This is a genomic window from Microbulbifer mixtoriginis (SeqCode) (genome assembly GCF_052467235.1).
This window is the reverse complement of record NZ_CP174305.1, coordinates 997,515-1,055,185: the sequence shown is the minus strand read 5'-3', so window position 1 is coordinate 1,055,185 and position 57,671 is coordinate 997,515. Positions and strand designations below refer to the sequence as shown.

Sequence of the window (57,671 nt, the reverse complement as noted above, 5' to 3'; positions counted from 1 at the left end):
GTTCGCGAGAATTGGCGGGAAAGGCGGGCCGGAGACTAGCCTGGCCCACGCAATATCCTATTTCTACTGGCTTCCTTCTCTGGGAATTTGGGTTGCCTGCCAGGCGATTACAAACCAGTCTCCCTGGCGTTTCACAAAAGTGCCTGTATTTAAATAATAGTTTTTCTTTCCTTCGATACTATCGTTGGCGACTAATTTGAAAGCTACTACTGCCGTATCTCCGAGTAGGCGAATATCGATATCCTCTGCGGCGTAGTTCACTGTTATTGGCTCATCGCCAGCTGTCTCCATGCCCTGCATGATTTTTGCTTTGCCAAATCGCTTTCCCGCGGAGCTGGTATAGACAAGGTCATCAGCCCAAAAGCGCTGATGGGCCTCGGCACTGCTGGCAGCATTATCGATAAAATAATGTAGTAGTTTTTGGAGTTCCTCTTTGTCATCGGCCCAGCATTGCCCGGCAACAAGAGTCGCGAGGATGGTAAGGATGATTGTGCGCATAGGTTGTCTTCCTTGTTCCCCGGCAGGCTATTCCACAGGGGTTGTTGTGTCAGGCTTGACTGACACGGTAGCTTCAACGGTATGAGACTGCCCCTCTCGAGTGAAGGTAATGGAGATGGTGTCTCCAGGACGCAGGGTTGCCATGGTGGCCTCACCTTGCTTTCCGTCGCCAATGGGGAGTCCATCGATATGGGTGATCACATCTCCAGGTTTGAGTCCGGCGTTATGAGCTGGGCTCTCATTGTAGATGGCAGTAATCATGACGCCACCGGTGGAGAGGAGATTGAATTCCTTAGCCATCTGTGGGCTGATTGCGCTGGCTTCGATGCCTAGCCAGCCGGGTACAACGCGGCCGTAAGCAATAATGTCCTGCATTACTTTAAAAGCGATATTGGCGGGAATGGCGAAGCTGATCCCGCCGGAGTAGCCGGACTGGTTGAGAATAGAAGTGTTAATACCGAGCAGGCGCCCGCGGGAGTCCACCAATGCGCCGCCGGAGTTACCCGGGTTCACGGCAGCGTCAGTTTGCAAGAAATTCTGTAGGTGGCTTCCGGTGCCGGAGTTTTCCAAGTGGCGTCCCTTGGCGCTAATGATGCCTTGGGTGACCGTCTGGCCAACCCCAAAAGGGTTGCCAATAGCCAGAACTACATCGCCTACTTGAGCGGATTCGGGCTCACCAACTGAGATAGAAGTTAGGTTGTCGAGTTCGATTTTCAAAACGGCCAAGTCAAAGTCGGCATCGCTACCGACCATGCGAGCCTGTGCCTCGCGGCCATCGGCGAGGAGAATGACAATAGCGTCTGCCTGGTCGACCACATGGTGGTTGGTGAGAATATAGCCGTTGTCACTGACAATAACCCCAGAACCGAGGTTCGACTGCATGCGTTCCCTCTGTGGGACATTCATATTGTCGAACAAACGGCGAAAAAGGGGGTCATTAAATAATGGGTGTTGCCGCTGTGGTAGTGCCATGCGGGTATAAATGTTAACTACAGCGGGACCGGCCATATTGACTGCTTGGGCATAGGAAACCGGCCCCTGCCAATCCTCCTGGGGAGGTGTGGGGTTTGTGCCGCGTAACTGCGGAAATATGACCAATAGTAGTGCGGCCATAGCCAAACCTATCAGGGCAGGCAGGGCCCAATCCTGTAAAAAGCGATTTTGGGACACTCGAGACTCCTCATTTGCGCTGATTATACACACCTCTCGCTGGGGATTCGCCGAGTACAGCCTTGCTGCTGTTTCAGTGGTTAGTTCAAGGTGAGTTAGGGGTTCTGCGAGGAGTTTTCTATCCCCCTAGTGACTATTGAGGGAGCGTTAGTGGGGTATTCAAAAGATCAGCATCAATGACTTCTGTTTAGAAGCCTTCAAGGCAGTCCATTCATATGCTTGCCAGTGTTTATAGTTACCCTGTGGTCCTCAGAAGGCTTATTGAGCTTGATCGGGGGTGGCAAGCCGACCTTTCTCGCCCCAGTTCTTATATCTATCCCCTAATTATGTTGACAGCCCCAAACGGATATTCGGGGATATTTTCCCTGCGCTTATTTCCTGGCTAGATTACCCGCTGCCTTTACTTCGAATATATGTACGATCTGTAAAAACTGTGTTTCGGTAGAGCATCAATTTCTTAGAGCAGTATTGTTGTTTAGTGGGCTATAGGGGGAGCTATACTCCCCCACTCTGTATAGGTTTGACATTGGTCAGCCTTTATAGATGCGTATAATGGCCAGCCGATAATTGACTAACCGGCAAATTTTGTATTTGGAGACCAAAATGTCCTTAGTTCGTCCCCACGGCAGTGTTGAGCTGCAGCCTCGCTTTGTTTATGACAGCGAGCGGCATCACCAGCTGATGCATGAAGCGGAGTCGTTGCCCTCTATTGTGGTTAGCTCTGCCGCTGCCGCCAACGCAGTCATGCTGGGAGCGGGCTATTTCAACCCCTTACACGGTTATATGAACTTGGCCGATGCGCTGAGTGTTGCTGCCACCTTGCGCACAGTCGACGGCCTCTTTTGGCCTGTGCCGGTGTTGAATGTTGTTGAAGACACCAGTGCTATTGAGGGGGTATCTCGAATCGCCTTGCGGGACCCGAATGTTGAGGGTAGCCCGGTGCTGGCGATCATGGATGTGGAATCGATTGAAACCGTATCCGATGAGCAGATGGATGCGATGGCCGAGCAGGTCTTTGGCACTCTGGATGATAAGCATCCCGGTGTAGCCACCTTTAAATCCGCTGGTCGTCAGTTAATTTCTGGCCCTATCGAAGTACTGAACTTTAGTTATTTTATTAACGACTTTCCGGATACCTTCCGCACAGCGGTAGAAATTCGCAACGAATTTGCCGAGCGTGGTTGGAGTAAAGTGGTGGCCTTCCAAACCCGCAATCCTATGCATCGCGCCCATGAAGAGTTGTGTAAGATGGCTCTTGAAGCGGTAGAAGCAGATGGTGTCCTGATTCATATGTTGCTGGGGCAGTTAAAGCCCGGTGATATCCCTGCGCCGGTCCGCGATGCCTCGATTCGCAAGATGGTCGAGCTCTACTTCCCTGCTAATACCGTAATGGTGACCGGTTACGGTTTTGACATGCTCTATGCTGGTCCTCGCGAAGCTGTGCTGCACGCGTTGTTCCGCCAGAACTGTGGTTGTAGCCACCTGATTGTAGGTCGAGATCACGCTGGTGTTGGAGATTACTACGGTGCCTTCGATGCGCAGACTATTTTCGATGAGGAGGTACCTGAGGGTGCTTTGGAAATCGAAATCTTCCGAGCCGATCACACGGCCTACTCAAAGAAGCTCAATAAAGTTGTGATGATGCGTGATGTACCAGATCACACTAAGGAAGACTTTATTCTGCTGTCTGGAACCAAGGTACGTGAAATGCTGGGGGATGGCATTGCGCCGCCTCCGGAGTTCTCCCGCCCGGAAGTGGCGCAGATCCTGATGGATTATTATCAGAGTCTGTAAGTTTACAATTTAATGAAAAAGGCGGGATATCCCGCCTTTTGTGATTTTATACCGTTGCGAAAAATAGAGCTTATTGGGTTCTTGTTACTTGTTAGCTGCCTGCGTGGGCCTCTTTCTCCAGGCCATAATCTTCATCGAGGGTGCCTTTGGCGCCGGGCTCTTTCGGTGCCCAGTCTTTCGGTGGTTCCATCTCTTGAAGTTGCTTGTCGTCTTCTTTCAGTTTGCCGCTACCGGCTTCAAGCATTTGTCGGCCTATATCCTGGTTGGAGAGGCGTAAAGCGCTATTGGATAGATACTCGTGAACGTCTTTGTAACTCTCGGTCAGGTTGTGAACCAGCTGAGAAGTTTGGTCAAAGTGTTCATTGACCTGTAGCTGGAAATCCTCGAGCTTGCTATTGGCCTCTCGCAGGCGCTGTTCCAGCTCTTGGGTGCGGTCAATACTGGAGCGCCCGCGAATCGCCAGGTAGGCTAAAAAAGCACCCAGCGTCATTCCGAGAATGCCAACTAAAATTAATATCGATGTAGAGTGCACTTCCTACCTCCCGAACTTGCTCTTATATGGCACTGGCGATCCCTGGTGCATGATTATGGATGGCGGTTATTTGGACCGCGATACTGTCTGAGGCCCTGGATGGTCAACGTTAAGTGGCTGTCGCCCAATGTTAGCGGGCCCAGTATACGCGATTATTAATCTGACAATTAAGGTTGTTAGTTATTTGCGACACGCCAATTTACCGCCAGTTCCGAATTGCCGGTATAGGCTGGCGAATCGGACGCGGGTAGGGCTTGGCTGGGTTCGCCGATGTTGTACCTTTGTCGCCTAGGCGGCTTTGTGGTGAATTTGGTAGAGTGCGCGCCTGTGATTTAGCTGTTGAAGAAATTTTCATCTATGTTGCCCGTCAAACCTCTCTTACTTTCCCCTCTTGAGCGCTATGAGAATGACCTACAGCGCCCTGAATTTTTGGAGGACTCGTCCCAGAGGGCAGCGGTTCAGGAGCTGCAAAATCTGCATCTGCGCCTGGTGGCAAGGGCTGAGCGAGGGTTTCTTGCCGGGCTAGTCTCACGTTTGCGCGGCGCCGATGTTGGGCCTGAGCGCGGGCTCTACTTCTGGGGTGGGGTGGGGCGCGGTAAAACCTATCTGATGGATGCCTTTTATGAGTCCCTGCCGTTTGAGCAGAAGCAGCGCACCCATTTCCACAGGTTTATGCGCCAGGTTCATCTGGATCTGAAGGAGTATGCCGGGGAGAAAAACCCGCTGGAAAAGGTAGCCGACAAGATTGCGCGAAGAGCGCGTGTGCTCTGTTTTGATGAGTTCTTTGTCTCCGATATCGCTGACGCTATGATCCTGGCGGGCCTTTTGGATGCCTTGTTCCGCCGTGGGGTGGCTCTAGTGGCCACCTCTAATATCGTGCCGGAAGGGCTCTATAAAGATGGTTTGCAGCGAGCCCGTTTTCTGCCAGCTATAGAACTCCTTCAGCAACACACCAAGGTGGTGAATGTCGATGGTGGCACCGACTACCGGCTGCGCACCCTGGAGTTACTGGAGCTATACCATGCTCCACTCGACAGAGCGGCAGACGAAAACCTGTCCAGCAGTTTCTCCCGTCTGATCGTGGATGGTTGTGAGGTGCGCAGTGATGTCGACTTGCAGGTTGAGGGGCGTCCTATCCGCGCACTGAAGGTGGCAGATGATGTTGCCTGGTTCAATTTTGCAGATCTGTGCGATGGTCCTCGCTCACAAAATGACTATATAGAGTTGGCTCGGGAATTTCATACGGTGCTGTTGGCGGCGGTACCGAAGTTTGATGAGCGCATGGATGCCCAGGCGCGCCGCTTTATCAATTTGGTGGATGAATTCTACGATCGCTGCGTCAAGTTGGTTATCTCTGCAGAGGTACTGGCCGAAGAATTATATGGAGGGCAGCACCTGCGTTTTGAGTTTGAGCGCACGGTCAGCCGGTTATTGGAAATGCAGTCCAGGGAGTACCTGGAGAGGGCGCATCGCCCGGAATAGCCTCGCTTGCCGAGAAGGGTGGGCGCCCCAGAAATCGCTTGAAAAGCGAGCACTCCTTTTGTACTATCCGCGCTCTTTTGTGGGACGGCCCCTAAAACCAGGGGGTCATATTACAGGTGTTTATAACATGAAGACATACAGTGCCAAGCCAGAAGCGGTAAAACGCGACTGGTACATTGTTGACGCTGCGGACAAGACCCTCGGCCGTATTTCTGCCGAGATCGCACACCGCCTGCGTGGCAAGCACAAGCCTGAATACACGCCCCACGTGGACACTGGTGATTACATTATTGTGATCAATGCCGAGAAGGTTCGCGTGACCGGCAATAAGGCCAAAGACAAGATCTACCACAGCCATTCCGGCTACCCCGGTGGTCTCAAGTCCATCAGCTTTGAAAAGCTGATCGAGAAAGCGCCCGAGCGTACCATTCAAAGCGCCGTTAAAGGCATGCTGCCGAAGGGTCCTCTGGGTCGCGCCATGTTCAAGAAGCTGAAAGTATACGGCGGTAGTGAACATCCTCACGCGGCACAACAGCCGATTGAACTGGCGATCTAAACGGGAAGAAATCTGATGGCAACTACTCAATACTACGGTACCGGCCGCCGCAAGACCTCCACCGCTCGTGTATTTATCGTGCCCGGTGAAGGAAAGATCAGCGTAAATGGTCGCGACCTGGACGAATACTTTGGCCGCCAGGTAGCTCGCATGATCGTGCGTCAGCCGCTGGAAAAAGTAGACATGGTCGAGAAATTCGACATCATCGCAACTGTAAAAGGTGGTGGTTCCTTTGGTCAGGCGGGTGCAATCCGTCACGGCCTGACCCGCGCCCTGATGCAGTACGATGAGGAGCTTCGTCAACCGCTGCGCGCCGCTGGTTTTGTTACCCGCGACGCCCGTGAGGTTGAGCGTAAGAAAGTGGGTCTGCGCAAAGCGCGTAAGAAGCCGCAATTCTCCAAGCGTTAAGCTTTCTTTTGGGCCCGGCAATTGCCGGGCTTTTTTCTATCCGGTAGTTGTGACTTTGAATACCCATTTGGGAATTGTTCAATTTCTCGCAATTTCACCGCGCAATTCCAGACGTTCCCCAGGTCTTTGCCTTGTATCAAAATGGCATTTTCTTTAACATTGCGCGGATTTGTATCCGCTTGATTTGTGGGGTTTATTCGCGCGGGCAATCTGCCGGAGCGGGACTTCTTTCAAGACTTTTTGGGTTTGGGCCAGCGCATTTCCGGTCTGTCCGGGATCGCTGTGATGGGAGAACTACGTCATGAGTGATGACGGTGTAAATGTAGGACGGCGCCGTTTTTTAACCGCTGCTACCTCTGTAGTTGGTGGTGCGGGTGCGGTTGGGGTGGCCGTGCCTTTCGTCGCTTCCTGGAAGCCGAGTGCCAAGGCGAAAGCTGCGGGCGCTCCGGTTAAGTACAACATTAGCAAACTTGAGCCGGGTCAGATGGTCACCGTTGAGTGGCGCGGCAAGCCGGTATATGTGGTCCGTCGTACTGACGAGATTTTACAGGACCTGGAAAAGGTGGAGCCGCTATTGCGAGACCCCAATTCCGAAGAGTCTATCCAGCCGGCTTATGTAAACCCGGAAAACCGCTCTATCAAGCCGAAGTTGTTGGTTTTGGTTGGTCTGTGTACTCACCTGGGCTGTGCGCCTATGTACCGTCCCGAAGTCGGTGCCGCCGACCTTGGCGGTGACGAATGGATGGGCGGTTTCTTCTGTCCCTGCCACGGTTCCAAATACGATATGGCTGGCCGTGTATACGCCGGTGTTCCGGCACCTACCAATCTGGAGGTTCCGCCTTATTCCTATGAAAGCGATGCTGTAATCGTGATTGGTGTAGACCAGGAGGGCGCTGCATGAAATGGCTAGCAAATTTCGGTGACTGGGTTGATCAGCGTCTGCCGATCTACCAGGCCTGGGATAAGCATATGGGCAAGTACTATGCGCCCAAAAACTTTAACCTCTGGTACTTCTTCGGCGTATTCTCCCTGCTCGTACTGGTCAACCAGTTGTTGACCGGTATTTGGCTGGTAATGAGTTTTAACCCCTCTGCAGAGGGCGCCTTTGCCTCCGTTGAATACATCATGCGTGATGTGGAGTGGGGCTGGTTGATACGCTATCTCCACTCGACAGGTGCGTCTGCCTTCTTCGTGGTGGTGTATCTGCATATGTTCCGCGGCCTGATGTACGGCTCTTATAAGCCGCCCCGCGAGCTGGTGTGGATCTTCGGTATGTGTATCTATCTGGTGCTAATGGCCGAAGCCTTTATGGGTTACGTACTGCCCTGGGGTCAGATGTCCTACTGGGGTGCCCAGGTGATCGTGTCCCTGTTTGGTGCGATACCCGGCATCGGTGACACCCTGGTGGAGTGGATTCGTGGTGACTACCTGATTTCAGGTATTACTCTGACCCGATTCTTCTCTCTGCACGTCATTGCGTTGCCGTTGGTGCTGGTATTGTTGGTGGTATTGCACATTCTTGCGCTGCACGAAGTGGGCTCTAACAACCCAGACGGTATCGAGATCAAGAAGAACAAAGACGAGAACGGTATTCCCAAAGACGGCGTGCCTTTCCACCCTTACTACTCGGTTCACGACCTGGTGGGTATTGCGGTATTCCTGTTTATCTTCGCAACCGTGGTGTTCTTCTTCCCGGAGATGGGTGGCTTCTTCCTGGAGTACGCTAACTTCGAAGAGGCAAATCCGCTGAAGACACCGCCACATATTGCCCCGGTTTGGTACTTCACACCCTTCTATGCAGTTTTGCGCGCAGTAACTATGGATATTGGCCCTCTACCGGCTAAGTTCCTCGGTACTGTTGCTATGGGTGCTGCTATTGCGGTGCTGTTTGTGCTGCCCTGGCTGGATAAGAGCCCGGTGCGTTCCATCCGCTACAAAGGCTGGTTGCCCAAGGCATTACTGCTGGTGTTCGCTGCGGTATTTATTATCCTCGGTTATCTTGGTGTTAAATCTCCGACCCCTGAACGCAACTTCCTGTCTCAGGTGGCGACTCTGTTCTATTTCGCCTTCTTCCTGACCATGCCGGTCTGGACGAATCCGAAGAGCAAAAAAGGCATTGGTTCCTGGGTTGTAAGTATCGGCTTCGGTGTGCTGTTCTTGTGGATGGCCGTTGCCAATCTCTCTGTGAATACTTTCATGGCTGTGGTAACCCTTCTACTGGCGGGCTTCTTTGCCGCTCTGCCGTGGATTACTAACCGCGATGACGTATATCCGGAACCTGAGCGTGTAACCAGCCCGTCTGGCGCCAAGACTTTCGGTATCCTGTTTATTGGTATCGTGGTTGTCGGACTGCTGACCCTTATCCCGATTAAGGCCGTAGGTGCCGAGTCCAGTGTTGAGCTGGACCACATCAATATCGACCTGCAGGACAAGCCGTCTCTGCAGCGCGGTGCCAAGTACTTCGTCAACTACTGCATGGGTTGTCACAGTGCCAACTACTCCCGCTGGGAGCGCGTTGCCACCGATCTGGATATCCCCAACGAGTTGATGATGCAGAACCTGGTTCTGGGCAACGATAAGATTGGTAATCTGATGGAGATCTCCATGCGTCCGGATGACTCCAAGGTGTGGTTCGGTGCCACACCTCCGGACCTGACGCTGGTGGCCCGCTCCCGCTCCCCAGAATGGCTCTACACTTATCTCCGCAGTTTCTACAAGGATGACAGCCGGGCTACCGGTGTGAACAACCTGGTATTCCCCAGTGTCGCTATGCCCCATGTTTTGATGGAGCTGCAGGGTTTGCCGGAATGTGCCCCGGGTCCTAAGCGCGACCACGGCAAGATTGTGCGCGATGAGTTGGGCAACCCCATTATGGATGCCGATTGTGGCAGCCTGAAAGTCGGTAGTGTGAAGGGCTCCATGAATCCTGAAGAGTTCGACCAGGCTATGTATGACTTGGTTAACTTTATGGAGTACATTGCCGAGCCTATGGCTGAAGATCGCAAGCGCATTGGTTTCTACGTGCTGGCGTTTATTTTTGTATTCTTTATCTTCGCCTGGCTGTTGAACCGCGAGTACTGGAAAGACATACACCACTAAGTTTCGCCGGTTTCTCTTTGATGGGTGGTGGAGTTGCTCCGCCACCCTTTTATATTTTGAAAAGGTTGGCGCTCGCCGACCAACTAGTTTGAGGTAGATTGAACATGGGTGTGCCTACCAACAAGCGCTCCTCGATGACCTTCTTTTCCGATGGTCGCAGTCACTACAGCCACCGCGTGCGCATTGTGCTTGCAGAAAAGGGAGTTTCCGTCGACATCATTGATGTTGATCCCGATGATAAACCAGCCGAGCTCGCTGACCTCAATCCCTATAATTCTTTGCCCACCCTGGTAGATCGCGATTTAGTATTGTTCGAAACCAAGGTGATGATGGAATATCTGGACGAACGTTTCCCGCATCCGCCGTTGCTGCCTGTGTATCCGGTTGCCCGCGCACAGAGCCGCCAGATTATGCACCGCATCGAGCGTGACTGGTGCCCGCTGGTAGATAAAATCTTGGCCGGCGGCAAAGATGTAGCTTCTGCGCGTAAAGAGCTGCGCGATAGCTTCGTTGGTATTGCGCCGATGTTTACCGAGTTGCCCTATTTCTTTAATGAAGAGTTCTCTCTGGTCGATTGCTGCATGGCCCCGCTGTTGTGGCGTCTTGAGCAGTTTGAAGTCAGTTTGCCTAAAACCAAGCAGGTTAAGCCGTTACTGGATTATATGGATCGCCTATTTGCTCGCGAAGCCTTCCAGCAAAGCCTGACTGAGTACGAACGGGAAATGCGTTGAGGACACTTTTGTGAGTAAGCCGGCTATGACATCCAATCGCCCTTACATTTTACGGGCGTTCTATGAGTGGATAACCGATAACCGGTGCACTCCCTATATTCTGGTGGATACCCATTTGTCTGGAGTCTTGGTGCCTCAACAGCATGTTAACGATGACGGCCAGATTGTGCTGAATGTCTCGGAAAGTGCTGTGGTTGGCCTGACCATGGATAACTATGCGATCAGATTTAATGCGCGTTTTGGTGGCGTACCTACCGATATACAAGTCCCGGTAGGGGCGGTTATCGGTATCTATGCCCGTGAAAATGGGCAGGGCATGGTGTTCGAGCCTGAAGAGACCCCGGAACCGCCGGAGCCGACACCGCCTACCAGTTTAGGCAAAAAGTCGGTGAAAAAGCCCTCTTTAAGGGTGGTGAAGTAATCGAATCAGGATTTCGAAGGGGGCGATTTTGCCCCCTTTGTTGTTTTTACTCTAGCTTATTTTCGCTCCTCGCTATTTCTGTGAGTTACTTCTGAGAATACGCGCTTGCTAGTTGCGTAAAATTGCCTGTTATTTTTTAGTTCCTATTCATCACCATGCCGTCGTATTTGCAGTGGCTGCGTTTTAGCTGGATACCTGGGCTACTTCTGGGTTTACCGCTTGTCCAATACTTACCCTGGCTTGATTTGGCCTTTCTGCACAATGCCCAGCTGCCATTTCTCCTGTTGGTAGGGGCGCTTCTACTCAGCTTTTTTTACCACTCCAGCCGGGTTGGTTTGGCTGCATTGCTGCTGATGGCTTTCTATGGGGCGACTCGCCTGGACTGGTTATTGGGGTGGGAGCAGGACCTACCTATTTACCTGGGATTGATAGCTCTCAATCTGATGCTATTTAGTTGTAGCCGCGATCGTAGTATCTGGGGCTATTTGGGGGGTGTCTGGCTATTGGCGCTTCTTGGGCAGGGGATGGGACTCTTTTGGGTGCAGCAGAACTTTGGTCCACTGTTGCAGCAGTTCTCGTTGCCACACTTGCCGGCTTGGTCGTTAGCCTTTGAATCGTTCTCCTCCCCACTACCACTTTTGGCCTGTATGGCGGCTTCAATGGGGGCATTCGCTCTATTGATCCTTTACCCAGGACCAACAGCCATGGGGTTGCTAAGTTGCAACCTGCTAATGTTTTATGGGGTTTGGAGTGGTATGCCCTTGATTCCTCTGATGTCTGTAGCGGGCTTACTTCTTCTAACTTCGTTGCTTGGGAGTAGTTATGAGTTGGCTTTTCGCGATGAACTGACCGGGGTTAAGTCTCGGAGGGCGTTTCGCTATCAAATGCTTACACCGGGGTGGCACTATTGCATTGCGATGATTGATATCGATCATTTTAAAAAGCTGAACGACCGTTTTGGGCATCAGCTTGGAGATCAGGTATTGCGGATGGTGGCTACCCAAATTGCCAGATATGCACCGGGGCAATTATTTCGCTACGGTGGTGAGGAATTTGTGTTGCTGATACCGGGGCGTAACCGGGAAGCGGCAGAGAAACAGCTGGAATTTATGCGGGAGAAAATTGCCTCTTACCCTATGCATCTGCGCTCAGGAAAACGTAGCTCTGGGAATAAATTTTGGCGTTCTGAGAACCGTACGGGCCAGCAAGTCAAGGTAACCGTTAGTATCGGCCTTGCCCAGAAAAGCAGGAGATTGAGAAGGGCTGAGGAGATTCTAAAAGCTGCGGACCAGGCACTTTATAAAGCTAAACGCAGTGGTCGAAATCGCATGAGTATCCACCATTGATATAAATCAACCTGATTTGAAAGTGGCACTTAATTTCTTATTTGCATTGGTTATTTTCGCGCCGACCCCCGATACTGCAAAGCAGGGTATTAAAGGGAGAATAAGCGTGCGGTTACTCAGTCACACTATTGGTATTCTGACCAACCCAGAGAAAGAGTGGAAGGCTATACGGGCGGACAGGCATTCTTTCTTCCAGGTATTTATGACCCATGTGCCATTTCTAGCTTTGATACCTACAGTTGCCGGTTATTTTGGTGTAACTAGGGTAGGGTTTGAGGTAGGCGGGCACTTGGCGAAGCTGACCCCTGAGAGTGCGGCGGTTTTATCAATCGTTACCTATTTTGCTCTTTTGGTTGGTGTTTATTGCCTAGGGGAATTTATCAACTGGATGGCCAGGTCCTATGGGGTCGAGGGGGATGAGCCCACTAGGCACTATGAAGGTACAGCACTCGCCGTTTTTATCACCACACCGATTTTTCTTGCCAGCATTGTCGTGCTTTTCCCACACCCCTGGTTGACTATGGCTGCGGTCGGAATTGCGGGTATGTATTCCATTTATCTGGTGTTTGCAGGCATCCCCATTTTGATGAATATGAATAAAGAGCGGGCCTTCCTTTATGCTTGCGCAGTGTTGACCGTGGCCTTGGTGTTGATGGTCACAGTACTAATAACCTCCGTTATTTTATGGAGTGTGGGCATAGGCCCAATCTATCAGCACCACGCACCTTAAGAGTAAATAATTTGCCAGGCTAGTTTTCTTTTAATACTAGGGGTGGCATAGGGCAATCCAGGCTGTCCGCTACCGCTCTGAGCAACTCAATCTCTTCCGCCTTGATAATGCCATTGTGGTTTAGAGTGTAAACCAACGCTTTTAGCAGTAAGGGCTTCTCTAAAGGCTTCATTTGACGGGCTATAGCGATCGCTTTGTCCAGATGCTGCAGATCGATATCTTTGCGGCTTGGCAGCGGGGTGACCTCTAGCTGTAAAAATTTTAGCCCCTGCTCGTAGGCGCGTTTTGCCGGTAGGTACTCGCTATTACCCGCATGGGCAATGGCTGCGATCAGGAAACGAGAGGCATCGGTACCAGCGCCTTTCTTGTTGGAAAGGCGTTGCCGATCGGGACTCTCTTCCAGGGCGTGCATCAATACTCGATACAGGGCCCACTCCCAGATCTCAATCTTTCCATCGCTGCGCAATAGTTTAATCAGGTTTCTCTTGAATACCTGGTATTGCTGTGGAACCAGTACTTTGAGTGCGGGTACGCAGAGATCTAAAAGCGGCAGGCGCGCATTGTCGGGCAGGGCTTTTAGTTGTGGAGCTAACTTGTGCATTTCTCTTACTACCGCGGGATGGGCGATTTTCTTCAATAGCACCATCTGGGTCTCGCGCTCGCTCTCCCCGCTGTGCAGCAGCAGATGATAAATCAGGGCACGAGCGATGAAGGGGTCGTGAGCAGCCTGCAGGATAGCGGAGGGGATAGATTCCAGTAGCTGACGGCCGTATTGCACTTGTTGTGCACTGGGGCAGGCAATACTGTTGTTCACCGCTTCCAGGGCGACCTGGAAGGGGGCTGAGTCGACGAAACGGATAGTTGACTCGGAATTTGTTTCTTTAGTTTGCGTTTGTGCAGTGGAGCTTCGCTCATTGAGGTAGAGGCCATTCCAGCTAGGTTCTAGCCGCGCTATTCGTTTACTCAGGGGAGGGTGGCTGGCGAACAGGTTGAAAAATGAGCGCTTTAGGCCACTGCTAAAAAACATATGACTGAACTCAGCCGCTCTGCCACTGCTGAGGTTTGAGCCAGTGCTGTAGCCGCCAATTTTCTTGAGGGCGTTGGCAATACCTGCGTTGTTGCGGGTGAACTGGACCGCAGAGGCGTCTGCAAGATATTCCCGTTGCCGACTCACAGCGGATTTGATTAGGTTGCCGAGTAATGTGCCTGCATAGCCCAACACCATCAGGGCTAGGCCCAAAGCAAACAGGGGTATACGGCCGCGGTTATTACTGCTGTTGGGGTAGACGCCGCGCACCAGCCAGTGACCCAGCAGGCCGATAATCAATATGCCGTTCAGTAGGCCGACGATACGGATATTCAGACGTGTGTCGCCATTGAGGATATGGCTGAACTCATGCGCCACCACGCCCTGCAGCTCGCCTCGGTTGAGATTTTCAATGCAGCCGCGTGTAAGACCGATCACCGCATCGCAGGGCTTGTAGCCAGCGGCGAATGCATTGATGGCTTGATCTTCAATCAGGTAAACATCCGGCACCGGGGTGCCGGAGGCGATGGCCATCTCCTCCACCACATTCAGGGCGCGCTGTTCGGCAGGCCCCTGAGGGGCGATATTGAGTTTGCGCCCGCCCAGCGACTCAGCTACCACTTTACCGCCGGCGGCCAGCTGCTGCAGTTTGTACAGGCTGCCCAGAGCCACGATAGCCACAATGGTAAGTGCTATGTAGCCCACTGTCTGCCAGCCGAGCAGCTGCTCGATCGCCAGTGGGGAAAAAGCCTGGCCGCGGGAATACGAAACCGCAGCGGCAGCCACCAAGGTGGTCAATCCAACCAGCAGAATTAACGCCAACGTAAAGAGTCCGACTAACAAGCCGCTGTTGCGCCTGGCCTTATCCTGGTACTCGAAGAAGTTCATCGCTTAAAACTCGATTCGTGGTGCTACCTGGATGGCTTCGCTGTCGGCAAACTCCAGTAAGCGGCCGTCGGCGCGGTGACCAAAGAATCCCGCCAGTAGAACGGGGGGAAAGCTCTGTTTGTAAATGTTGTAATTGGTGACTGCGTCGTTAAAGGCTTGGCGGGCAAAGGCAACCTTATTTTCGGTGCTGCTCAGCTCCTCGTTGAGCTGCATCATATTCTGGTTGGCCTTGAGATCTGGATAGGCCTCCATAACAGCATTGAAGCGGCCCAGAGCGCTGTTTAGGGCACTTTCAGCACGGCCGAGGTTGTCGATCGCGCTGGCGTTGGAAGGGCTGGCTGCCGCGGCCTTCAGGTCGCTAATGGCGGTGTTGCGTGCACTGACCACCGCTTCAAGGGTATCCCTCTCATGCTGTAAGTAGCCCCTGGCGGTTTCCACCAGGTTGGGGATCAGATCGTGGCGGCGCTTAAGCTGCACCTCAATCTGAGCGAAGGCATTCTCGTTGCGATTTTTTAGGGATACCAGCCGGTTGAAGATGCCGATCCCGTAGAACAACAGTGCGGCCAACACAACCAGAACGACGATGCTTGAAATCTCCATAATCCCCTCGCCACTTTTTCTTGTGATTGGCGTCGATAGTAACATGCCCTCGTGGCGATCGAGACGTATTGCCCCGGGGTTCTGGCGGAACGGGGTATGGCTTCGGCTATAATGCCGCGACATTAAAAACAATTGCCGCCACGACAGGGATGGCGGCGCTGAACTGGGAGCAGACAGAATGAGCGATGTAACCTCAGATCCAGTAGTGATCGTTGGAATGGCACGCACCCCAATGGGTGCTATGCAGGGGAGCCTGTCGGCGTTGAGCGCGCCGCAGCTGGGCGCCGCGGCCATTCGCGCGGCGCTGGAAGACGCCGGCGTGTCTCCTGCCGATGTCGATGAAGTACTGATGGGCTGTGTGCTTCCGGCCGGTGTCGGGCAGGCGCCTGCCCGCCAGGCTTCCCTGGCTGCGGGTATTCCCGAAGGCACGCCCACTACCACAGTTAATAAGGTCTGCGGCTCCGGTATGAAGACCGTGATGATGGCCCGCGACGCACTACTCTTGGGTGAAGGCAAAGTCATCGTTGCCGGCGGTATGGAGAGCATGAGTAATGCCCCATACCTGCTGGCCAAAGCTCGCTCCGGCATGCGCTTGGGACACGGCGAGGTCAAGGATTCAATGTTTCTTGACGGCCTGGAAAACGCGGCAGATGGCAAGTTGATGGGCACCTTTGCCGAGAGTACGGCCGAAAAATACGGCTTTACCCGTGAGGAGCAGGATGCTTTCGCACTGGAATCCCTGGCTCGGGCCCAGGCAGCCATCGAGAGTGGCAGTTTCGCTCGTGAGATCGCCCCAGTGACCATCGCTTCTCGTAAGGGTGATGTAAAGGTTGATACGGATGAGGCTCCCGGCAATGCCCGCCCAGATAAGATTCCCCAGCTGAAGCCGGCCTTCCGCAAGGATGGTACTGTCACCGCGGCCAACTCCAGCTCTATTTCTGACGGCGCCGCCGCCCTGGTGCTGATGCGCAAGAGTGAAGCGGAGAAGCGCGGTCTCAAAGTGTTGGCGGTGATCAAGGCACAGGCTCAGTTTGCCCGCGAACCCGAGTGGTTCACCATCGCTCCGGTGGGCGCCATGCACAAGCTGCTGGAAAACTCCGGTTGGTCCGTCAGCGATGTAGACCTGTTTGAAATCAATGAGGCCTTTGCTGTGGTGACCATGTCGGCTATGCGCGAGCTGGATCTGCCCTGGGAGAAGGTCAATGTGAATGGCGGCGCCTGTGCATTGGGACATCCCTTGGGCGCGAGCGGTGCCCGAATCCTGACCACCTTGCTAGCGGCGATGGAAAAGCGCGATGTGAAAAAAGGGGTGGCGAGCCTCTGTATCGGCGGCGGTGAGGCCACAGCGGTGGCGATCGAGCGGGTATAAGTCGCACGCGATGCTTGCCAAATAAAAAACGGAGGCTTTTGCCTCCGTTTTTTGTGCTTATTTTATTGTGGCTAGTATCACCGGGTTTTTATACGGGCCTAGTTATTGTTCCGCGCAGTAAATGATTTGTTAGTTGATATACTCAACTGCTTTCACCACTTTTTGAACTCCGCCAATTGAGCGAGTGAGATCAGCCGCGCGCTCGGCCTCGGCTGGGGTGAGCAGTCCCATCAGGTAAACGACTCCGTTTTCCGTCACGACTTTAATGCGCGCACCATCAATTTCTTTGTGAGCGAGTAAGTTGGTTTTTACTTTGGTGGTCAGCCAGGTATCGCTGGTAGAGGCTAGAAAAGTAACTTTACCGCGAACCTGAGTTTCATTGTAAACCTGGCGAACATTTTGTACTTGGCTGGCAGTGCGCCCGGCGAGTAGGCGCAGTTTCTGATCGGGCACCTGTCCAGTGAGTAGCACGACTCCATTAAAGGAGGTTACATCGATATTTGAGGTCTTCAGATCCGGATGTGCCTTATTGATATTGACCGTCACTATCGTTTCGATTCTCTCGTCATCGATATAGGTGCCCAGTGAGCGTTTGCCGGGATCTTGTTGAATGGGGCCATCGTGGGTGGCCTCCATAACGGTGCTACAGCCACCGAGTAATGCGGTTGCGGCAAGGGCAGAGAGAAGGCGTTTTCCCAAGGAAAGCTGGTTTTTTTTCATGGTTCAGTCCTCGTAGCCACCAAAAAGGCTGCTGTCGATTAGATCACACAGGCAAAAAATAGTCAGAAGGTGCACTTGGTGTACCTCTGCTGCGACATCAGAGGGCACTCGCAGTTCAATATCGTGTGTGTCTAGCAGGGCTGCACAATCGCCACCGTCGCCACCGGTCAGCGCTAGTATGCCCATATCGCGATCTCGTGCAGCGCGCATGGCTTGAACGAGATTTGAGTCGCGACCATCACTGCTGATAATTACCAAAAGGTCGCCGGGTTGTCCCAGTGCGCGCACTGGGTGCGCAAAGGTATCGGCGCTGCCGTGATTTTGCGCAACGGTGCCCATGGAGACGCCGTCACTGTTAAGGGCCATGGCGGGCAGGCCTGGGCGCTCGCGCTGGAACCCCCCGGTAAGTTGAGAGCAAAAACTCTGTGCCAGGGCGCCGCTGACCCCATTGCCGCAGAGCAGCACCTTGCTCTCTGCCAGCAGTGTGTGCACCACCATCTCACTGGCTTCCGCAATCAGGGGCGCCAGTATCTCACCGGCGTTCATGGTGGCTTCCAGGCTGTGGTGAAAAAGGGTTACGACTCGCTGTTCCATTGTGTCCTTAATACTGGCGAACTGGAGTTCGCCATACTTGGCAAGGTAAATCTCGGTTTTGCCTCAAGCTTCGAAGGCGTTTTTAATCCACTGAATGTTTTGCGCATCGCCCTCTATAGCAAGGACATCGAAGCGGCAGGGACAGTCCAGTTTGTGTTGTTGCAAATAGCCGTGAGCAGTGGCGAGCAGTTTCTGTTGCTTGCGAATATCTACACTGGCTCCGGCCCCGCCGAAACGGTTGTTGCGGCGGAAGCGCACCTCCACAAACACTACAGTATCGCTTTCACGGGCGATAAGGTCTATCTCTCCGTGGCGACTTCGGTAATTTCGTTCGATCAGGGTGAGTCCGGCACGCTGTAAATAGCGTGCCGCGGCGCCCTCCATGTGGGCGCCGATACTGCCTGCGGAGCCTTTAAAAAGTTTCACTATTATCCGCTTGCAGGCTGGGTTGTCGCGCTGGCATCGGGGGTTCTATGGTTGTAATCGGTACCGGCACACCTTTTTCAATTTGAGCCCACATCTGCTCGCGCACTATGCGCCCGTCGGTGCTTAGGCTCAGTGCGCCGGTGAGGCCGTGAACTTTTTGCTCTGGGAACTGGCGCAACATTGGCAGGCGCGGGTAGAGGCGGAAAGCATCTGCGCCCAGAGCGTAAAGGCGGGCGAATGCAGCCTGCGGGGCTACCTGCTCTTCGATATTCCGTTTGGTTTCACTGTCTTCAAACAACCAGGGCAGTGCGGTAAAGCGCACGCCATTGATATCTCGATCGCGATTTGGGTTAGCCTGGCCGGCAAAAACATGTGAGGTCGCATAAACCGGCAGGTCTCCAGCATAGAAGTAGGTCAACATGGGGTTGAGCTGTCGTGCCTGCTGCGGCAGGGCGGCAACAAAGATCATGTCGACATCACCGCGCCGGCGTGGGGTGAACTCCAGTGGCGCCGACAGGCGTCCCTGGAGTGCCTTCTTGCGTGCCTTACTGTCGGGAATGAGTAGGACATCGCTGACCAGGTCAGAAAATTTGCTGTTATTAGTGAAGGTTTCATTGATGCTTACGGAGCCGCCGAGTTGCTGCCATTCCTCCACGAACGTTTCGGCACCACGCTGCCCCCAGCTGCTATTTGTGCTCAAAACCATCGCTTGGCGATGTCCCTGGCGATAGGCGTGACGAGCAATCTGGCGAGCTTCATCCTCAACTGCCAGTCCAAATTGGACCAGGTCGCCAGTAAGTCGGCTCCTGTCGCCATAGTTCAGCGCGAGTGTGGGGACGGGTAGCTTTTCAGTGGCCAGTAAATTAGCGACCTTACTTTTATCGAGTGGGCCGACAATAAACTGCGCTCCCGCGTCTACAGCATTTTGATAAATCTCCTCGAAAGGTTGCTCGGTACCGGTGTCGTACACCAATACCCGAGGGGTTGCTGCACCAGCTTTTAAAGCGGTGTAGTGGGCGGCCATAAAACCATCGCGAATCGCGCGGCCGGCACTGCCCAGTGAGCCACTGATAGGCAGTAATAAGGCAATATTATCTGCCCGCTGCGCAGCTAGGCGTTCCAGTAGTTGCAGTGCCTCGGGTGGGTGGGAATTGGCACTGTGTGCTGGCCAGCGCTCCCGCCAGCGGCTCAGGGCGGTGAGTTGAGAGCTGATATCGGCCTGGGTATCGCGCCCCAGCAGGGCGAGCTGATACCAGCCGCGCATCTGGGTATCGCTGCTACTGTTAGCGCGCTGCTGAAGTTCGCTGGAGGGCAGCTGGGTTAACAGCTGCCAGAAACCGTTGTTGTTCTCGGTGATGCTTTCATCAGATTGGGCCAGGTAGGAAATCTCGCGGCGCTCAGATATAGCGCTATCCAAGTCTCCCAAAAGCCCCCATAGGTCGGCACGCAGGTTTCGCAACGGCAGGGCGGTATCGCGGGGTAGTTGCCTCCAGACGCTGTCGAGGCGCGTCGAGGTTGCTAGGTCTAAAGCCTCGAAGAAATCGTCATTATCAACCAGTAGATGGCCGTAAACCCGGGCGTAGCTGGCAAACAGAGTGTCGTCGAGCTGCTCGGGAATTATTTGGGTTACTGCGTCTTTGGCCGTCTCTTTGTCGCCCAGCTCGTATAGAATAGCCGCCGCTTGCAGACGCTGTTGGTCCCTAGCGGGTGCCGGCAGGGTATCTGCGCGGCGCAGCAGCCGCAGGGCATCACTGCGGCTGACTTGGTGGTTTGCCGGATAGGAGGGCTGGTAGCCCCCAGGCCGTGAGGCTGGAGTCTGGCAGGCAGCTAAGGCCAGTGTCAGGGCGGCGGCTGCCACGCTGGTGATCACAGTAGAGGTACGCCGGGAAGAGGCGAACATATTCTTCTCCCGCAATATTTATATTTGGAGTGAACAGCTATGGGGCCGGATCAGGCGCTGCTATATATTGTTGCTACGCCCATCGGTAATTTGGCCGATATGGTACCGCGAGCGATTGAAGTTCTACAATGCGCCGATCTGGTTGCGGCAGAGGACACACGTCACAGTCAGAGACTCTTTTCCCATTTCAATATCGATACGCCGCTAATGGCCTATCACGATCATTCTGATGACAAGCGTACGGGACAGATACTACAGCGCCTGGAGCAAGGGCAAACGGTGGCGCTGATCTCCGATGCCGGTACCCCACTAATCTCCGACCCCGGCTATCGTTTGGTGCGCGAGGCGCGTGAGCGGGGCGTTCGTGTAGTGCCGATTCCCGGCGCCTGTGCCTTTGTCGCCGCGCTGAGTGCTGCCGGCTTGCCCAGTGACCGCTTTAGCTTTGAGGGTTTTCTACCCGCCAAATCCGGCCCCCGTGAGCGAGCATTACAGGAGTTGGCATCAGGCAGTCGCACTCTGGTTTTCTATGAGGCGCCCCACCGGGTCGCAGATACCTTGCAGGCGATGGCAGAGATTTTTGGCGCTGAGCGCGAAGCGGTCATAGCACGAGAGGTGAGCAAGGCCTTCGAGACATTCCAGTTGATGCCTTTGGGTGAGTTGGTAAATTGGGTGCGTTCCGACAGTAATCAGCAGCGTGGAGAGATTGTGTTGTTGGTGCGTGGTGCTGAGCGTCGCCACGACAACGAGCTGGATGGAGAGGCGCAGCGAGTGATGACTCTGTTGCTGGCCGAGTTACCACCGAAAAAGGCCGCCGCTATTGCTGCGGAGATTACCGGTGTTAAAAAGAAGGCTCTGTATAACTGGAGCCTGGAGCAAAAATAAGGCGCTGTCTTTCGCGGTTCAGGGAAAATGCCTGTTGCATTCCGGCTGTCGCCTCATTACTCTTCGCCGCGAGCTGGCCGGGCAATCGCTGTCGCTTTGTGCGATGGAGGAAAGTCCGGGCTCCATAGGGTGGAACGCCAGGTAACGCCTGGGGGGCGCGAGCCTACGGAAAGTGCAGCAGAGAGTAGACCGCCGATGGCTTCCCTCGATTTTGGTCTGGGGAAGCACAGGTAAGGGTGAAAGGGTGCGGTAAGAGCGCACCGCGCGGCTGGTAACAGTCCGCGGCACGGTAAACCCCGTTCGGAGCAAGACCAAATAGGCCCTCTATAGGTGTGACCCGCACTGAGGGCGGGTAGGTCGCTTGAGGTGTCTGGTGACAGGCATCCCAGATGAATGGTTGTCCTCGACAGAACCCGGCTTACAGGCCAGCTCTTTTGTTAGGTAAGCCCTTGAAATATCAGGGCTTTTCCTAGCAGCCTCGCTCCTTCACAGGAGTCTCTACACATTTCTACACATCTCCTACACAAAGATTCCTCATCTAGGGTTTATTACTTCCGCTGGCGTGTCCCAGAATTACTCCGACCTTATTTGGGGGTGAGTGAGGTGTGGCGCTCATTACAGACTATTGAGTTATTGGTTGCTGAAGAGCGATCATTGCCCTTGAGAAGGCTTGTGGGCCGTTTTAAGACGTTAAGGAGTAGCGTGGCTAAGAATCTTACGGAAGAGCTTGTTGGTGTCGTTCTAGCGCGATACGCTGCTACGGTTGAAAAGGCTCTAGTTGACCTTCATCTTAAGGGCGCTCCTTCAGCCAATTCCCCCTCCTCTGATATTGACGCTTATCTGGAAGCTTTGGAGCGGAAGGTTCTTGATACTTCTCATACCTTAGACGTTCCCAGTGCCTTTAAGGCGGCAGCAGCCGGTAATGACTACAGTCTCGGCTTTGTGTCTGATATTGCTGAAACTTTACTTAAGGAGTCGGACATTTCTTTTGACAGTGACTCTTTGGAGTTTCGTCGCTTTTGCCACTTGATGACTTCTGTTCAGCGTCATTTGTCGGGTTACCAGCAGCAGTTGAGGGAGGGGGAGTGCCCCGATGCCTATGCTAAGAAGGCTGGAATTAATACCCACCCTGTTGCAGCTCCAGAAGCTAAAGAGCCTATCAAACCGTTGTTTAGTGAGGTGTACGATGACTTCATTGAATCTAAGGTGAGTCGGAAGGATAAAAAACCACTTTCAGAGGTAAGGCAGAGAGAGTACAGGGCATTCTATGAGGTATGGAGTCTTTTCATGGATGATAAGCCCATTGATAGGTATTCAAGAACCGAAATAAGGGGGTTCTTGGTGGGGCTCTATGATATGCCTCTTGCCAATCGGAAGCCTTATAGCCGTATGTCCTGGGCTGAGCGTGTGGCGTTGGCAAAATGTGAGAGGGTTCCAGAGGAAGATAGAATTGCCCCTAAAACTGTGAGTGCGTATCGGAAATGGATTCAGGGCGTCTTTAGGTGTGCTTTAGATCTTGAGTACATCTATACCAGCCCAGTAATAAAACTAGGATTGAATGAACAAGCAAAGTCTTACGGTGCCTTTAAGGATGGGGAGTGCCGTTCCTTGGTAGATTGCTTGTCCTCCCTTCCTTCCTCTTGGGAAAAGTGGACCATCTTTCTTGCTATATACACAGGTGCTCGTAGAGGTGAGTTGGCTCAGCTAAGAAAGTGCGATGTAAAAGAAGATGCTGAGATCGGTATTTTTTACCTGGACATAAATGATAGTGGGGAAGGTAGCACTCTTAAGACAGACGCAGCATCTCGCATAGTGCCACTCCACAATGATATTGCTACTAGTGGTTTTTTGGATTACGTAGCGTCAATTAAGAATATTGAGGAACTACTATTTCCTGAGGTTCAGGGCGCTCCCTGGAAAATATCCAAGTATTTTTCGGGGTTCCGTGACTCCTTGGGGATTTCTGCTCTACATCCGAAGAGTGGGAAACGCAGACCATTCCATAGTTTCAGGCATACGGTAGTAACCAACTTAAGGCGTAAAGCGGGCTCTGATTCTTTGCACCATATCCAAATGATAGTGGGCCACAAACGACAAAGGGCGGGCGTTACAGACGTATATACCCATGAATTTCCCTTAAGTGAGCTGGCGGAGGTTATGAATAAGCTTGATTATGGAACGTAGCGAATAATAACAGCTATGAGTTTCTTTATGGAGAGCCCCTTCAGTAAATCTAGTAGGGCTTTTCTAAATCTTCTCTGCGCTCTTTAGTCTCAACTCTATTATTACGCCCTATTAAAACTCAGGATGATTGTTTAGAGTTTGTGCCATCACTGTCTGACTCATCTTCCTCAAAGACCTTGGACGGGTCGCCTGTATATTGAGGCTCATCAAAGTCAGGACCATCTTTAAAAATTTCTTCAGACCGCTTTTTAAGCTTTTCTTGGAGGTCTTTCATTTTCTCTGTGTGAGACTTATCAGCTGAACCCATGATTAAAGCCTCTTGTAGAGATAGTGGGGATTGCGTTCATGAGCATCATCAAAATCCATGGTGCCCTTAACATACTTATAGCCATGGCGAGCATAGTAATTCACAAGCTCTTGGTTTGATGGGTGCATTATACGCATCTCATCAGCACCAATTCGCAGAGCGTACGACTCCGCAGCAAGCAAATTAATCTGCATCACCTGCCCTCTTAACGGGCAGTTATCAGGCGCCCGCTCTGTGAAATCCAAGCGGAGACGCGAGCCGTTATAGGAGGGTCTACCTATAGACAGGCCACATAGAATGTCGTCTTTCCAGATGGCAAGCTCAAAGCGCTTAGGGTAACGGAGGCTGTAGACCTCATAGCCTTTGGTCCAATTCCAGTCTACCTCACGTCTCTCACTTGCTTCCCAAGCCTTTGCTCGGGCTAGGGAGCGAGGATCAATGCCTTTCAGGCTAACAACAGCCTTATACTTTTGAGGAAGTGCGGCCTGTGCATATTGCCTAGATTCAGACCGGTAAAGTTCGTAACGCCTCTCAGCATCTAAATGAGTTGCCTGCATTGCATTCCCTTATCGCAGTTTCCTTGAGCGGCCCTCAATAGAGATTTACTGAGGCCGTTGTATGCTCTAACTCTTATCCGACTAAAATAGATTAAAATTTAGTCGGTAATCAGTTTACCACGCATACATACAACGACCCACATCTCTATGTGAAGAACGCGCAAGGAATACTGCCTCGGCTATCTAATAGCCTCTCTCAGCGCGATTAAGGTATACCTTGGCAGGATTGCCTTAGTAGACTTGGATGGGTGTTTAAAACCCTTCCCAGCCGTCTCTAATCATTTCCCAAGCTCTGCATAGCATCATCATAGCCGCACCAGTTATCTACTCCACCGCCCTTAAGTGCGTCGAGCATTTCTTCAGCCTCTTCAAGCCTCTTAAGGCGCTTGGCGGGCACAATACACAAATCCTCTCCCACAGTTTCATCGTGATTTGGAGCAGCCATCAAGACCGCCTCCCAGATGTCCTTTGGAGGTCGTACAGCACCATCAACAAAGCAAGCTTCTGCAACAGCATTCTCCATCTCAGCGGTGAGCTTTATAGGAACAAGTCTCCATTCTCCGTCCATCTTCAAACCTCCCACTCTGAATCAAGAGAAACCAGACTATACTTAGGTGCCTTATCGCGAAGGCTCTGCGGGAGCTTAGCCACAACAGCATCTTCATCGTCATCACAAAGGAAGTCCCAATCACCATCCCAGCCATCCCCTTTGGAGCGATAAGTTGGCTCAGTTTTGTACTTATGCCAATTGAGGTCGCTATCCTTTGCCAGGAACTGATAACCCTCAAAGTCATACGGCTTCAGAATCTCTCTTAAAGTTTTTACTTCAGGCTCGGTTGATGACTCAACCAGAAGGGGATTAGCATCCTGATTGACAGGTTCTTGATGTGTTACGGTCTGTATATTCGGCATTGGTATCACCATTTGAAATTGTCAGCGTCCAGGTACACTTGCGAGTGCCTTCTAAGACATTTCTCGCCGCGCCTGATGTGTGGATGGATTGAGGCGGGAGTTAAGCGGATAAGCAGCCTCCATTGGTGCTCTTCACTTTTCACTCCGCGATGACTGTCAAACTGAGTAAATTCAGTCCATCCCCCTGCTCTTACTTCCCGTCCATCTGCAAACTCCGTAAAAGGCGGACCAGACAGCCAAAGAAACATCTTCTGTGTCGAATCGCGGTCTTCTAAGACCATTTGGCCAGCCTCATTGCGAGGTACATGGTCAAAGTGCCAGTTCGGTATGCAGGGATATTGGCCGGGCATTAACATGTGAACCTTAGCGTCCACAATGTAATCACTATGAGGGATTGGAGAGGCTTTAATGATGGGAATTATCTTCCTCATGTATAGCCATGAATCCGATATGGTGGCCCCCATCAAGCCGTTGTGCATCTTCTTCAACTCTTCCTGATTAGGGAGCATCGTTAAAGCCCTCCAAGTCAGTAGCAGTGTCGTACTGGTTACTGCTGGATTTACTTGAACCTAGCTTGCTCACTCCATACTCAAGAAGAACACCCAGCACCAAACAACCAATATGAGACAGTATCAGCATTAGAATTACCTTTATAGTTCATAGGAAAGTCCTCCCTTCCAGGGATACCCTTTCAAAGCTTTAAATATTCTTTCTTTAGGTTGTTGGTAGTGGTGGTTACTAAAAGGCCCTTATAAGCCCTTATAAGCATTTAAAAGCCTTTTAAAGTGCCCCCTATAACCTTAAAAAAACAAAACCCCGGCGAACCGGCGAAAAGAAAAAAATATTGCCTTAGGGCAACAAAACTCCAAGGCCAGTAACCATGCGGGTTTCAGAGCATTTGGAGCGTGGATGGTAGGAGCGAATTTGACGTGGGAATAGACTCTTTACAATGAGCTACCTAGTATTAGTTTTCTTCAACCTTCTCAAGAGCTGCCCCCTCAGAGGGCTCTCCAAAATTCCTTATAGGCCATCCGGTCTTAGAAAGATCTTGAAATAGCCCAGCGAAATGAATCTCTGACAACAGCAGAATATAGAATAGGGAAAGACACTTCCAAAGGTGATTTAGGTGTTTTTGTATTTCCTCTTGATGTTCACCAAGCTTATCGGCATGAGCAGACTTATTTCTAAGCTTTACCCAGCTATCAACCATAACCTTATCCAACACTTGCTCTTTAGCAAGATTATATAAAGCATTTTTGGGGTTTGGTTTTTGAACGGAGCCTAAGTTAGATAGTAACCTATTCTTAATTTTGTCCCCTATCTTTGCTTGTTTAATGGCTTCTTTAGCATTATCCGCCTCCTTCACCAAGCCTTCCTCAGGAGTACCATAACTCGAAAAATAATGCTTAGTAATCCCCTCAATACACGTACATAAAGCAAGTGAATGGATTTCTAAATTAGCACTTTGCCACGCACTATATATTTTATGCCAATACCCATAAAACACATCGTGACAAGACCTAAAGCGCACCATATACATGCTTATAAAATTTGCGAAAGATTCTTGGTGGTTTGGGTGAATGTGCGGAACGGCTGACTCAACTCTACTTTCTTGAGTACTCCTAAGGACACTTTTCAGCACAACAGTTCTTTGCCCTTCAGCCACATACAGTGAATAAAGAACCTGGCATGATCTACCAAACGCAATATTAAGCGCCTCTAATAAACGTGGCTGGAATGACTCATCCATAACACCACCTTCATCATTAACCTCAACCACTAAATAACTTTCCTTACTTTTAATTGAAACATCAGCGCCCAAGGCCTTAAATGCAGATGTATTTAGGGAATGTTTAACGCCAGATATTTCTTCATATCTATTACATGGTATTGCTTGCTTGCCCGGCAGAACCATGAGCAAATATTTAGAATTTCCACCTTGACCTTCATGTAATTTTTCAATAAAACTTAAACTGTTTATTTTTACATTATATACAGCCGCCCCGGTTCTCAAATTACTGACGCCATCAGCGTTTCTAACACCAAGGTACTCTGAAGTCCAAACCCCTCCCTTTATATCCTCTGCTTCCATTGAGAAAAAATATTCACGGCCTATTATTAATCCAGGTTCTATACAAAGTTCTCTTTCAAGCAGGCCAAACGGATTTTCACTACCTACATGATAGAGCTTCAATTGGAGGTTCCCATCCGGCTGCTGGATGATTGAACCCGGACCAGAATAAATAAGTGGATCATTATCTGTTTGCTGTATGAGTTTTATTTTAGGGCAATCAATAACAAGCTTATTATCCAGTAATACCCTTAAATTCTCATCGGTAAGATCCATTTATTCTCTCTCCATCCTTATCTAAAATATATGTACTGATAAGCTATAAATATAGCTGCCCACCACAACCACCCAACAGTACAATTTACCTGACCCCCTTCAGTCGCGAAATGAGAAACCCAAAAAAATGCCTGCAAAGCCCCCCACAGGCTCCACAGGCTCCACAGGCTCCACAGGCATTTTCAACGAATCTTAAATTGTTCAAAACCCAAACCCAGTAACCATGCGGATTTCAGAGCATTTGGAGTGGAGGTGAAAGGAGTGAAATTGGCGTGACAATAGGCGCAGTCCTTCTTTGGGTGCTGGGGGGGAGTATAAGCCTAGACCTCCCCCCACTAAGGAATCAGGCTCATTTACTGGGACGGTAAGGAAATATTACTTGGATACTCTCCAACTCTTACCCTCCTGAGAATCTCTCGCTCTACTCTTGCAAGAGCCTCCTCAGCATATCCCCTTATGGTAGAGATAATTTTATAATCGCAATTCTCGCATATGAGTTTGGTGTCACAGTGATCCTCATATATATCATCACAATTGGAATCATCATAAATCAATTGTCCTTCACAAGAGGGACAAAAAGAGTGTAAATTCTTGACAGCCCCCTCCCTCCAACTCCAGTGCCATTTTGCGTCAAAAAGAAAATCCTCTACATACCTAGTGAATAATGGTGGTTCAACTCTTGACCATTTCTTTTGTACTGCCATGAGCAATGATAATAAAAAATAAGCGGTAATTATTGTTAATGGGAACAACACCCAGCCAGGTACCGAGTAAGCACCTATTAAACTTTTTACTAAAATATCCCAGCAGAAAACAACCAACGAAACAAGTGATGAGCATATCGCATCAAAAACAGCAGCACCCTGGTCGGTAAAAACAATTGCAACAATGCCTCCGCCAACTACAGCGGTAATAATCCCTATTATCAGTAACCGTCTATCTTCCTTGCTCATATCTATCTCATTGGTTGGTTTACAGCAGGCATAATCAATAAACTTGAACTACCCACACAATTCTCTGATTATGTCGCCACTATACGGATCAAATATCTAACGCAAAGGCTATATTATTTTATTAAAATCAACATTATACCCAGCTGCTTTCATTTCCCTAGCAATATCTACCTGCCAATTTTCTTTATTAATATATACCACCCCGCTAATATCATTGGGGAGTTCTAATTGGCCTTCTACTAAAGGGATGACATTTCTGCGGCCTAACTTCCCTATTAAATAACCATGCTCAAAAACGACATTCTGCCTTGCTCGTGCGTTTAGTTTTCCAGCCTCACCATCACTTCGCACATTCCCTACATCATCAGGCGTATACAATACAATCGCAAAACCTACCTCGTCAGAGTGGCTTTCAATTTTCTCGATAATGGTCATCCCTTGGCTGGCCTCATCGCTAAGGATTATCGGTGTAAATCCAAGCCTCTCTAAAAATCTAGCAGTCCTTTGTTTTACACTACCATCATGCCCATGAACAATAAAAATCTTATTTTTTGGCTTCTCTTTCTCAGCTTTCTTCTCTTTGATAACTGCTGATTTTGGAGCGTGGTCTACCTGTTTAGAAATATAATCACCATTCTTTAAGTCAAGAATCAGTGAATCAAGATAAGCTGTGATCGCATTACCAATATCCATCCAAAATAGATCAGCCAACGTATAGTATTCTGATTTAGTTGTATAGGTACCCAACCTCTTTCCTAACTTTGGGGCTAAGAACTTACTTTCCCCGGGAAGGTGTTCATCAAGGAATTGTACTATAACCCGAGACCACGATGTGAGTCTCTCATTGCCATAATGTACATCGCCCTCTACATAGGCCTGAGCTACATCATTTTCCATGCGACTTTGGAGAGCTTCTAATTGACTAATCACTATTTCCTTGTCCAAGTGCACCTCTCAGTAAGTATCTATAAATCCCTAAATAGATTGAAATATACCATTAACCCGTAACTCTACATATCCCCCGAAAAAAATGCCTGCAAAGCCCCTCACAGGCTCTACAGGCATCTTCAACTAATCTTAAGCGGCTTACTGGACGTATCCAGTCGGACGGCTGACAGTGGCTCCTGAGGCATCCATAGCGGACACAACGGTACTGCCAGCACTCATAAACTTCTCTACATTGTTCAGCAGGTCATCTATTGCCTGCTCTCTCTGCTCCCTACTCACCTTTGCAGTGTCAACTGCCATACGGTCTACCCAGGCATTTCGGTAAATATTTACAAGCGTATGGAAAATCGTAATGCAATTAAGCTGATAGAGGCTTACTAAGGGGCAGGTATAAGTAGGGAGTGATAGTTTGATTACGTATGGTTTTTAGTTACGCAATTAGTGTTGAAGGATAGGTTCTCTTAAGTGTTTCGTATCTATAGCAATATTTTCTGGGAGCTTCTTTCCGCGACTCTTGGGCCTAAATGGATACAAGGAACACTGACTGGAAGTGCAGTTTTGTACTTGCTGGCGCCATGAGCCCGAAGAAAGTTTGTCATAGATGCATTCTTTACAGTGGGCATTTATCGCTTGTTGTCGTGACATTATCTTTTACCTATAGGTTTAGCACCCAAAATCTCTGCTGTAAGTGCCATATAGAGTGAGGGCATTGTATTTAGAGGGATTTTTTAACTGAAAAGCTTATTTATGAGTCCCTACGAGCGCGCTAGAGGCCTTTAACAGGTTGGGGTGGTGTTAGGGTGTGTTGAGAAGGGCGGTCTGATTCTACATGGGTTTTAGCTACACAATCATCCTTCTTGGAGGTTTGCTAGCTGTTGTTCAAGATCTCTGACTTCCTCTCGCTGTCTAACTATCACGGCTTTATCAACATTCAGGCGGATATTGCGACTGATACCAGCTTTCTTGGCTGCAATACTATGCTCAAGCCCCGACCGCTTAAAACCGCTTTTCACCGTATCAACTACAGGCCTCACAACTCCACCAATAGCACCAACAACAGCTTGCGCGGGCTTAACAAAGCTCTCATTAAATGCCTTAGCAGCACGCCTTCCAGTATCGCCTGCATCATGTTCCGCGAGTGCTTGGGTGTACTCATGCTCATCCATCAAGGCAGCTACTTCTGGTCTTCCAAAGTCGTAGAGGTTTGCAATCGGAGCGTTATTCGCAATAAGCGGACGGGCAATCATGGCGGCCTTTCGGTTTATCGCGAGCAAGTTGTTATCCGTTGGGTTATAGAAGAGAACAATATCCTCTGGCTCCACGTCTACCCCGTCACCACGCATCTGTTTTACATAGCTCTCGCGAAGGAATTGGAAGGCCTGCTCAGGTGTTCTTCCTGTTTCCTGTTGGAAGCGAATCATCTCATCTTTCCGAATTGCCACTCCACCGACTTGAGTGAATTCATCTTCAACCTTGTTGTAAGCTATCTCTAAAGCGCGGTCTTGAGACACCCCCATCTGCATGAGGTAGGAGGCTTCACGCTCAACCAAACCAATCACAGGCTTAGTGTTGAAGTCCGTATCCAGATCCCTGGTCCAGTTGAACCAACCCTTACCAAACTTCTTATTCAGGAATTCATCACGGTTGGCTATAGTTTCTCTATCCCAGGTAACACTTGGTTGCTTATGCGTGAGATCCGTACTGCTGATTCGCCGAAGAGCTTGGAGGGGTGTTTCATCAAGTAGCTGATGCTCATTAAAGGCTATCACCTTGCGCTTAGTGTCATCAGGCAGCATCCCCACATAACCGGTTTCCATGGCCATTGGTAAAACTTGAAGCATTTGCTTAGTAATTGGAGCCAGCTCTTGAGGGTCACTTACCTTTTCATCAAAGGCTGCGAACCCACCTGAGAAGACTTGATCCAACGGACTGTAACGCTCGCCATTTTTCTTTAAGGCATTAAAGAAAGTCCTCATGCCCACATCACCCTGCCGTAGGAAGTGGTTGTAAGCGAGCCTAAGAGTGCCCGCCTTCAGTGCTCCCTCACTCTTCTCCCACTGCTGAGCTGCAATGGGAAGCTCCTTGTTAAGCGTTCCTTCAAGAAGTGCATTTAGCAGGTAGTGCTTGGCGGTATCCCCGCCGGCCTTAAGCCGCTCACTCTTTATCATGTCCAGCAGGGAGTCAGCTTCAGAGCCAGTGATAACTCCCTTCTCAATGACGCCTCCAAAGTAGTCATACCCCGGCTCTGCCATCTGGCCTGAAAGCACTGCTGGTATTACCTGAGTTTCCCAGTCATGTATAAAGGCCAACTTAGCTTCCTGCTTCTGCTTGGCATTGAGATCCAGGGTTCTTTGGCGGGCCGCCTTCATCCTCTGCTGAAGTGCATCACCACCTATCAAGCGACCTTGCGAATCCTTCCTGTCCAATACCAAGTCAGCCAGTACAGTTGCTTGGAGGTCATTGTCAGTAATCTCTGGCATTGCTTGCACATCAGCAACAAGCTCCAGAAACTCCTGCTCACTTAACCCATCGCTTAGGGCCAGTTGTTTAACAGCACCAAGGGAAAAGTCCGCATCTTCGGGGGATTGATTAAAGGTCTGTTGTAGCTCTGGGATAGAGCGGAGTACATAGTCCTTGTAGATACCCTTCTTATCCTCATGCCCCTTTGACTCACGCATTTGTAGAGCCTGTTGGCGCGACTGCGCTCCCCAGGTCCGCTTAAGGCGAGTGGCATAGTCAGGATTGTGGATACGGGAAGTGTCTAAGAAATCCGCTGCTTGTTTTGAAAGTTCATCTGGCTCTAGGTCCAGCAGGGATGGGTCGCGCTCAACAGCTTTTCTAAAGTTCTGCTCAGCATCTTTGTAAGCCATCTCAGAAGCTAGGTAGCTCTCAGCATCTAGCTCTTTATTGTATTTATCAGCCCAGCTATTCATGGTAACACCGCCCATTGAAATCAGCTGGTCAACTGTATCCGGCCCGCTTTGCTGGGGGGCTACTGGTGTTGTCATAGCTGCATGGTCAGCAATTTTTCTCTTAGTCCCTTGAGTATCTGTAATGTGATCTAGGGTTATTCTGCTCATTTTTTCTCTTGCTGTTTTTGTTGTTAATTTAAAAATTTTGTTTTCATTGCTTAATAGTTGGCCCTCCTGTGCATGTCGTAATGCCTGGTTATTTAAGTTTAGATCGTGAAGATCTTATAGAAATATGTCTGAGAGATATTTAATTCTGAAGCAGTGTTTATGCGGCTTTGAGAGTACTTTGAATGGGCCTTAAGGTAGTTTTTAGCAGGGCAGCTGATAGCGTGGTAGTGGTATGTCTTATGTGCGCTGTTATTGTTTTCTATTGGATGATAATACAGATGAGGGGTAGATTTATTCAAAAGAAACCATATATCACTTAATAGACCTGAGTTTTTTTGTCAATATTTATAGATAATTTTTTTCCTCTCCATTAATCTCCTTCGTCGCAAAGACAACAAGTGACCACGTCTTCGCATAGAGCAGTTTAAAAAGTAACAACTAGCTATTGAGACGCTTATGATTCTCTATGATGTTGATGTTTCATCTATTCGGACCAATGGATATTATTTTGCACCGGCTATTGAAGCTCGTTTTTTGACAGCTTCTGGGCGATGGTTTGAGGTGGAGGAGGATAGTGAGCACCATAAAGTTCTAAAGGAGTCGTGCTTCGCCTTTGCTCACTATGGTGACAAGTTCTTCGCAAATAACTGTGATGATTTACAGATTGTTCTTGATGCACTTGAAGCCCTAGAAAAGCATGAACCAATGGACGAGTAGAATCACAGGGTTTTGGTGACTAGGTTCTTGGGGTTTTATAACGTCTTATAAATTCGTGCCTAGGGGCAATAAAACTCCAAACCTACTACCATGCTGATTTCAGTGCATTTTGGACGAGGGGGAGAGAGGCGTTTTTGGTGTAGTAATAACAGTAGTTGTGTCTCGCTATGGTGTGATAGTGGGCTTCCAAGTTATCCATTGAGGTATGTCATTACTACCCCAGCCAACCATAGTAAGCCGAATGAGCAGCCCGCTACCGGCAATAACGACCATACCTCTTTCCAGTTAACTACCAGTTGCCAGAGCATGAAGACCGCAACTAGTCCAGGGATGAAATAGCTAATCATGTCTTATGCCTCCTGAGTATCTTTCAATCGCTTGACAAGACGAGATACAGTCATTGACTGGAATTCCCCACCTCTTGCCGTGGTTAATCCTGCTTTATTTAGTTCAGCGGCTATATCCCTTGTGGTCATTCCAGATGCAACAAGCGGCTGTACTATTCCTCTGAGGTTCTCAGCACGTTTATTAGCCTGCTTTTTGACCGCCACATTATTGGATTTATGCCCCGGCCTTTTACCTCCTAGCTTCACACCGCGTGCTTTAGCGGCTGCTAGTGCTTGCTTTGTACGCTGACTGATAAACTCTCTTTCCTGCTCCGCTAGGGCTGCGTATAAGTGGAGTTGGAACTTATCTGCATGAGGCATACAGGCAACCTTAACGTCCACCTGCTTTATTACTGTGGCAATGTCCGCTACATCCCTACTAAGCCTGTCTAGCTTAGCTACCAGCAGCACAGCCTTTTGCTTCTTTGCTAGAGCAATAGCTTCCTGGCGCTCTTCCTTCACTGCTCCGGTGTCTTTACCAGAAACAACCTCAGTGAACGTCTTCAGCACTTCAAAAGGTTGTCCACTGTATTGCGCTAGATATATCTGTATGTCCCGCTGCTGTGCTTCAAGCCCTAATCCTGATGCGCTTTGTCTAGCCGTGGAAACCCGAAGGTAAACAACATACTTAATCACGGTGGTATTCCTGCATTGTTGCTGCTGAGGGAATAAAAGCACATCAAATTCTCGCCTGCAACAAAACTCAATGTAGGTAGAGCATGTTGCAGTTAAGAAAGGTATGTTATTCGTCGCCAGGAAAAGCGCTTAAAGTGAGACGTTTGTTCAGTTTGAGCTGCTTTTGAAGTGGGAGTGATACACCCCCTCCAGGGGGGGATATAGGTAGAGCCTTTAGATCAATTGAGGGCACAAATTTTCTTGGTAAAAATTCACCGGTAAAGCATTTTAAGTCCATTGTGGGGTTGCTTCATTTTCTGTGCTTGCTCGGGCTTTTATAGATATTTTAGTGCGGTGTATTCCGCTCAAAGCTTTTTGGCTCTACGAGAGCTAATTCTTGTCGATTAGAAGCTGCTTTTGCTCCTGTATGGTTATCCATGTCTTCTGGATATATATACAAGTGAGCAGTAGAATAGAGGGCACAGTAGTATCCGATTCCTAAAAGGGCTTAAGACCCTTGTCTGTATATAAAACCACCAGGGAAAAGAGGGGAAACTTGGTGCTGTCCATTAAGTAAATGGGCGCTCAGATTTTTCCATGCGGTATCCGGGGCCATGCACTGCAATACGTCCATGGTCGTTTATGCATCTTGACTAGGGATACAGAATGTCCGCTAAGGAACGAATTCGCGATATTAATACTCTTCATCAAAAGCATGACATTTCCGAAGAAGCGACTCTCACAGTTGAAAATTTTGAGAGGCCGCTTGCCATTTACGAACTCCCAGCCAGTGTAGCAAGGTGCCAGTTCTTGCGAAGAGGTGCTTCTTGTGGCCGAGAGCATCAAAGAGGATTTGTTGTACTAACAAAGGACAGTCAGAGGATCCTTATAGGTCATTGTTGTGCAAATAAGCGTTTAGGGTTGGAACATTCCGGGATCAAGGCTCAGTTGAATCGTCTTACTAAGGATGTGACGCGTAGTGAGAAGGAGGTGAGGGTTAGAGCCTCGCTTGCGAAGAAGGAAGAGTACCTGAGTATTATCCGTGCGAGCATGAAGCAAATTAGAGTTCAACAAGAGGCAGTCAGAAATTTTTTGGCGATACTGCCCCCCAAAGTAGCTTCAGAGTTGATTCGGCGCGCACGAGTTTGTGATTTTTCTATTGTTTGGGTGTGTTACATACACAAGAAAGGGAAGAGGCGGGATGAGGATGAAACTGTTTCTCGTCATCATACTGTTGGGCAGCTTCAAGGGTTGGAATGCCTTTTAGCACTAGATGACATGGAGAGGCATAAAGATACTCTTTTTAGGTTAATGAAGCCTTTGATGGGTGTCTCCCTTTCTAAATCTCCATCAAAGGATGAGCTAGACAAGCTAGATGAATTACTGCGCCAGGTAGCTAACTTGAAGCGAGTTTTACAGGAAGTATCTAACTTTGAGAGGGATGTTGCTCGGTTTACCAGAAAGAAGAATCTACTTCTTGTGGCTTATGCAGTCAGGAATCATCAGCATAGGGCTGAGACTTTGAAGGCTGTAGCGGCTTACTGTGATGTAAGGCTTGGTAAGTCCCCGAAGGCCTCTTTTGTGGATTTTGAGCGGGGTCTCCTCCAGCAGTACGGCGCACACAGCCTCCGACTGCGTGATTAATCTAGGTGTTTTGGGTGGCGGCCTCTCTGGTTGATCAATAAATGACCTTTTCGGGTGATAATTAGCTGTTATTGCTCAATAATTGATCGGCGCTGATGGTTGAAACTTCTACATAACTCCTACACAATCGCCCGCTTGAATAGGTTGCTGGCCTGTAACTAATTGATTTTGCGTGGTTCATATGAGTTGGTCTCCCGGCTTACAGGCCAGCTCACACATTTCTAAAGCCCGGCATCCGCCGGGCTTTTTATTTTGTTCCCTCTAGCTTGGCATAGCCTTTGGCGGAGAATGGAACGGATGTACCTCTGTTTTTGATCGTGGCGCGCTTACTGGTGCTGTGGCGGCTAGTTTAATATGGTTGACTATTTTGTAAGTGAGTGTCCACTCCATTTTGTTACTTTGTGACAGTGATTTATATGTCATTACTCCCATCTTTGCTGTAGACCCCGATTTTACTAGGGTTTATGCGGACTTTGCGGTCGATTTCCTTGACTTTGTGTCGACCAGTTTTATAGTGTCGAGAGTGGGTAAAAGTGGAAATTCGTGGAACTTTGTGGTTTATTCGTCGCCGGTAAGTGGGCATTTACACAGTGCGGCGTAAGTTTAAATTTTTCCCGCTATCGGCCCGCTGGATGAAGGGGTCTACCGCGACAATCGCCTAGCAGAGCGAGTGAACTCACAAAGTGTATTTAGGTAGCCATGCAATCAATATGGACGCCAAGGGGCGTCTGGCGATACCGGCGAAGGTCCGCGACCGCTTGCTGGAGGAGTGCGCCGGTAGCCTGGTGATCACAGCTCATACAGAGGAGCGATGCCTGCTGGTCTATCCGGCGCCGCAGTGGCAGCAAATTTTGCCTAAAGTCGAGGCTCTTCCCAGCTTTAATAAGGTGGCGCGCCGGGCCCAGCGATTACTGATTGGTTATGCCTGTGAGCTGCAGGTGGATGGCAATGGCCGCGTTTTGATCCCTCCCACTCTGCGCGAATATGCGGGGCTGGAGAAAAAGCTGATGCTCGTGGGGCAGGGCAAGAAATTAGAACTTTGGAGCGAGGAGCGATGGATGTCCTGGCTCGATAATAGTGACGACGAGGAGGGAATGCCCGAGGAAATGGCTTCCCTTTCTTTATAAGGAGTACACCGAGTGTCTCAAGAATTGCATCGCAGTGTGTTGTTGCGCGAGGCCGTGGACGCTCTGGTGACTGACACCGAAGGTTTCTATGTGGATGGGACCTTTGGGCGCGGTGGACACAGCGCTGCGATCCTCGAACAACTGGGCCCCAAGGGGCAATTGTTGGCTGTGGATAAAGACCCCCAGGCGATTAACTATGCGCAGCAGCGTTTTGCTGCTGAGCCGCGCTTTTCAATTTGGCACGGCTCCTTTGCCGATATGGATCTCGCTGTTGGCGAGAGGGCGGGAAGTGTTAACGGAATCCTGTTGGACTTAGGGGTTTCATCGCCCCAGTTGGATCAGGCTGAGCGCGGTTTTAGCTTTATGCAGGACGGGCCGCTGGATATGCGTATGGATACTAGCCGGGGTATCAGCGCAGCGCAGTGGGTGAATACCGAGGCCGAGGATGAGATGGTCCGGGTGTTTAAAGAATATGGCGAGGAGCGTTTCGCGCGGCGAATGGCCGCAGCCATCGTTCGCCGCCGCACTGAAAAGCCCTTCGAGCGAACTTTGGATTTGGCTGAGGTAGTGAAGGCAGCCAACCCAGCTTGGGAAAAGGGCAAGCACCCGGCTACTCGAGTCTTCCAGGCTATTCGCATTCATGTGAATGGTGAGCTGGATGACCTGCGGAGCACATTGGAAAAGTCTCTGCAGCTGCTCGCGCCGGGAGGCCGGTTGGTGATTATCAGCTTCCATTCGCTGGAGGATCGCATGGTCAAGCGCTTTATCCGCGAAAAAGAGCGCGGACCCAAATTGCCGCGCGGACTTCCGGTAATGGATAGCCAAATCGCCAAGCCCCTGCGTTCAGTGGGCAAAGCGGTCAAGGCTAACACCATTGAGGTGGATGAAAACCTGCGCTCGCGCAGTGCGGTGATGCGGGTTGCCGAAAAGCAGGGTGGGTGCTGATTCTGTGCCTATACGGTCGTTTCTTGGCATTGCTGTGCTCTGGGTGGGTGCAATTGCCTCGGCGTTGGCAGTGGTGTATTCGACTCAGCGCAGCAGAGAATTGACCGCAGAGCTAGGCCGCGCACAAAAGACCCGCGATGAATTGCGTTATGAGCAGGAGCGCCTGCTGCTTGAGCGGGGGGCCTGGTCTGCCTATAGCCGTGTGGAGAAAGTGGCCCGGGAAGAATTAAAAATGCGCATGCCGAGCCCTTCAGAGCAGATCTTGGTGCCAGTGGAGTGATTGGCTTGGTCGGAGTGTAGGCGGCTCTTTCAGGCAGTGTACACCGGAAATTGACTTAATAAGCATAAGAAAATTTGTTTATCGATGCGCTGTCGGGGTACCGGTTAAATCGCCCCGCTAAGAGGTTTGCCCTCAGGATGACAATATAACGCCAATTGGAAAATTATGGGCGCAGTAAAGAAAAAGCAAGTTCAACCGGGAATCGCTCGCTGGCGCTTTGTGCTGGTAGCGGTTCTGTTGTGCCTGCTTGCCCTGGCACTGGTGTCTCACTTAGCGCGTTTGCAGGTGGTTCCTGCAGCAGAGCGGGGATATCGCTTCCTGCAGGATCAGGGGCGCGCGCGCACCATCCGTACCGAGGAGATAGCCGCCTATCGGGGTTCCATTGTCGATCGCAACGGAGAGCTGTTAGCGGTTAGCACCCCGGTGCACAGCCTCTGGGCCAATCCCAAATTATTGCGCGAGAGCAGTCCCGAACAAGTAAAGCAACTGGCTAAGACGCTGAGGTTAAAGGCGGATAAGTTGACCGCGCGCCTGGAAAAATACCGCAATAAGGAATTTATGTATCTGCGTCGCCACCTGACCCCAGAGCAGGCGGAGCGGGTCTTGTCTCTCGATTTGCCCGGTGTCTACAGCAAAAAGGAATACCGCCGTTTCTATCCCGCCGGCGAGGTGGTTGCGCAGCTATTGGGTTTTACCAATATCGACGATCGCGGTCAGGAGGGCATTGAGCTTGCTTACGATAACTGGTTGTCCGGAGAGCCAGGTGCGCAGCAGGTGGTTAAGGACCTGAAAGGTCGCACGGTGCAAGAACTGGCTATTCAGAGAGAGGCTCAACCCGGTCAGGAGTTGCGCCTCTCGATTGATATGCGTCTGCAATACCTCGCCTATCGGGAATTAAAAAGTGCTGTGGCAGAAAATGGTGCCGCTTCCGGTTTTATGGTGATTTTGGATATCCACAGTGGCGATGTCCTCGCCATGGCTAACCAGCCCTCTTTTAACCCCAATAACCGCAAGGGAGTTAGGGCGGCGGCCATGCGCAATCGTGCCCTGATTGATCAGTTTGAGCCGGGCTCTACGGTAAAGCCTTTGACGGTATTGGCGGCGCTGGAGACAGGTCGCTACAAGCCCCATACCCAAATAGATACAAGCCCGGGTTATATCCGCGTGCCCGGTAAAACTTTGGTGGATCCGGTCAACTACGGCAAGTTGGATCTAACCAGCATTATCACCAAGTCGAGTCAGGTGGGTATTACAAAAATTGCCCTGGATTTGGAACCAAATACGCTTCGAGAACTCTTTTACCGCCTGGGTTTGGGGGAGGCGGTTGGCAGTGGTTTTCCTGGTGAGACGCCGGGAATCCTACCTAGCCGCAGCCGCTGGCACCCAATCGAGCGGGCTAATTTTGCCTTCGGCTACGGTTTAACCGTGAATGGGGTGCAATTGGCCCAGGCCTACAGCGTGTTGGCTAACGGTGGGCTTAAACGTCCGGTTTCCCTGATTCTATCTGACGATAAGCCCGATTCTGAGGCGCAGCGGGTAGTCGAAGGGCCGCTCGTTAAGGATGTGAGCGCCATGCTGGAGACCGTAATTGGCAGCCGCGGCACTGGCCGTCAAGCCGCTGTAGAGGGTTACCGAGTGGCGGGCAAGACTGGCACTGTTCACAAGGTTGGTAGTGGTGGTTATGCCGATAATCGCTACCGCTCAGTATTTGCGGGATTTATTCCCGCAGACAAGCCGCGCCTTGCCGCGGTTGTAGTAATAGACGATCCCAGCCAGGCGAAGTACTACGGCGGTGAAGTGGCAGCGCCGGTATTTGGCGCTGTGATGGCTGGGGCTATGCGCCTGCTGCAAGTATCGCCAGAGCTTAAAGAGCCGGCGGAACGGCAGCTGGCCGCGCAGTTAACCGGAAGGGGTTCAAAGTCGTGACTCAGCGCGAACAATCATTTATCTCCCTGCAGGAATTGGTGCCCGGATACGCGAGCATACCCGATGTACCTGTTAGTGGTGTAGCTCTGGATAGCCGCAAGGTGAAAGCTGGCGATGCTTTTATGGCGTTGCGCGGCTCTGTCGTGGATGGGCGGGAATATATTGATGCCGCAATAGAAGCTGGCGCTGCCGTAGTGTTGGCAGATGGGGACAAACTGGAATGTAAAACCCACAAGGATATCCTTGTGGTTACCGTACCCGGGCTTGCTAAGCGGGTGGGGGAAATAGCCGCGCGCTTCCACGATAATCCCAGCGGAAAAATGCATTTGGTGGGAGTGACCGGCACCAATGGTAAAACTACCTGCGCTTATCTCACCTCCCAGTTATTGGCTCGGCATTTTGGCAGCGCTGCCCTGATCGGTACCATTGGTAATGGCATATGGAATCACGGGGTGATTGAGCTGCATGAGACGGGGCTCACAACTCCTGACCCTGTGCGGCTACAGGAGGATTTTGCCGATTTTTGCCGACGCGGAGTAGGTGCTGCGGCGATGGAAGTTTCCTCCCATGCCCTGTCACAGGGCCGAGTACATGGTCTTATTTTTGATACCGCAATTTTTACCAATCTTTCCCGCGACCACCTGGATTATCACGGCAATATGGCAGCCTACGGGGCTGCCAAAGAAAAATTATTTGGCCTGCCAAAATTAAAGCGCGGCATTATAAACCTGGATGACCCTTTCGGCGCTCAACTGGCGGAGCGTTGCAGATTGCGCGGGTTGCGTGTATTGACCTATGGCCTGCAGGCGGGCGACCTGCATGTGACAGATTTACGCCGTCATGAAAAAGGCTTTTCTGTCCAGCTAAGTTCTCCCTGGGGGAGCGGTGAACTCAATGCATCGCTGATTGGCGATTTCAATATTTATAACGCACTTGCCGTTATCGCTGCTGCTGCTTCGGCGGGCATGCCGTTCGAGGAAATTCTCACGGTTTTTCCCTCTATTCAGGGGGTGCCCGGTCGTATGGAGCGGGTTCAAGTCGAAGGTGTCTATGAAGTGGGAGTGTTGGTCGATTACGCCCATACTCCAGATGCATTGCGAGCGGCGTTGGCCGCTGCACGCCCTTATTGCCGTGGGAAATTGTGGTGTGTATTTGGCTGTGGCGGTGATCGTGATACTGGCAAGCGCGCTTCAATGGGGCGTATAGCTTCGGAAATGGCCGATCGGGCCATTGTTACCAGCGACAATCCCCGCAATGAAGAGCCGCAAAAAATTATCGACGATATCCTCGAAGGTGCTGCCAGTAATATTGAAGTAGAAATTGATCGGGCCAAGGCTATTGGCCAGGCAGTGGCTGCGGCACAGCCGGGAGATATAGTGCTGATCGCTGGTAAGGGCCATGAGAATTACCAGATTATCGGCAGCGAAAAAATTCATTTTTGCGATCGTGAGCAGGCAGCTTCTGCGTTGCTTCGGCGTATGGGTAAGCCCCTCAAGGTTGAAGGGATGAAGGGGGAAGCCCAGTGATTGGGTCGTTATCTCTTAAGCAACTGCAAGAGCGCTTCGGTGGTGAGTTGATCAATGGCTCGGTCGAATTTTCTGAGGTGTGCACAGATACTCGTAAATTAAACCCCCAAGCATTGTTTGTTGCATTGGTTGGTGACAATTTCGATGCTCATGATTTTGTCGGAGAGCTTGATGGTCAGGCACTTGGCTTAGTTGTTGATCGGGAGGTTCGGGGTTGCAGCCTGCCTCAGTGGCGGGTGAAAGATACTACCGTAGCACTCGGACAAATTGGTCTGCTGTGTCGTGAGAAATTCTCTGGTCCAGTAATTGCGATTACTGGTTCCTGTGGCAAGACCACGGTTAAGGAAATGCTATCGGCGATTTTTTCCCAACGCCACACACCTTGTGTGACTGCAGGCAACCTAAACAACCAGTACGGTCTGCCGATAACCCTTTTCGGCCTCAGCGAAGAGCACGATGTACTGATTTTGGAGATGGGGGCGAATGGACCTGACGATATTGCTTATCTGTGTAGTATCGGCAAGCCACAAGTGAGTGCCGTCAATAATGTTATGCCCGCTCATGTTGAAGGGTTTGGTTCTATTGACGCCATCGCCAAAGCCAAAGGTCAAATTTATACAGGGTTGGATGTCGGTGGAACCGCAATTATCAATGCCGATGATAATTACGCAGACTATTGGCGCGGGCGAATGCCCGAAGGTGTGCGTACTTTAGAGGTGGGGCTTGCCAGCCAGTGTGAAATCTTTGCGGAAAATATTGTCCTGAATAATAGTGGTTGTGCCGGATTTGACCTAGTGATTGAAGGGCTTAGCTACCCGTTGCAGCTTCAGCTACTTGGAGAGCACAACGTGCACAACGCTCTAGTAGCGGCAGCCTGTGCTTTTGCTGCGGGGATATCGGCAAAAGAAATTGTTCAGGGGCTATCAAGCCTGAGAGGTGTCAGCGGCCGCTTGCAGGAGCAGCGCGGTATTTGTGGAGCCACAGTTATCGACGATAGTTATAACGCGAATCCGGGTTCTGTAGGTGCGGCTATTGAGCTATTGGCACAACGACAAGGAAAACGAATCCTGGTGCTTGGGGACATGGCGGAGTTGGGGCCAGATGCTGAGGGCATGCATCGCGACGTGGGTGATCTGGCGAGAGAGCGAGGGCTTGATGCGTTGTTTACCCTGGGACCATTAGGCACTGCAGCCAGCTTGGCATTTAGCCATGGGGGTAAAGAGCCCCTGCAGAATTACCGGGAGCGGGAGCCGTTGATCGCGGCTCTGACCCATGAATTAGATAACAACACCACTGTTTTGGTGAAGGGTTCTCGTAGTGCCCGTATGGAACTGGTCGCTCAGGCCCTGCTTGGCAACAGCAGAGGGGAGTCGTAATGCTGCTTTGGCTGGCGGAATTATTACAACAACATGTGAGCACCTTTTCGGTGTTCAATTATTTAACTGTCCGCGCAATTCTTGCGGCCCTTACCGCACTGGGGATTTCCCTGATTGTTGGACCGCGCATGATCAACTGGCTGAACCATTTACAAGTGGGGCAGGCGATTCGCGACGATGGCCCTGAAACACATTTGAGTAAATCCGGTACGCCCACTATGGGCGGCACCCTGATTCTCGCCTCGATCTTTGCTTCGGCGCTGCTATGGTCGGATCTTGGTAATCGCTATGTGTGGGTCACATTACTGGTGACCTTTGTCTTTGGCGCGGTAGGTTTTGTCGATGACTATAAAAAAGTTGTACACAAGAACCCCCGCGGCCTCATCGCGCGCTGGAAATATTTTTGGCAGTCCATTGCCGGTTTAGGGGCGGCCATATATTTATTTATGAGTGCGACCAGCCCGGCGGAAACCCAGTTCTTTGTGCCTTTCTTTAAAGACGTCGCTATTAATCTTGGGCCCGTCACCTTTATTTTGCTGACCTATTTTGTAGTGGTGGGTTCCAGTAATGCGGTTAATCTGACCGATGGTCTTGATGGCCTGGCAATTATGCCTACGGTGATGGTAGGCGGGGCACTGGGAATTATTGCTTATTTATCTGGACATGCGGAATTTGCCGATTATCTACATATTCCTGCGATTGCTGGTGCGGGGGAACTCGCTGTATTTTGTGCGGCTCTGTGCGGTGCAGGCTTAGGGTTCCTATGGTTTAACACCTATCCGGCGCAGGTGTTTATGGGGGATGTGGGTGCCCTGGCCCTGGGTGCGGCCCTGGGCATCATTGCGGTGATCACTCGCCACGAGATTGTGCTGTTTATTATGGGAGGCGTGTTTGTGATGGAAACCGTTTCAGTCATCCTGCAGGTTGCGTCCTTCAAGTTGACGGGTAAGCGTATTTTCCGCATGGCCCCGTTGCACCACCATTTTGAATTGAAAGGTTGGCCCGAGCCGAGGGTAATCGTGCGCTTCTGGATTATCACGGTAATTCTGGTTCTGGCTGGACTGGCAACACTGAAACTCCGATAAAAATACAATGAGCCTGATCGCGACTTCTTCGCAGCATAAAGTGGTAATTGGACTGGGCGCTACCGGGCAATCGGTGGTGCGCTATCTGCTGCGTCATGGTCATACCCCGGTGGTGGTGGATAGCCGTGATAACCCTCCAGGGCTTGCGGCTTTTCAAGGGGAATTTCCCCAGGTCGCGGTGGAAACCGGCCCACTACGTGCAGACACTTTACTTGCGGCCAGTTTAATTATTGTCAGCCCTGGTGTGCCCTTAGCGGAGCCGGTTTTGCAAAAGGCCGTTGCCGAGGGTATTCCGGTTGTTGGTGATATTGAATTATTTGCCCAGGCTTTACTGCGCAAGCAGTCCAAAGCGAAGTTGGCCGCGATTACTGGTTCTAACGGCAAAAGCACGGTCACGACACTACTTGGCAGAATGGCTAAAGCCGCCAATATTTCTGTGCGGGTGGGTGGCAATATTGGCGTACCGGTGCTCGATTTATTGGATGACCCCTTACCGGAGTTGTTTGTACTGGAGCTTTCCAGTTTCCAATTGGAGACAACTTATTCCCTCACTCCAACAGTAGCGACTGTTTTGAATATGAGTGCGGACCATATGGACCGCTATCCCAGTATGTTGGAGTATCACCGGGCGAAGCAACGGATTTATCGCGGTGCAGAAGTATTTGTGGTTAATCGCGAAGACCCCCTGAGCCAGGGACCTCTGTCGCGCGAGCGGCGTGAGTGGACTTTCGGCCTTGATCGACCGGACTTAAAACAGTTTGGTGTGTGCTTATCTGGGGAGCGTGAGTGGTTGGCTCAAGGAAGTGAGAAGTTATTGCCGGTCGATGAGCTGGCGATGGTGGGCAAGCATAATATTGCCAATGCTCTGGCTGCATTGGCCATGGGTACTGTAGTGGGATTGCCCATGGCGGCAATGCTGTCGGTTCTGCGTAGTTTTCCTGGCTTGGCACATCGCTGTGAGCGCGTGGCGGATTTACATGGCGTAACTTATGTCAACGACTCTAAGGGCACTAATGTAGGTGCAACTCAGGCCGCGCTGGATGGATTGGCGACCTCAACCCGTAAAATAGTTTTAATCGCAGGTGGAGATGGTAAAGGTGCAGACTTTTCCGCATTGAAGAAAAGCGCAGGCGCCTTGCGTGCAGTGGTTTCAATCGGTGTTGATGGCGACAAAATTGCCAGCGTGTTTGCCGGTCAGTGCAGCACACTCAGCGCTGATTCTATGGCGGATGCTGTGAGTAAGGCCCGAACTTTGGCGCATAGCGGAGACTACGTGTTGCTCTCCCCGGCGTGTGCCAGCTTTGATATGTATCGCAATTTTGAAGCGCGTGGTGAAGACTTTCGCAATATTGTAGCGGCGCTGTGTGAGTGCTCACAGGAGGGGCAATGAGTGAATTGCTCTCCCTAAATACCAGGCGTGATTTTCTCGATGCTCTTTTACCTTTTAGCGTTTTGGCGCTGGTGAGCATCGGCGTTGTGATGGTGGCTTCAGCGTCGATCGCTTTTGCTACAGATATTTATGCAGACCCTTGGTATTTCCTGAAGCGTCACTTGGTATTCTTGTTAATTGGGGCAATTGCGGCGTTATTGGTTAGCCAGATCCCATTGGCTATTTGGTCGCGCCTATCTTGGCCGCTGCTACTGTTTTCCTGTCTGCTTTTAATCGTGGTATTGGTGCCAGGTATTGGTCGAGAGGTAAATGGTAGTCGACGCTGGTTGGTGTTTGCGGGAATTACTATCCAACCTGCAGAAGTGGCGAAGTTTTGCATGCTGATATTTTTTGCCAGTTTTCTAACCCGGCGCAGCAAGCAATTACACCACTGGAGCAGCTTTATGGTACCGGTGGTTATTCTCACGATGGTTGCTTTTTTACTGTTATTGCAACCGGACTTCGGCTCTGTGGTAGTACTTTCCGGCACAGTGCTGGCGATGGTGTTTTTGGGTGGTGCACGCTTACCCCACACGTTTTTACTCGTGGCGGCAGCGGCTTGCGGTTTGGCCTTGATGGCGCTGATGAGCCCCTATCGTTTGCAGCGCCTGCTAACGTTTCTAGACCCCTGGGGAGACCAGTTTGCCAGTGGCTATCAGTTGACCCAATCGCTCATCGCTTTTGGTCGTGGTGAGTGGTTTGGTGTGGGGCTGGGTAATAGCGTGCAAAAACTGTTTTATCTGCCCGAGGCCCATACCGACTTTATTTTTGCCATCCTCGCCGAGGAGTGGGGCATGTTTGGCGGCTTGGTTGTTGTTGGGCTTTTTGTGCTCCTGACCTGTTCGCTATTGCGTTTGGTCCGTGAAGCCCTGGCGCAACAAAAATTTTTTGCGGCTTTATTGGCATTTGGCATGGCAATACAGATTGCTGGCCAGGCTTTTGTGAATATGGGAGTGGCTTCAGGGTTATTACCGACTAAGGGGCTGACCCTGCCGTTTGTCAGTTCCGGTGGTAGTAGTTTGATTATTTGCTGTGCCCTATTGGGGTTGGCTTTGAGGATTCGCACTGAATTGCGAGGGCAATTTGGGCAAGCCGGAGATAGTGAGGAAAGTCCTGGTTTGTTTGGGAAGTTGCCAATTTTTGCCCGGCGTCGCACCAGTGCTGGTGTTGGTAGTGGGGAGGTAGTCTGATGTCCCATGAAGAAAAAATTTTCGCCAATAAGAAGTTTTTACTGATGGCCGGAGGTACCGGTGGCCATGTATTTCCAGCACTGGCAGTGGCAAAAGCCTTGCAGGAGCGCGGTGCCAGTGTTGAATGGCTGGGTACACAGCGCGGTATCGAAGCGCGTTTAATTCCCGAGGCGAATATTCCACTGCACTGTATTCGTGTGGAGGGTGTGCGTGGCAAAGGTAAATTGGCCTTGTTCAAGGCACCTCTGCAGATTTTTCGCGCGGTGGTCCAGGCCCGTGCCGTGGTAAGGGCGGTAGCACCAGATGCGGTGCTCGGGTTCGGTGGCTTTGCCACCGGTCCCGGTGGTGTAGCAGCACGACTCAGTGGAATTCCGCTGATTATTCACGAGCAGAATGCGGTTGCCGGCACCACTAACCGCCTGCTTGCTCGAATCGCGAGTAGGGTATTGGAGGCTTTCCCCAGTGGTTTGCCTGGTGCTAAGCAGGTCGGCAATCCGGTGCGTACTGAGATTGCGAGTTTGCCTGAGCCGCAACAGCGTATCGGAAATGAGGCACCACTGCGCCTGTTGGTGCTCGGTGGCAGTCTCGGCGCTGTGGCAATTAATGAGCTGGTGCCAAAAGCTGTGGCTCTTCTGCCGTTATCCCTACGGCCGAAAGTGGTTCATCAGGCGGGTGAACGTCATGCAGCGTTGGCCCAAGAAGCTTATAAGGCTGCGGGAGTAGAGGCAGAGGTTGTACCTTTTATTGCGAATATGGCCGATGCCTATAGCGTTGCAGATTTGATCATTTGTCGCTCCGGGGCGCTGACTGTGTCGGAAATCGCTGCCGCTGGTGTGGGCGCAATTATGGTGCCTTTTCCCTTTGCGATTGATGATCATCAGACACGCAATGGCGAGTGGTTACAAAATGCCGGTGGTGCTGTGGTAATTCAGCAGAGCGCCATGGATGCACAGAGTCTGTCAGAATTATTGCAGAAGCTTCTCTCGGACCCTCAGGCGTTGCTTGAGATGGCGAAAGCTGCGCGCAGTGTGGCAAAAATTGATGCAACCGAGCAGGTAGTAGGTGCCTGCGCTGAACAGCTGGCTCTTGTCAGATAGCAAATAAAAAATGAGTGGATCAAGGTTGGAAAGTATGGCTTCTGAGCGTGCCAATATGGAAAAAAGTTATGCTGTACCGACGATGCGCCGCATTCGTCGCATCCACTTTATCGGAGTGGGTGGTGCAGGCATGAGCGGCATTGCCGAAGTGCTACAGAATCAGGGTTACGAGGTTTCTGGTTCCGATTTGCGCGAATCAGCTGTAACAGACCGTCTGCAAAAGCTCGGTGTTAGGGTTGAAATTGGACACAGTTCGGAAAATATCCGCGGTGTCGATGTGGTTGTTAACTCTTCGGCCGTGCATGACGACAATCCAGAGTTGGTCGCCGCCCACGAAAACCGAATTCCGGTGGTGCGCCGTGCGGAAATGCTCGGGGAACTGATGCGTTATCGCTATGGTATTGCCGTGGCGGGTACACACGGAAAGACTACAACTACCAGCCTGATAGCCTCGATTTTTGCTGCGGATAAAAAAGATCCGACGTTTGTGATTGGCGGTTTGGTCAATTCGGCAGGTGCCAATGCGGCATTGGGCGAAAGTCGTTATCTAATCGCCGAGGCAGATGAAAGTGATGCATCTTTTATTCACCTGCAACCAATGGTGACGGTGATCACGAATATTGATGCGGACCATATGGAAACCTATGGTGGGGACTTTGAAAAGGTCAAACAGATCTTTATTGATTTTGTCCATAACCTGCCTTTTTATGGCCTTGCTGTGGTCTGTGGCGATGATGCCAATGTGCAGGAAGTAATTCCCAAGTTTTCCCGGCCGGTGCTGACTTATGGGTTTGCTGAGGGCAATGATTTCCGCATTGTCGAGGTTAAACAGGAGCCGTTGCGAAGCCATTTTAAAGTGCAGCGCCCGGCGGGTGATCTGCTTGAGGTCTCGGTAAATACTCCTGGTATCCACAATGTATTGAATGCTACTGCGGCAATTGCTGTCGCTACCGATGAGGGTATCGGTGATGAAGCTATTCAAAAGGGATTACAAGGTTTTCAAGGAGTCGGTCGTCGCTTCCAAATTTATGGAGATTTCTCTATTAGTGACGACAGTAACGCAGAAAAAGTGATGCTGGTGGACGATTATGGCCACCACCCAAGGGAAGTGGCAGCAACCATCAGGACTGTACGCGACGGCTGGTCCGATCGGCGCTTAGTGATGGTTTACCAACCGCATCGCTATACCCGAACCCGAGATCTGTTTGAGGATTTTGTTCAGGTGCTGTCCGAGGTGGACAAATTAATTTTGCTGGATGTTTACAGTGCTGGGGAGGCACCGATAGCCGGCGCGGATGGGCGGACTTTGGCTCGTAGCCTGCGCAATCGAGGCCAGGTCGATCCCATTTTTGTCGAAACCGTTGATCAGGTTCCCCCGATCCTGGCTGATCTACTGGAACCCGGCGATGTGGTTCTGACTCAGGGCGCGGGTAATGTTGGAGCTCTTTCACAGAGGTTGGCGGAATGGCGCCTGGGTGAGAAAGACCTCGAGGCTTGAGTGGTAGTGAGGTCTGCACAGAAAAAAAATACAGGGACTCCCCGGGCCCCGGTTCGTGGTGCCAGCCCTCTCAAAGAGAGAGAGAAGCGGGGATTCCACTGGCGCCCCTGGTTATTTACCAGTGTCTTTATGTTCTTGCTTGGTGGGCTGCTTAGTGGGGGCTACTGGTTGTGGCAGCACCTACCGGCGATTCAGCTCAGTCGAGTTGATGCACTGGAGCAGGTTGAGGTTCGCGGAACCTTTAATGCTGTAACTGAAGAGCAGATTAAAGAAATTTTACTGCCGTATTTGCAAGCGGGTTTTTTTTCTGTTGATATCCGCGCGATGCGCGCAGCATTGCTGGAGAAACCGTGGATTGCCAAGGTTTCCATAAGTCGCCGCTGGCCCAAAGGCGTTGTTGTTGAAGTCAGCGAGGCGCAGCCACTTGCCATCTGGGGCCGTGATCGTTTGTTGGTTACCAGTGGTGCACTGCTGCCACGGCCGAAACAAATGCAGGTGAGTACACTACCCGAGCTCGCCGGGGATGAAGAGTTGGTTGGGCAAATTATGTCCCAATACCAAGCGCTTGCGGGGCTTTTGACTACGCGGGATATGGAAGTGAAGCGCTTGTCATTTGATGACCTTAGTGGCTGGCATCTGGAGTTGATGTCGGGAATTGAATTAAAACTCGGTCATGAGGCACTGCTGGAGCGTGTTAACCGCTTTCTCACTTTGAGTCGCGGGTTACTTGCTCCTTATTTACAAAAAGTAGCCGAGGTAGATACTCGTTACGGTAACGCGGTAGCGGTTCAGTGGAAGAACGAGCAAGAGTAAACAGGGACGCGGCAGTAGCCGCTGTGGAAAGATAAAGTTTAAAAGCGAAGGCGCTGATCCGGTTGATAATGAATGGAAAGCCGGGGTATGGCCTAGCGAGGTTGGCACAAAAATGACACAAGTATCCGATCAGCGCATGATTGTTGGGCTGGATATCGGCACCTCCAAGGTGGTTGCCATCGTTGGTGAGGTATCTGCTAACGGGGACCTTAATATTGTTGGTATTGGCTCCCATCGCTCCACCGGGATGAAAAAAGGTGTGGTGGTAAACATTGAATCCACCGTGCAATCTATTCAGCGTGCGGTGGAGGAAGCAGAACTCATGGCGGGGTGTGAAATTCACTCTGTGTATGCCGGTATCGCGGGCAGCCATATTCGCAGTCTCAATTCTCACGGCATTGTGGCTATTAAAGATCGTGAAGTAACCCAACAGGATTTGGATCGGGTAATTGATGCAGCTCGTGCAGTTGCTATACCCGCGGATCAGAAAATTTTACATACGCTGCCGCAAGAATACCTGATCGACAACCAGGAGGGGGTAAAAGAGCCTCTGGGGATGTCTGGTGTGCGCCTCGAAGCAAAGGTGCATTTAGTCAGTGGTGCCGTCAATGCGGCACAAAATATTGAGAAGTGTATCCGCCGCTGTGGTCTTGAAGTGGAGGATGTCATTCTCGAACAGCTGGCTTCCAGTTACGCGGTACTGACTGAAGATGAGAAAGAGCTCGGAGTATGTATGGTGGATATCGGTGGGGGCACCACCGATATTGCTGTATTTACCGGTGGCTCAATTCGCCATACTGGAGTGATTCCCATCGCTGGGGATCAGGTGACTAACGATATTGCGATGGCATTGCGTACCCCGACACCGCACGCCGAAGATTTAAAAATAAAATATGCCTGTGCTCTGGCAAAACTTGCGCGGGAAGGTGAAACCATAAAAGTACCGAGTGTCGGAGATCGGGAACCCCGGGATTTGTCCCGTCAGGCCCTGGCTGAAGTAGTAGAGCCGCGCTATGACGAACTGTTTACTCTGGTGCAGGCGGAATTGCGCCGCAGTGGATTTGAAGATCTGTGCGCAGCAGGGGTGGTTTTAACAGGAGGCTCTTCAAAAATGGAGGGTGCGGTAGAGCTGGCTGAGGAAATTTTCCATATGCCGGTACGTCTCGCAGTGCCTCAAGGAATTTCTGGATTGAGCGATATCGTGAGCAATCCAATTTACTCCACCGGAGTTGGATTATTGATGTACGCAATGCAGCAGGAAGAGGCTGCAGAGGGAAAAACTCAGCCCGTGCGTAACGATAATCAGTGGTGGGACAAAGTAAAGCACTGGTTTCGTGGAAATTTGTAATAGCATGCAACCAGAATTAGCCGTCCCATAAGGGATTTTTTTTAGGCGTGGCTGTAAAATTCGACATGAGCAAGAAAGGGGAACAGCGATGTTCGAGCTAGTTGATAGCGTACAGGATAAACCTGTCATCAAGGTAATAGGAGTCGGCGGCGGCGGTGGCAATGCCGTTAAGCATATGATTGCCAGCGACGTGGAGGGCGTAGACTTTATCTGCGCGAACACTGACGCTCAGGCGCTGAAAGATATTGAAGCGCAAACTATCCTACAGCTTGGTAATACGATTACCCGTGGACTAGGTGCTGGGGCCAATCCCGATATCGGTCGTCAGTCCGCTCTGGAAGACCGCGATCGCATCGCTGAAGTCTTGGGCGGTGCTGATATGGTGTTTATTACCGCTGGCATGGGGGGCGGCACTGGTACCGGTGGAGCGCCGATTGTAGCCGAGATTGCCAAAGAGCTCGGCATTCTTACCGTGGCTGTTGTTACTCGCCCGTTCAAAATTGAAGGCCGCAAGCGCACTGTCGTAGCCGAAGAGGGTATTCTCGAACTGCGCGACAAAGTGGACTCCCTGATTACTATCCCTAACGATCGCCTGCTGGAAGTATTGGGTAGCAAAATCACCATGAAGTCTGCCTATAAAGAGGCTGACAACGTGTTACTCGGAGCGGTGCAGGGTATTGCCGATCTGATGATCCGCCCTGGCATTATGAATGTGGACTTCGCCGATGTACGCACGGTGATGTCTGAAATGGGTATGGCGATGATGGGCTCCGGCTCTGCCATTGGCGAGAATCGCGCTCGTGAAGCGGCGGAGAAGGCTGTACGCAGTCCGCTGTTGGATAACGTTAACCTTGCAGGTGCACGCGGTATTTTGGTCAACATCATTACCGGCAGTGAAGAAGCTGGCTGTCAGGAGTTGACCCTGGGTGAATACTCCGAAGTGGGTGAGATCGTGCAAGAGATCGCCTCTGATGAGGCCACAGTGGTTATTGGTACGGCGGTGGATGATAAGCTGGGTGATGAAATGCGGGTGACTGTAGTAGCCGCTGGCCTGGGTGAGGGAACTCCTGCGGCTCGCCCAGCTAAAGTGGTAGATAACACACGTCGTCCAGAAGTGCGTGAATCCCGCGATGTTCGCGAGACTCGAGACATGCGTGAGAGCCGGGATATGCGCGATATGCGTGAAAGCCACGGTGCCGCAGGGCTAGTCTCTCGTGAGAGCGCGGCCGACACCCGTCCTAGGGTGGATGTAGAGCGTCCCAAGCGCCCCGCTCCGTCGCTCAGTTCTGCTGATGCCGATATGGAATATTTGGATATTCCGGCCTTCCTGCGCCGCCAGGCAGACTGAGAGTAGCCGCCGCAGAGGCAGTACACCGCTCATGTCCACCCAGCTTATTGTTGGGTGTCGCCTCTGCGGGGCGGCTTATCGCAGAATTTTGTATTTGATATCACTTTTGGTATTGCTAAATCAGAAGTTTGCCCAGTTCCATAAGACCTGATATCAGAGTTACTCTGCTATGCGGGGTAAGGAAATAGGCAAGTAAGAGTTTAATTAACAATTTTTTACAGTGATCCCGGCGCTCATGGTCTTAAAATGCTGTCTCAGCGACTGAGATGTGGCGCTCCAATCTTTATTTAAACTATCCTTAGAAGGACGGTGGCGGTGTGTTAAGTTGACCACACGCCCACAATTGGTATTGGCGTCGCAATTGTGCTAATATCGGCGGCTTGCTGCGCGTTTTGCGTAGACCACCGACTGGGAAAAGATAGTTTCATGATCAAACAGCGCACGCTTAAAAATGCTATTCGCGCCACTGGCGTAGGTCTGCACACTGGCAAAAAGGTCATCCTGACCTTGAAGCCGGCTCCCGTAGACACCGGCATCGTGTTCCGTCGAACGGACTTGGACCCGGTGGTCGAAATTGAAGCCCGCGCAGAGAATGTGGGCGATACGCTACTTTCCACTACCCTGGTCAAGGGCGATGTTCGCATCGCTACCGTGGAGCATTTGCTCTCGGCGATGGCGGGCCTGGGTATCGACAATGCGATTGTCGAACTGTCCGCCCAGGAAGTACCAATTATGGACGGCAGTGCCGGTCCTTTTGTGTTCCTGATCCAGTCCGCTGGTATTCAGGAGCAATCTGCGCCGAAGAAATTCCTGCGTATTAAGAAGCCGATTACCGTGGAAGAGGGCGATAAAGTAGCCAGCTTCCTGCCTTTCAATGGTTTCAAGGTCTCCTTTACCATCGACTTTGACCACCCGGTATTCCAGGGGCGTAACCTAACCTCTTCCGTAGACTTCTCCAGTACTTCTTTTGTGAAAGAGGTGAGTCGTGCGCGTACATTCGGATTTATGCACGAAATTGAGTACCTGCGCTCTAAGGGTTTGGTTCAGGGTGGTTCTGTGGATAACGCCATCGTGATTGACCAGTATCGGATTCTGAATGAAGGTGGATTGCGTTACGAAGACGAATTTGTGAAACATAAAATTCTCGATGCCATTGGCGACCTTTATCTTCTGGGTACCAGTCTGATCGGTGAGTTCAAAGCCTTTAAATCCGGCCACTCCTTGAACAATAAGTCTCTGCGTCATTTGATGACTCAAAAGGACGCATGGGAGATGGTGACATTCGAGGGAGAGCAAGAAGCTCCAATCTCCTACGTTAAGCCAATACTGGCAGTTTAAACTCTTAATAAAAAAGCCGGCATTATATTGCCGGCTTTTTTACGTGACAGATTCGCCAGAGAGGGTTGGGGTAATTCTGATAACCTTGTTTCCCTTAGGGTATTTGAATGACCGGTCTTTTAGTGTGAGGTATTGCACTGGAGCCTCGTCTCACTTACAGAGACAGCAAAATTACAAGATATCGGACTTCTCCTGCTTGTTATGAAAGTAATTCTGGTCAATGAGCGCGGTGCAACCCGCAGCTTCAACTTTGGTGGGCTGAGCAAGGCGCTATTGAGCTTGTGCCTCTTGGGCCTCCCGGTTGGTGCCTTCTTCCTGGGTGCCAATCTTCCCGTGACCAAAACTGATTTATTTGATGCGCGTACAGCCAAGGCTTGGGAGCGCGCTTTACGTAAGCAGCAGCAGGAAATTGAGGAGGCCGATCGCGAGGCTCACGAGCAACTTGCTGCGCTCACGGTAAAACTGGCTGAATTGCAGGCGCGCCTTACCCGATTGGATGCTGTGGGTGAGCGCCTAACCGCAGCGGCCAATCTCGATCAGGGCGAGTTTGAATTTAGCGCTGTGCCCGCAGTGGGTGGTCCGGAAGATCCCGGCATCGCCGGAGCTTCAGATTTACCCTATCAACCCCCCGAGTTTCTCGAAGTGATTGGTGACTTGTCTCACAAAGTAGATGATCGCCAAATGCAGCTCAATACGCTCGAGTCCCTGATGGCAAACCTGCAACTTGAGGATGAGCAATTTATTGCCGGGCGCCCGATCACCAAAGGCTGGATGTCCTCGCGCTATGGTTATCGCACCGATCCTTTCACAGGGCGCCGCACTTGGCATAAAGGTGTGGACTTTGCCGGTAAGATGGGGTCAGACGTAGTATCTGTAGCCGCCGGTGTTGTTACCTGGGCTGATGAGCGTCACGGCTACGGACATATGGTGGAAATCAATCATGGTAATGGTTATTCCACCCGCTACGGCCATAACAGTGAACTCAATGTTGGGCTCGGTGATGTAGTTAAGAAGGGGCAAGTGATTGCCCAAATGGGGTCCAGTGGGCGCTCCACTGGTCCCCATGTACACTTTGAGATCTTTAAGAACAATCGCACGGTCGACCCGGCCAGCTATATCCGCCGTACAGGCAGATAACAACTATCCTTCCTTTACGCGTAATTGCTGGCAGCTTGGCATAAGAGTTGCCAGCGCTTACGCCTTCCTGTTTACTTGCACCCCTCGCATAAAGGAGTATCGGTGCAATATCTGCCCAGCATTAGCGCCGATAGCGCACATAAGATAAGTGGTTTCTAGATAATGATTGGCAAACTGATTAAATCGGTCTTTGGTACAAAAAATGACCGCGAGCTGAAGCGCATGCGACGCGTCGTGGAAAAAGTCAACGCGCTGGAAGAGGATTTCCAGAAGCTGGATGATGCAGCTCTTCGTGCCAAAACAGAAGAGTTTAAAAAGCGTATTGCAGATGGGGAAACTCTAGACCAGCTGCTGCCGGAAGCTTTCGCTGCAGTGCGTGAAGCGGGTCGGCGCACAATGGGCATGCGTCACTTCGATGTACAGCTAATCGGCGGTATGACGCTACATGAAGGTCGTATCGCGGAAATGCGTACCGGTGAAGGTAAGACTCTGGTAGCGACCTTACCGGCTTATTTGAACGCGCTCGAAGGCAAGGGCGTGCACATTGTTACGGTCAACGATTACTTGGCATCCCGCGACGCCAATTGGATGCGCCCAGTCTATGAATTTCTCGGTCTGACTGTTGGAGTGATTGTCTCCCAGCAGCACCCGGACGAGAAAAAGGCCGCCTATCAGGCCGATATTACTTACGGCACCAACAACGAATTTGGCTTCGATTATCTGCGTGACAATATGGTGTTACGCAAGGAAGATCGTACCCAGCGCCCACAAAACTTTGCCATCGTGGATGAGGTGGACTCAATCCTTATCGATGAGGCACGTACCCCGTTGATTATTTCTGGTGCGGCGGAAGATTCCTCTCACCTTTACTTGGCCATGAATAAGCTGATTCCACAGCTGGAGCGTGCCGAAGAAGGTGGTGAGGGACACTACACCGTAGATGAGAAGACCCGCCAGGTAGAGCTGACCGAGCAGGGGCATCAGTTGGTGGAAGAGCTGCTGTCTCGCAGCGGCTTGATGAAAGAAGATCAATCTCTCTACGCCCCTGGTAACCTGGGCCTGCTGCACCATGTGCATGCCGCATTGCGTGCCCAGGTACTGTTTAACCGGGACGTGGACTATATCGTGCAAAACGGTCAGGTTGTCCTGATCGATGAGCACACCGGCCGTACTATGCCGGGCCGTCGTCTCTCCGAGGGTTTGCATCAGGCGCTGGAAGCCAAGGAGAATGTTCAGATCCAGTCTGAAAGTCAGACGCTAGCCTCCACTACCTTCCAGAATTTATTCCGTTTCTATCCAAAGCTCTCTGGTATGACAGGTACCGCAGACACTGAAGCGTTTGAATTCCAGCAGATTTATGGTCTGGATGTGGTAGTAATCCCCACTAATAAGAATATTCAGCGGGATGACCTCAACGACCTGGTCTACCTGAGCAAAGAAGAAAAAATGGACGCCATTATCGAGGATATTAAGTTCTGCCGTGATAAGCAGGCACCGATCCTCGTAGGTACCGCCTCTATCGAGACTTCTGAAGAGATGTCGCGCATGTTGCAAAAGGCGGGCATCAAGCATCAGGTACTAAATGCCAAATACCATGAACGTGAAGCACAAATAATTGCTCAGGCTGGCCGTCCCGGTACTGTCACCATTGCAACCAATATGGCCGGTCGCGGTACTGATATCGTGCTGGGTGGTAACTGGGAGGCTGAGGCCGAGGCGCTCACTCAGGAGAAAGGTAGTGACTTGAGTGAGGCCGAAGTGGCCAAGGTGAAGGAGCAGTGGAAGAAGCGCCACGAGCAGGTGATCGAGGCTGGCGGCTTACATATTATCGGCACCGAACGTCACGAGTCGCGCCGTATCGACAATCAGCTTCGCGGCCGTGCCGGGCGTCAGGGTGACCCTGGTGTAACCCGCTTCTACTTGTCTCTGGAAGATAATCTGATGCGTATCTTCGCCTCCGACCGGGTGAAGAACTTTATGCAGATGCTGGGTATGGAGCGCGGTGAGGCTATTGAGCACCGCATGGTCTCCAATGCGATTGAAAAAGCCCAGCGTCGCGTTGAAGGGCGCAACTTCGATATTCGCAAGCAGTTGCTGGAATATGATGATGTGGCCAATGATCAGCGCCAGGTGATTTACAGCCAGCGCAATGAGCTGCTGGAGGCCGGTCAGATCAGCGATACCATCAACGCCATTCGCGAAGATGTTGTGAATGAAATTATCTCAGCTTCTGTACCGCCACAGAGTGTTGAGGAGCAGTGGGATATCCCGGCACTGGAACAGCAGTTGGCTGGTGAACTGGGCATTGAGCTGCCTATTCAGAAATGGTTGGATGAAGACCGCAATCTGCATGAGGAGACGCTGCGCGAGAAGGTTGTTGCCGAA

General features: G+C 51.1%; 53 protein-coding genes, 1 other RNA gene and 1 pseudogene (2 of these 55 cut by a window edge). 35 read left to right on the top strand and 20 right to left on the bottom strand.

Annotated elements, in window-relative coordinates; all coding sequences use genetic code 11:
• Positions 1–39: the end of a hypothetical protein gene (locus ACJJIO_RS04720; protein WP_444902954.1), read on the top strand. The gene continues 1,125 nt to the left of window position 1, outside the view; 39 of the gene's 1,164 nt are visible here — the last part of the coding sequence; the start codon falls outside the window, past its left edge; the stop codon is at positions 37–39.
• Positions 40–63: 24 nt separating this feature from the next.
• On the opposite strand, the gene ACJJIO_RS04715 is transcribed toward ACJJIO_RS04720, so the two are convergent.
• Both ACJJIO_RS04715 and ACJJIO_RS04710 read right to left on the bottom strand, forming a co-directional pair.
• The gene (locus ACJJIO_RS04715; RefSeq protein WP_444902953.1) at positions 64–498 is read right to left on the bottom strand and encodes a nuclear transport factor 2 family protein; all 435 of its coding nucleotides are present in this window, start codon (positions 496–498) and stop codon (positions 64–66) included.
• 27 nt (positions 499–525) lie between these two features.
• The gene (locus ACJJIO_RS04710) at positions 526–1,668 is read right to left on the bottom strand and encodes a S1C family serine protease (protein ID WP_444886959.1); all 1,143 of its coding nucleotides are present in this window, start codon (positions 1,666–1,668) and stop codon (positions 526–528) included.
• Between the two features lie 603 nt (positions 1,669–2,271).
• Here ACJJIO_RS04710 and sat point away from each other — a divergent pair.
• Positions 2,272–3,462, top strand: coding sequence for a sulfate adenylyltransferase (sat, locus tag ACJJIO_RS04705; RefSeq protein ID WP_444910295.1), 1,191 nt, complete (start codon positions 2,272–2,274; stop codon positions 3,460–3,462).
• 91 nt (positions 3,463–3,553) lie between these two features.
• Here the strand turns inward: sat and ACJJIO_RS04700 are convergent, their stop codons facing one another.
• Positions 3,554–3,994 carry a Z-ring associated ZapG family protein gene (locus ACJJIO_RS04700; protein WP_444886958.1) on the bottom strand — a complete coding sequence of 147 codons (441 nt, stop codon included), beginning with the start codon at positions 3,992–3,994 and terminating at the stop codon, positions 3,554–3,556.
• A 357-nt stretch (positions 3,995–4,351) separates the two neighbouring features.
• Here ACJJIO_RS04700 and zapE point away from each other — a divergent pair, with 357 nt between their 5' ends.
• The 9 genes from zapE (at position 4,352) to ACJJIO_RS04655 (ending at position 12,767) form a co-directional block, all read left to right on the top strand.
• Positions 4,352–5,476 (top strand): cell division protein ZapE, encoded by a 1,125-nt coding sequence (gene zapE / locus ACJJIO_RS04695; RefSeq protein ID WP_444910294.1) that lies wholly within the window; start codon positions 4,352–4,354, stop codon positions 5,474–5,476.
• A gap of 127 nt (positions 5,477–5,603) precedes the next feature.
• Complete coding sequence (gene rplM, locus ACJJIO_RS04690; protein ID WP_152454552.1) at positions 5,604–6,032, top strand: 50S ribosomal protein L13; 429 nt, start codon at positions 5,604–5,606, stop codon at positions 6,030–6,032.
• A 15-nt stretch (positions 6,033–6,047) separates the two neighbouring features.
• Positions 6,048–6,440, top strand: a complete 393-nt coding sequence (gene rpsI / locus ACJJIO_RS04685; RefSeq protein ID WP_252082984.1) for a 30S ribosomal protein S9 — start codon at positions 6,048–6,050, stop codon at positions 6,438–6,440.
• A gap of 301 nt (positions 6,441–6,741) precedes the next feature.
• Positions 6,742–7,341, top strand: coding sequence for a ubiquinol-cytochrome c reductase iron-sulfur subunit (gene petA, locus ACJJIO_RS04680; RefSeq protein WP_444884041.1), 600 nt, complete (start codon positions 6,742–6,744; stop codon positions 7,339–7,341).
• Complete coding sequence (locus ACJJIO_RS04675; protein WP_444884042.1) at positions 7,338–9,539, top strand: ubiquinol-cytochrome c reductase; 2,202 nt, start codon at positions 7,338–7,340, stop codon at positions 9,537–9,539. The genes petA and ACJJIO_RS04675 overlap by 4 nt, the downstream gene beginning before the upstream one ends.
• 104 nt (positions 9,540–9,643) lie before the next feature.
• Complete coding sequence (locus tag ACJJIO_RS04670; RefSeq protein WP_252082981.1) at positions 9,644–10,270, top strand: glutathione S-transferase N-terminal domain-containing protein; 627 nt, start codon at positions 9,644–9,646, stop codon at positions 10,268–10,270.
• A gap of 25 nt (positions 10,271–10,295) precedes the next feature.
• On the top strand, positions 10,296–10,691 hold the full coding sequence (locus ACJJIO_RS04665) for a ClpXP protease specificity-enhancing factor (protein WP_252086012.1): 396 nt from the start codon (positions 10,296–10,298) through the stop codon (positions 10,689–10,691).
• A gap of 167 nt (positions 10,692–10,858) precedes the next feature.
• The gene (locus ACJJIO_RS04660; RefSeq protein WP_444910293.1) at positions 10,859–12,037 is read left to right on the top strand and encodes a GGDEF domain-containing protein; all 1,179 of its coding nucleotides are present in this window, start codon (positions 10,859–10,861) and stop codon (positions 12,035–12,037) included.
• 106 nt (positions 12,038–12,143) lie between these two features.
• Positions 12,144–12,767, top strand: coding sequence for a Yip1 family protein (locus ACJJIO_RS04655; RefSeq protein ID WP_252082979.1), 624 nt, complete (start codon positions 12,144–12,146; stop codon positions 12,765–12,767).
• Positions 12,768–12,786: 19 nt separating this feature from the next.
• On the opposite strand, the gene ACJJIO_RS04650 is transcribed toward ACJJIO_RS04655, so the two are convergent.
• Both ACJJIO_RS04650 and ACJJIO_RS04645 read right to left on the bottom strand, forming a co-directional pair.
• The gene (locus ACJJIO_RS04650) at positions 12,787–14,682 is read right to left on the bottom strand and encodes a M48 family metallopeptidase (protein ID WP_444910292.1); all 1,896 of its coding nucleotides are present in this window, start codon (positions 14,680–14,682) and stop codon (positions 12,787–12,789) included.
• 3 nt (positions 14,683–14,685) lie between these two features.
• Entirely contained in the window at positions 14,686–15,282 is a 597-nt protein-coding gene (locus tag ACJJIO_RS04645; protein WP_444884045.1) for a LemA family protein, read from the bottom strand.
• 178 nt (positions 15,283–15,460) lie between these two features.
• Between ACJJIO_RS04645 and ACJJIO_RS04640 the strand changes: the two genes are divergently transcribed.
• Complete coding sequence (locus tag ACJJIO_RS04640) at positions 15,461–16,651, top strand: thiolase family protein (protein ID WP_444910291.1); 1,191 nt, start codon at positions 15,461–15,463, stop codon at positions 16,649–16,651.
• Positions 16,652–16,780: 129 nt separating this feature from the next.
• On the opposite strand, the gene ACJJIO_RS04635 is transcribed toward ACJJIO_RS04640, so the two are convergent.
• From ACJJIO_RS04635 to ACJJIO_RS04620, 4 genes are all read right to left on the bottom strand, one after another.
• Positions 16,781–17,371: a BON domain-containing protein gene (locus ACJJIO_RS04635; RefSeq protein ID WP_444910290.1), complete on the bottom strand. Its 591-nt coding sequence runs from the start codon at positions 17,369–17,371 to the stop codon at positions 16,781–16,783.
• 3 nt (positions 17,372–17,374) lie between these two features.
• A complete protein-coding gene (locus ACJJIO_RS04630; RefSeq protein ID WP_226645585.1) occupies positions 17,375–17,965 on the bottom strand; it encodes an SIS domain-containing protein in 591 nt (196 codons plus the stop codon).
• Positions 17,966–18,028: 63 nt separating this feature from the next.
• Positions 18,029–18,391 carry a YraN family protein gene (locus ACJJIO_RS04625; protein ID WP_252082974.1) on the bottom strand — a complete coding sequence of 121 codons (363 nt, stop codon included), beginning with the start codon at positions 18,389–18,391 and terminating at the stop codon, positions 18,029–18,031.
• Positions 18,378–20,291: a penicillin-binding protein activator gene (locus ACJJIO_RS04620; RefSeq protein ID WP_444910289.1), complete on the bottom strand. Its 1,914-nt coding sequence runs from the start codon at positions 20,289–20,291 to the stop codon at positions 18,378–18,380. The genes ACJJIO_RS04625 and ACJJIO_RS04620 overlap by 14 nt, the downstream gene beginning before the upstream one ends.
• Before the next feature lie 39 nt (positions 20,292–20,330).
• On the opposite strand from ACJJIO_RS04620, the gene rsmI reads away from it, so the two are divergent.
• The 4 genes and pseudogenes from rsmI to ACJJIO_RS04600 all read left to right on the top strand — a co-directional run bounded on the left by rsmI (position 20,331) and on the right by ACJJIO_RS04600 (position 23,357).
• Positions 20,331–21,173 carry a 16S rRNA (cytidine(1402)-2'-O)-methyltransferase gene (gene rsmI, locus ACJJIO_RS04615; RefSeq protein WP_444910288.1) on the top strand — a complete coding sequence of 281 codons (843 nt, stop codon included), beginning with the start codon at positions 20,331–20,333 and terminating at the stop codon, positions 21,171–21,173.
• A 69-nt stretch (positions 21,174–21,242) separates the two neighbouring features.
• An RNA gene (rnpB, locus tag ACJJIO_RS04610) (RNase P RNA component class A) lies at positions 21,243–21,610 on the top strand.
• Positions 21,611–21,629: 19 nt separating this feature from the next.
• Positions 21,630–21,824 (top strand): annotated as a pseudogene (locus ACJJIO_RS04605) (DUF6538 domain-containing protein); the annotation flags it as partial.
• A gap of 51 nt (positions 21,825–21,875) precedes the next feature.
• The gene (locus tag ACJJIO_RS04600) at positions 21,876–23,357 is read left to right on the top strand and encodes a site-specific integrase (RefSeq protein WP_444910287.1); all 1,482 of its coding nucleotides are present in this window, start codon (positions 21,876–21,878) and stop codon (positions 23,355–23,357) included.
• Positions 23,358–23,475: 118 nt separating this feature from the next.
• Here ACJJIO_RS04600 and ACJJIO_RS04595 read toward each other — a convergent pair whose 3' ends face one another.
• The 10 genes from ACJJIO_RS04595 to ACJJIO_RS04550 all read right to left on the bottom strand — a co-directional run bounded on the left by ACJJIO_RS04595 (position 23,476) and on the right by ACJJIO_RS04550 (position 32,461).
• Positions 23,476–23,664: a hypothetical protein gene (locus tag ACJJIO_RS04595; RefSeq protein ID WP_444910286.1), complete on the bottom strand. Its 189-nt coding sequence runs from the start codon at positions 23,662–23,664 to the stop codon at positions 23,476–23,478.
• 2 nt (positions 23,665–23,666) lie between these two features.
• On the bottom strand, positions 23,667–24,221 hold the full coding sequence (locus ACJJIO_RS04590) for a hypothetical protein (protein WP_444910285.1): 555 nt from the start codon (positions 24,219–24,221) through the stop codon (positions 23,667–23,669).
• Positions 24,222–24,495: 274 nt separating this feature from the next.
• On the bottom strand, positions 24,496–24,789 hold the full coding sequence (locus ACJJIO_RS04585) for a hypothetical protein (RefSeq protein WP_444910284.1): 294 nt from the start codon (positions 24,787–24,789) through the stop codon (positions 24,496–24,498).
• Between the two features lie 2 nt (positions 24,790–24,791).
• Complete coding sequence (locus ACJJIO_RS04580) at positions 24,792–25,133, bottom strand: hypothetical protein (RefSeq protein ID WP_444910283.1); 342 nt, start codon at positions 25,131–25,133, stop codon at positions 24,792–24,794.
• 498 nt (positions 25,134–25,631) lie between these two features.
• Positions 25,632–25,772, bottom strand: a complete 141-nt coding sequence (locus ACJJIO_RS04575) for a hypothetical protein (protein ID WP_444910282.1) — start codon at positions 25,770–25,772, stop codon at positions 25,632–25,634.
• A gap of 325 nt (positions 25,773–26,097) precedes the next feature.
• On the bottom strand, positions 26,098–27,480 hold the full coding sequence (locus ACJJIO_RS04570; RefSeq protein ID WP_444910281.1) for a hypothetical protein: 1,383 nt from the start codon (positions 27,478–27,480) through the stop codon (positions 26,098–26,100).
• A 353-nt stretch (positions 27,481–27,833) separates the two neighbouring features.
• Positions 27,834–28,433, bottom strand: coding sequence for a hypothetical protein (locus ACJJIO_RS04565; RefSeq protein ID WP_444910280.1), 600 nt, complete (start codon positions 28,431–28,433; stop codon positions 27,834–27,836).
• 108 nt (positions 28,434–28,541) lie between these two features.
• Positions 28,542–29,378: a TIR domain-containing protein gene (locus ACJJIO_RS04560; protein WP_444910279.1), complete on the bottom strand. Its 837-nt coding sequence runs from the start codon at positions 29,376–29,378 to the stop codon at positions 28,542–28,544.
• A 141-nt stretch (positions 29,379–29,519) separates the two neighbouring features.
• On the bottom strand, positions 29,520–29,681 hold the full coding sequence (locus tag ACJJIO_RS04555; RefSeq protein WP_444910278.1) for a hypothetical protein: 162 nt from the start codon (positions 29,679–29,681) through the stop codon (positions 29,520–29,522).
• A 548-nt stretch (positions 29,682–30,229) separates the two neighbouring features.
• Complete coding sequence (locus ACJJIO_RS04550) at positions 30,230–32,461, bottom strand: hypothetical protein (RefSeq protein WP_444910277.1); 2,232 nt, start codon at positions 32,459–32,461, stop codon at positions 30,230–30,232.
• A 456-nt stretch (positions 32,462–32,917) separates the two neighbouring features.
• Here ACJJIO_RS04550 and ACJJIO_RS04545 point away from each other — a divergent pair, with 456 nt between their 5' ends.
• Positions 32,918–33,178: a hypothetical protein gene (locus ACJJIO_RS04545; protein ID WP_444910276.1), complete on the top strand. Its 261-nt coding sequence runs from the start codon at positions 32,918–32,920 to the stop codon at positions 33,176–33,178.
• A 350-nt stretch (positions 33,179–33,528) separates the two neighbouring features.
• Here ACJJIO_RS04545 and ACJJIO_RS04540 read toward each other — a convergent pair whose 3' ends face one another.
• Complete coding sequence (locus tag ACJJIO_RS04540) at positions 33,529–34,200, bottom strand: recombinase family protein (protein ID WP_444910275.1); 672 nt, start codon at positions 34,198–34,200, stop codon at positions 33,529–33,531.
• 645 nt (positions 34,201–34,845) lie between these two features.
• Here ACJJIO_RS04540 and ACJJIO_RS04535 point away from each other — a divergent pair.
• The 18 genes from ACJJIO_RS04535 to secA form a co-directional block, all read left to right on the top strand.
• Positions 34,846–35,823, top strand: a complete 978-nt coding sequence (locus ACJJIO_RS04535; protein ID WP_444910274.1) for a hypothetical protein — start codon at positions 34,846–34,848, stop codon at positions 35,821–35,823.
• Positions 35,824–36,506: 683 nt separating this feature from the next.
• Positions 36,507–36,950, top strand: coding sequence for a division/cell wall cluster transcriptional repressor MraZ (mraZ, locus tag ACJJIO_RS04530; RefSeq protein WP_252082971.1), 444 nt, complete (start codon positions 36,507–36,509; stop codon positions 36,948–36,950).
• 12 nt (positions 36,951–36,962) lie between these two features.
• Positions 36,963–37,895, top strand: a complete 933-nt coding sequence (gene rsmH, locus ACJJIO_RS04525) for a 16S rRNA (cytosine(1402)-N(4))-methyltransferase RsmH (protein WP_444910273.1) — start codon at positions 36,963–36,965, stop codon at positions 37,893–37,895.
• Between the two features lie 4 nt (positions 37,896–37,899).
• Positions 37,900–38,175, top strand: a complete 276-nt coding sequence (ftsL, locus tag ACJJIO_RS04520) for a cell division protein FtsL (RefSeq protein ID WP_252082969.1) — start codon at positions 37,900–37,902, stop codon at positions 38,173–38,175.
• 165 nt (positions 38,176–38,340) lie between these two features.
• Positions 38,341–40,101: a peptidoglycan D,D-transpeptidase FtsI family protein gene (locus ACJJIO_RS04515; protein ID WP_444910272.1), complete on the top strand. Its 1,761-nt coding sequence runs from the start codon at positions 38,341–38,343 to the stop codon at positions 40,099–40,101.
• A complete protein-coding gene (locus tag ACJJIO_RS04510) occupies positions 40,098–41,627 on the top strand; it encodes a UDP-N-acetylmuramoyl-L-alanyl-D-glutamate--2,6-diaminopimelate ligase (protein ID WP_444910271.1) in 1,530 nt (509 codons plus the stop codon). The genes ACJJIO_RS04515 and ACJJIO_RS04510 overlap by 4 nt, the downstream gene beginning before the upstream one ends.
• The gene (locus ACJJIO_RS04505) at positions 41,624–43,003 is read left to right on the top strand and encodes a UDP-N-acetylmuramoyl-tripeptide--D-alanyl-D-alanine ligase (protein WP_252082966.1); all 1,380 of its coding nucleotides are present in this window, start codon (positions 41,624–41,626) and stop codon (positions 43,001–43,003) included. Before ACJJIO_RS04510 ends, ACJJIO_RS04505 begins: the two co-directional genes overlap by 4 nt.
• Positions 43,003–44,088 carry a phospho-N-acetylmuramoyl-pentapeptide-transferase gene (gene mraY, locus ACJJIO_RS04500; protein WP_252082965.1) on the top strand — a complete coding sequence of 362 codons (1,086 nt, stop codon included), beginning with the start codon at positions 43,003–43,005 and terminating at the stop codon, positions 44,086–44,088. The genes ACJJIO_RS04505 and mraY overlap by 1 nt, the downstream gene beginning before the upstream one ends.
• 7 nt (positions 44,089–44,095) lie before the next feature.
• Positions 44,096–45,478 carry a UDP-N-acetylmuramoyl-L-alanine--D-glutamate ligase gene (gene murD / locus ACJJIO_RS04495; RefSeq protein ID WP_444910270.1) on the top strand — a complete coding sequence of 461 codons (1,383 nt, stop codon included), beginning with the start codon at positions 44,096–44,098 and terminating at the stop codon, positions 45,476–45,478.
• Entirely contained in the window at positions 45,475–46,707 is a 1,233-nt protein-coding gene (gene ftsW / locus ACJJIO_RS04490; RefSeq protein ID WP_444910269.1) for a putative lipid II flippase FtsW, read from the top strand. The genes murD and ftsW overlap by 4 nt, the downstream gene beginning before the upstream one ends.
• A complete protein-coding gene (murG, locus tag ACJJIO_RS04485) occupies positions 46,707–47,804 on the top strand; it encodes an undecaprenyldiphospho-muramoylpentapeptide beta-N-acetylglucosaminyltransferase (RefSeq protein ID WP_444884055.1) in 1,098 nt (365 codons plus the stop codon). Before ftsW ends, murG begins: the two co-directional genes overlap by 1 nt.
• Positions 47,805–47,859: 55 nt before the next feature.
• Complete coding sequence (gene murC, locus ACJJIO_RS04480) at positions 47,860–49,302, top strand: UDP-N-acetylmuramate--L-alanine ligase (RefSeq protein WP_435583648.1); 1,443 nt, start codon at positions 47,860–47,862, stop codon at positions 49,300–49,302.
• A gap of 6 nt (positions 49,303–49,308) precedes the next feature.
• A complete protein-coding gene (locus ACJJIO_RS04475; RefSeq protein ID WP_444910268.1) occupies positions 49,309–50,115 on the top strand; it encodes a cell division protein FtsQ/DivIB in 807 nt (268 codons plus the stop codon).
• A gap of 112 nt (positions 50,116–50,227) precedes the next feature.
• Positions 50,228–51,463 (top strand): cell division protein FtsA, encoded by a 1,236-nt coding sequence (gene ftsA / locus ACJJIO_RS04470; RefSeq protein ID WP_252082959.1) that lies wholly within the window; start codon positions 50,228–50,230, stop codon positions 51,461–51,463.
• A gap of 88 nt (positions 51,464–51,551) precedes the next feature.
• Positions 51,552–52,811, top strand: a complete 1,260-nt coding sequence (ftsZ, locus tag ACJJIO_RS04465) for a cell division protein FtsZ (protein ID WP_252082958.1) — start codon at positions 51,552–51,554, stop codon at positions 52,809–52,811.
• Between the two features lie 426 nt (positions 52,812–53,237).
• A complete protein-coding gene (gene lpxC / locus ACJJIO_RS04460; protein ID WP_252082957.1) occupies positions 53,238–54,149 on the top strand; it encodes a UDP-3-O-acyl-N-acetylglucosamine deacetylase in 912 nt (303 codons plus the stop codon).
• Between the two features lie 201 nt (positions 54,150–54,350).
• Positions 54,351–55,286 (top strand): M23 family metallopeptidase, encoded by a 936-nt coding sequence (locus ACJJIO_RS04455; RefSeq protein WP_252082956.1) that lies wholly within the window; start codon positions 54,351–54,353, stop codon positions 55,284–55,286.
• A 162-nt stretch (positions 55,287–55,448) separates the two neighbouring features.
• Positions 55,449–57,671, top strand: partial view of a preprotein translocase subunit SecA gene (gene secA, locus ACJJIO_RS04450; protein WP_444910267.1) — the 5' portion only. The gene runs 519 nt beyond the window's last position; only the first 2,223 of its 2,742 coding nucleotides appear in the window; the start codon lies at positions 55,449–55,451; the stop codon falls past the right edge of the window.

Bases quoted from the DNA above. Each gene is read 5' to 3' on its own strand.
- ACJJIO_RS04580 (WP_444910283.1), bottom strand. From the start codon at position 25,133: ATGCCGAATATACAGACCGTAACACATCAAGAACCTGTCAATCAGGAT.
- lpxC (WP_252082957.1), top strand. From the start codon at position 53,238: ATGATCAAACAGCGCACGCTTAAAAATGCTATTCGCGCCACTGGCGTA.
- murD (WP_444910270.1), top strand. From the start codon at position 44,096: ATGAGCCTGATCGCGACTTCTTCGCAGCATAAAGTGGTAATTGGACTG.
- ACJJIO_RS04670 (WP_252082981.1), top strand. From the start codon at position 9,644: ATGGGTGTGCCTACCAACAAGCGCTCCTCGATGACCTTCTTTTCCGAT.
- ACJJIO_RS04565 (WP_444910280.1), bottom strand. From the start codon at position 28,433: ATGAGCAAGGAAGATAGACGGTTACTGATAATAGGGATTATTACCGCT.
- rsmI (WP_444910288.1), top strand. From the start codon at position 20,331: ATGGGGCCGGATCAGGCGCTGCTATATATTGTTGCTACGCCCATCGGT.
- sat (WP_444910295.1), top strand. From the start codon at position 2,272: ATGTCCTTAGTTCGTCCCCACGGCAGTGTTGAGCTGCAGCCTCGCTTT.
- zapE (WP_444910294.1), top strand. From the start codon at position 4,352: ATGTTGCCCGTCAAACCTCTCTTACTTTCCCCTCTTGAGCGCTATGAG.
- rpsI (WP_252082984.1), top strand. From the start codon at position 6,048: ATGGCAACTACTCAATACTACGGTACCGGCCGCCGCAAGACCTCCACC.
- ACJJIO_RS04640 (WP_444910291.1), top strand. From the start codon at position 15,461: ATGAGCGATGTAACCTCAGATCCAGTAGTGATCGTTGGAATGGCACGC.
- rplM (WP_152454552.1), top strand. From the start codon at position 5,604: ATGAAGACATACAGTGCCAAGCCAGAAGCGGTAAAACGCGACTGGTAC.
- ACJJIO_RS04715 (WP_444902953.1), bottom strand. From the start codon at position 498: ATGCGCACAATCATCCTTACCATCCTCGCGACTCTTGTTGCCGGGCAA.
- ACJJIO_RS04645 (WP_444884045.1), bottom strand. From the start codon at position 15,282: ATGGAGATTTCAAGCATCGTCGTTCTGGTTGTGTTGGCCGCACTGTTG.
- ACJJIO_RS04570 (WP_444910281.1), bottom strand. From the start codon at position 27,480: ATGGATCTTACCGATGAGAATTTAAGGGTATTACTGGATAATAAGCTT.
- ACJJIO_RS04595 (WP_444910286.1), bottom strand. From the start codon at position 23,664: ATGGGTTCAGCTGATAAGTCTCACACAGAGAAAATGAAAGACCTCCAA.
- ACJJIO_RS04515 (WP_444910272.1), top strand. From the start codon at position 38,341: ATGGGCGCAGTAAAGAAAAAGCAAGTTCAACCGGGAATCGCTCGCTGG.
- ftsZ (WP_252082958.1), top strand. From the start codon at position 51,552: ATGTTCGAGCTAGTTGATAGCGTACAGGATAAACCTGTCATCAAGGTA.
- ACJJIO_RS04630 (WP_226645585.1), bottom strand. From the start codon at position 17,965: ATGGAACAGCGAGTCGTAACCCTTTTTCACCACAGCCTGGAAGCCACC.
- ftsA (WP_252082959.1), top strand. From the start codon at position 50,228: ATGACACAAGTATCCGATCAGCGCATGATTGTTGGGCTGGATATCGGC.
- ftsW (WP_444910269.1), top strand. From the start codon at position 45,475: ATGAGTGAATTGCTCTCCCTAAATACCAGGCGTGATTTTCTCGATGCT.
- ACJJIO_RS04575 (WP_444910282.1), bottom strand. From the start codon at position 25,772: ATGCTGATACTGTCTCATATTGGTTGTTTGGTGCTGGGTGTTCTTCTT.
- ACJJIO_RS04555 (WP_444910278.1), bottom strand. From the start codon at position 29,681: ATGGCAGTTGACACTGCAAAGGTGAGTAGGGAGCAGAGAGAGCAGGCA.
- ACJJIO_RS04635 (WP_444910290.1), bottom strand. From the start codon at position 17,371: ATGAAAAAAAACCAGCTTTCCTTGGGAAAACGCCTTCTCTCTGCCCTT.
- ACJJIO_RS04545 (WP_444910276.1), top strand. From the start codon at position 32,918: ATGATTCTCTATGATGTTGATGTTTCATCTATTCGGACCAATGGATAT.
- ACJJIO_RS04550 (WP_444910277.1), bottom strand. From the start codon at position 32,461: ATGAGCAGAATAACCCTAGATCACATTACAGATACTCAAGGGACTAAG.
- ACJJIO_RS04585 (WP_444910284.1), bottom strand. From the start codon at position 24,789: ATGGACGGAGAATGGAGACTTGTTCCTATAAAGCTCACCGCTGAGATG.
- ACJJIO_RS04650 (WP_444910292.1), bottom strand. From the start codon at position 14,682: ATGAACTTCTTCGAGTACCAGGATAAGGCCAGGCGCAACAGCGGCTTG.
- ACJJIO_RS04665 (WP_252086012.1), top strand. From the start codon at position 10,296: ATGACATCCAATCGCCCTTACATTTTACGGGCGTTCTATGAGTGGATA.
- murG (WP_444884055.1), top strand. From the start codon at position 46,707: ATGTCCCATGAAGAAAAAATTTTCGCCAATAAGAAGTTTTTACTGATG.
- ACJJIO_RS04535 (WP_444910274.1), top strand. From the start codon at position 34,846: ATGTCCGCTAAGGAACGAATTCGCGATATTAATACTCTTCATCAAAAG.
- ACJJIO_RS04590 (WP_444910285.1), bottom strand. From the start codon at position 24,221: ATGCAGGCAACTCATTTAGATGCTGAGAGGCGTTACGAACTTTACCGG.
- ACJJIO_RS04455 (WP_252082956.1), top strand. From the start codon at position 54,351: ATGAAAGTAATTCTGGTCAATGAGCGCGGTGCAACCCGCAGCTTCAAC.
- petA (WP_444884041.1), top strand. From the start codon at position 6,742: ATGAGTGATGACGGTGTAAATGTAGGACGGCGCCGTTTTTTAACCGCT.
- ACJJIO_RS04675 (WP_444884042.1), top strand. From the start codon at position 7,338: ATGAAATGGCTAGCAAATTTCGGTGACTGGGTTGATCAGCGTCTGCCG.
- murC (WP_435583648.1), top strand. From the start codon at position 47,860: ATGGAAAAAAGTTATGCTGTACCGACGATGCGCCGCATTCGTCGCATC.
- mraY (WP_252082965.1), top strand. From the start codon at position 43,003: ATGCTGCTTTGGCTGGCGGAATTATTACAACAACATGTGAGCACCTTT.
- ACJJIO_RS04620 (WP_444910289.1), bottom strand. From the start codon at position 20,291: ATGTTCGCCTCTTCCCGGCGTACCTCTACTGTGATCACCAGCGTGGCA.